45 protein-coding genes and 2 pseudogenes are annotated in these 50,757 nt (G+C 64.5%); 24 read left to right on the forward strand and 23 right to left on the reverse strand.

Features of this window, described 5'->3' with window-relative positions; translation table 11 throughout:
* The 3 genes from BMZ69_RS27940 to BMZ69_RS27950 all read right to left on the reverse strand — a co-directional run.
* A partial coding sequence (locus BMZ69_RS27940) for an AAA family ATPase (protein ID WP_139219258.1) occupies positions 1–1,664 on the reverse strand: 1,664 nt, incomplete at its 3' end.
* Positions 1,595–2,083, reverse strand: coding sequence for a hypothetical protein (locus BMZ69_RS27945; RefSeq protein WP_092163160.1), 489 nt, complete (start codon positions 2,081–2,083; stop codon positions 1,595–1,597). The genes BMZ69_RS27945 and BMZ69_RS27940, both read right to left, overlap by 70 nt.
* A 121-nt stretch (positions 2,084–2,204) precedes the next feature.
* Positions 2,205–3,023, reverse strand: coding sequence for a hypothetical protein (locus BMZ69_RS27950; RefSeq protein WP_092163162.1), 819 nt, complete (start codon positions 3,021–3,023; stop codon positions 2,205–2,207).
* A gap of 85 nt (positions 3,024–3,108) precedes the next feature.
* Here BMZ69_RS27950 and BMZ69_RS27955 point away from each other — a divergent pair, with 85 nt between their 5' ends.
* Entirely contained in the window at positions 3,109–3,348 is a 240-nt protein-coding gene (locus BMZ69_RS27955) for a helix-turn-helix domain-containing protein (RefSeq protein ID WP_092163164.1), read from the forward strand.
* 162 nt (positions 3,349–3,510) lie between these two features.
* Here the strand turns inward: BMZ69_RS27955 and BMZ69_RS27960 are convergent, their stop codons facing one another.
* From BMZ69_RS27960 to BMZ69_RS27985, 6 genes are all read right to left on the reverse strand, one after another.
* On the reverse strand, positions 3,511–3,816 hold the full coding sequence (locus BMZ69_RS27960) for a hypothetical protein (protein ID WP_092163165.1): 306 nt from the start codon (positions 3,814–3,816) through the stop codon (positions 3,511–3,513).
* A gap of 97 nt (positions 3,817–3,913) precedes the next feature.
* Complete coding sequence (locus tag BMZ69_RS27965) at positions 3,914–4,576, reverse strand: 3-oxoacid CoA-transferase subunit B (protein WP_092163166.1); 663 nt, start codon at positions 4,574–4,576, stop codon at positions 3,914–3,916.
* Positions 4,576–5,286 (reverse strand): CoA transferase subunit A, encoded by a 711-nt coding sequence (locus tag BMZ69_RS27970; protein ID WP_092163167.1) that lies wholly within the window; start codon positions 5,284–5,286, stop codon positions 4,576–4,578. The genes BMZ69_RS27965 and BMZ69_RS27970 overlap by 1 nt, the downstream gene beginning before the upstream one ends.
* 22 nt (positions 5,287–5,308) lie before the next feature.
* Positions 5,309–6,304 carry a phosphotransferase family protein gene (locus BMZ69_RS27975; protein ID WP_092163169.1) on the reverse strand — a complete coding sequence of 332 codons (996 nt, stop codon included), beginning with the start codon at positions 6,302–6,304 and terminating at the stop codon, positions 5,309–5,311.
* Positions 6,301–7,512: an acyl-CoA dehydrogenase family protein gene (locus BMZ69_RS27980; RefSeq protein ID WP_092163170.1), complete on the reverse strand. Its 1,212-nt coding sequence runs from the start codon at positions 7,510–7,512 to the stop codon at positions 6,301–6,303. Before BMZ69_RS27980 ends, BMZ69_RS27975 begins: the two co-directional genes overlap by 4 nt.
* Before the next feature lie 10 nt (positions 7,513–7,522).
* On the reverse strand, positions 7,523–8,290 hold the full coding sequence (locus tag BMZ69_RS27985; protein ID WP_092163171.1) for an SDR family NAD(P)-dependent oxidoreductase: 768 nt from the start codon (positions 8,288–8,290) through the stop codon (positions 7,523–7,525).
* A gap of 174 nt (positions 8,291–8,464) precedes the next feature.
* Here BMZ69_RS27985 and BMZ69_RS27990 point away from each other — a divergent pair, with 174 nt between their 5' ends.
* A complete protein-coding gene (locus BMZ69_RS27990; RefSeq protein ID WP_244543587.1) occupies positions 8,465–9,127 on the forward strand; it encodes a TetR/AcrR family transcriptional regulator in 663 nt (220 codons plus the stop codon).
* 244 nt (positions 9,128–9,371) lie between these two features.
* On the opposite strand, the gene BMZ69_RS27995 is transcribed toward BMZ69_RS27990, so the two are convergent.
* Complete coding sequence (locus tag BMZ69_RS27995) at positions 9,372–10,079, reverse strand: GntR family transcriptional regulator (protein WP_092163173.1); 708 nt, start codon at positions 10,077–10,079, stop codon at positions 9,372–9,374.
* 49 nt (positions 10,080–10,128) lie between these two features.
* On the opposite strand from BMZ69_RS27995, the gene BMZ69_RS31790 reads away from it, so the two are divergent.
* The 7 genes from BMZ69_RS31790 (at position 10,129) to BMZ69_RS28025 (ending at position 18,845) form a co-directional block, all read left to right on the forward strand.
* Positions 10,129–10,296, forward strand: coding sequence for a hypothetical protein (locus BMZ69_RS31790; protein ID WP_175507014.1), 168 nt, complete (start codon positions 10,129–10,131; stop codon positions 10,294–10,296).
* A 295-nt stretch (positions 10,297–10,591) separates the two neighbouring features.
* Positions 10,592–11,908 carry an aspartate aminotransferase family protein gene (locus BMZ69_RS28000; protein ID WP_092163174.1) on the forward strand — a complete coding sequence of 439 codons (1,317 nt, stop codon included), beginning with the start codon at positions 10,592–10,594 and terminating at the stop codon, positions 11,906–11,908.
* A gap of 424 nt (positions 11,909–12,332) precedes the next feature.
* On the forward strand, positions 12,333–12,947 hold the full coding sequence (locus BMZ69_RS28005) for a TetR/AcrR family transcriptional regulator (protein WP_092163175.1): 615 nt from the start codon (positions 12,333–12,335) through the stop codon (positions 12,945–12,947).
* On the forward strand, positions 12,944–14,047 hold the full coding sequence (locus tag BMZ69_RS28010; RefSeq protein WP_092163176.1) for an efflux RND transporter periplasmic adaptor subunit: 1,104 nt from the start codon (positions 12,944–12,946) through the stop codon (positions 14,045–14,047). Before BMZ69_RS28005 ends, BMZ69_RS28010 begins: the two co-directional genes overlap by 4 nt.
* Positions 14,044–17,157 carry an efflux RND transporter permease subunit gene (locus tag BMZ69_RS28015; RefSeq protein ID WP_210188107.1) on the forward strand — a complete coding sequence of 1,038 codons (3,114 nt, stop codon included), beginning with the start codon at positions 14,044–14,046 and terminating at the stop codon, positions 17,155–17,157. The genes BMZ69_RS28010 and BMZ69_RS28015 overlap by 4 nt, the downstream gene beginning before the upstream one ends.
* On the forward strand, positions 17,157–17,699 hold the full coding sequence (locus tag BMZ69_RS28020; RefSeq protein WP_175507015.1) for a hypothetical protein: 543 nt from the start codon (positions 17,157–17,159) through the stop codon (positions 17,697–17,699). Before BMZ69_RS28015 ends, BMZ69_RS28020 begins: the two co-directional genes overlap by 1 nt.
* 48 nt (positions 17,700–17,747) lie before the next feature.
* Positions 17,748–18,845, forward strand: a complete 1,098-nt coding sequence (locus BMZ69_RS28025; RefSeq protein ID WP_175507016.1) for an alpha/beta hydrolase — start codon at positions 17,748–17,750, stop codon at positions 18,843–18,845.
* 146 nt (positions 18,846–18,991) lie between these two features.
* On the opposite strand, the gene BMZ69_RS28030 is transcribed toward BMZ69_RS28025, so the two are convergent.
* The 6 genes from BMZ69_RS28030 to BMZ69_RS28055 all read right to left on the reverse strand — a co-directional run bounded on the left by BMZ69_RS28030 (position 18,992) and on the right by BMZ69_RS28055 (position 25,436).
* Positions 18,992–19,903: an aminotransferase class IV gene (locus tag BMZ69_RS28030; RefSeq protein ID WP_092163180.1), complete on the reverse strand. Its 912-nt coding sequence runs from the start codon at positions 19,901–19,903 to the stop codon at positions 18,992–18,994.
* A gap of 117 nt (positions 19,904–20,020) precedes the next feature.
* Positions 20,021–20,818: an ABC transporter permease gene (locus BMZ69_RS28035; protein ID WP_092163181.1), complete on the reverse strand. Its 798-nt coding sequence runs from the start codon at positions 20,816–20,818 to the stop codon at positions 20,021–20,023.
* Complete coding sequence (locus tag BMZ69_RS28040; RefSeq protein ID WP_092163183.1) at positions 20,815–21,990, reverse strand: ABC transporter permease; 1,176 nt, start codon at positions 21,988–21,990, stop codon at positions 20,815–20,817. The genes BMZ69_RS28035 and BMZ69_RS28040 overlap by 4 nt, the downstream gene beginning before the upstream one ends.
* The gene (locus BMZ69_RS28045; RefSeq protein ID WP_092163184.1) at positions 21,987–23,045 is read right to left on the reverse strand and encodes an ABC transporter ATP-binding protein; all 1,059 of its coding nucleotides are present in this window, start codon (positions 23,043–23,045) and stop codon (positions 21,987–21,989) included. The genes BMZ69_RS28040 and BMZ69_RS28045 overlap by 4 nt, the downstream gene beginning before the upstream one ends.
* A 96-nt stretch (positions 23,046–23,141) precedes the next feature.
* Positions 23,142–24,173 carry an ABC transporter substrate-binding protein gene (locus BMZ69_RS28050; RefSeq protein ID WP_092163186.1) on the reverse strand — a complete coding sequence of 344 codons (1,032 nt, stop codon included), beginning with the start codon at positions 24,171–24,173 and terminating at the stop codon, positions 23,142–23,144.
* Positions 24,174–24,548: 375 nt separating this feature from the next.
* Entirely contained in the window at positions 24,549–25,436 is an 888-nt protein-coding gene (locus BMZ69_RS28055; RefSeq protein ID WP_092163187.1) for a GntR family transcriptional regulator, read from the reverse strand.
* Positions 25,437–25,570: 134 nt separating this feature from the next.
* Between BMZ69_RS28055 and BMZ69_RS28060 the strand changes: the two genes are divergently transcribed.
* The 7 genes from BMZ69_RS28060 (at position 25,571) to BMZ69_RS28090 (ending at position 33,371) form a co-directional block, all read left to right on the forward strand.
* A complete protein-coding gene (locus BMZ69_RS28060) occupies positions 25,571–26,494 on the forward strand; it encodes a hydroxymethylglutaryl-CoA lyase (RefSeq protein WP_092163189.1) in 924 nt (307 codons plus the stop codon).
* Positions 26,491–27,642, forward strand: coding sequence for a CaiB/BaiF CoA transferase family protein (locus BMZ69_RS28065; protein ID WP_244543588.1), 1,152 nt, complete (start codon positions 26,491–26,493; stop codon positions 27,640–27,642). The genes BMZ69_RS28060 and BMZ69_RS28065 overlap by 4 nt, the downstream gene beginning before the upstream one ends.
* A gap of 20 nt (positions 27,643–27,662) precedes the next feature.
* Positions 27,663–28,709: an ABC transporter substrate-binding protein gene (locus tag BMZ69_RS28070; RefSeq protein ID WP_092163190.1), complete on the forward strand. Its 1,047-nt coding sequence runs from the start codon at positions 27,663–27,665 to the stop codon at positions 28,707–28,709.
* 8 nt (positions 28,710–28,717) lie between these two features.
* Positions 28,718–29,566, forward strand: coding sequence for an ABC transporter ATP-binding protein (locus BMZ69_RS28075; RefSeq protein ID WP_092163192.1), 849 nt, complete (start codon positions 28,718–28,720; stop codon positions 29,564–29,566).
* A 4-nt stretch (positions 29,567–29,570) separates the two neighbouring features.
* Complete coding sequence (locus BMZ69_RS28080; protein WP_092163193.1) at positions 29,571–30,422, forward strand: ABC transporter permease; 852 nt, start codon at positions 29,571–29,573, stop codon at positions 30,420–30,422.
* A gap of 6 nt (positions 30,423–30,428) precedes the next feature.
* The gene (locus BMZ69_RS28085; protein WP_092163194.1) at positions 30,429–32,408 is read left to right on the forward strand and encodes an aconitase family protein; all 1,980 of its coding nucleotides are present in this window, start codon (positions 30,429–30,431) and stop codon (positions 32,406–32,408) included.
* A 279-nt stretch (positions 32,409–32,687) separates the two neighbouring features.
* On the forward strand, positions 32,688–33,371 hold the full coding sequence (locus tag BMZ69_RS28090; protein WP_092163195.1) for a type 1 glutamine amidotransferase domain-containing protein: 684 nt from the start codon (positions 32,688–32,690) through the stop codon (positions 33,369–33,371).
* A 39-nt stretch (positions 33,372–33,410) separates the two neighbouring features.
* Here the strand turns inward: BMZ69_RS28090 and BMZ69_RS28100 are convergent.
* A pseudogene (locus tag BMZ69_RS28100) lies at positions 33,411–34,415 on the reverse strand (NADP-dependent oxidoreductase).
* Positions 34,416–34,421: 6 nt separating this feature from the next.
* Entirely contained in the window at positions 34,422–34,904 is a 483-nt protein-coding gene (locus BMZ69_RS28105; RefSeq protein ID WP_092163202.1) for a MerR family transcriptional regulator, read from the reverse strand.
* An 85-nt stretch (positions 34,905–34,989) separates the two neighbouring features.
* On the opposite strand from BMZ69_RS28105, the gene BMZ69_RS28110 reads away from it, so the two are divergent.
* Positions 34,990–36,228 (forward strand): NADH:flavin oxidoreductase/NADH oxidase family protein, encoded by a 1,239-nt coding sequence (locus BMZ69_RS28110; RefSeq protein WP_092163204.1) that lies wholly within the window; start codon positions 34,990–34,992, stop codon positions 36,226–36,228.
* Between the two features lie 88 nt (positions 36,229–36,316).
* The gene (locus BMZ69_RS28115; protein WP_348272507.1) at positions 36,317–37,750 is read left to right on the forward strand and encodes a coniferyl aldehyde dehydrogenase; all 1,434 of its coding nucleotides are present in this window, start codon (positions 36,317–36,319) and stop codon (positions 37,748–37,750) included.
* A gap of 97 nt (positions 37,751–37,847) precedes the next feature.
* Here BMZ69_RS28115 and BMZ69_RS28120 read toward each other — a convergent pair whose 3' ends face one another.
* Positions 37,848–38,684, reverse strand: a complete 837-nt coding sequence (locus tag BMZ69_RS28120) for an alpha/beta fold hydrolase (protein ID WP_092163207.1) — start codon at positions 38,682–38,684, stop codon at positions 37,848–37,850.
* A 284-nt stretch (positions 38,685–38,968) separates the two neighbouring features.
* Between BMZ69_RS28120 and BMZ69_RS28125 the strand changes: the two genes are divergently transcribed.
* The gene (locus BMZ69_RS28125; protein ID WP_210188108.1) at positions 38,969–39,967 is read left to right on the forward strand and encodes an acetoacetate decarboxylase (ADC); all 999 of its coding nucleotides are present in this window, start codon (positions 38,969–38,971) and stop codon (positions 39,965–39,967) included.
* A gap of 333 nt (positions 39,968–40,300) precedes the next feature.
* Here BMZ69_RS28125 and BMZ69_RS28130 read toward each other — a convergent pair whose 3' ends face one another.
* Positions 40,301–40,948: a TetR/AcrR family transcriptional regulator gene (locus BMZ69_RS28130; protein ID WP_092163208.1), complete on the reverse strand. Its 648-nt coding sequence runs from the start codon at positions 40,946–40,948 to the stop codon at positions 40,301–40,303.
* A 230-nt stretch (positions 40,949–41,178) separates the two neighbouring features.
* Here BMZ69_RS28130 and BMZ69_RS28135 point away from each other — a divergent pair, with 230 nt between their 5' ends.
* Positions 41,179–42,072 (forward strand): NAD(P)/FAD-dependent oxidoreductase, encoded by an 894-nt coding sequence (locus BMZ69_RS28135; protein ID WP_175507018.1) that lies wholly within the window; start codon positions 41,179–41,181, stop codon positions 42,070–42,072.
* Positions 42,073–42,093: 21 nt separating this feature from the next.
* Positions 42,094–42,567 carry a methyltransferase family protein gene (locus tag BMZ69_RS28140; protein ID WP_092163224.1) on the forward strand — a complete coding sequence of 158 codons (474 nt, stop codon included), beginning with the start codon at positions 42,094–42,096 and terminating at the stop codon, positions 42,565–42,567.
* A 111-nt stretch (positions 42,568–42,678) separates the two neighbouring features.
* On the opposite strand, the gene BMZ69_RS28145 is transcribed toward BMZ69_RS28140, so the two are convergent.
* From BMZ69_RS28145 to BMZ69_RS28155, 3 genes are all read right to left on the reverse strand, one after another.
* Positions 42,679–43,500, reverse strand: a complete 822-nt coding sequence (locus tag BMZ69_RS28145; RefSeq protein WP_175507017.1) for an SDR family NAD(P)-dependent oxidoreductase — start codon at positions 43,498–43,500, stop codon at positions 42,679–42,681.
* Between the two features lie 25 nt (positions 43,501–43,525).
* Positions 43,526–44,728, reverse strand: coding sequence for a multidrug effflux MFS transporter (locus tag BMZ69_RS28150; protein ID WP_244543590.1), 1,203 nt, complete (start codon positions 44,726–44,728; stop codon positions 43,526–43,528).
* Positions 44,729–44,826: 98 nt separating this feature from the next.
* Positions 44,827–45,420, reverse strand: coding sequence for a TetR/AcrR family transcriptional regulator (locus BMZ69_RS28155; RefSeq protein WP_092163217.1), 594 nt, complete (start codon positions 45,418–45,420; stop codon positions 44,827–44,829).
* 78 nt (positions 45,421–45,498) lie between these two features.
* On the opposite strand from BMZ69_RS28155, the gene BMZ69_RS28160 reads away from it, so the two are divergent.
* The 3 genes and pseudogenes from BMZ69_RS28160 to BMZ69_RS31920 form a co-directional block, all read left to right on the forward strand.
* The gene (locus tag BMZ69_RS28160) at positions 45,499–46,623 is read left to right on the forward strand and encodes an efflux RND transporter periplasmic adaptor subunit (RefSeq protein WP_092163229.1); all 1,125 of its coding nucleotides are present in this window, start codon (positions 45,499–45,501) and stop codon (positions 46,621–46,623) included.
* A complete protein-coding gene (locus BMZ69_RS28165; protein WP_092163218.1) occupies positions 46,620–49,742 on the forward strand; it encodes an efflux RND transporter permease subunit in 3,123 nt (1,040 codons plus the stop codon). The genes BMZ69_RS28160 and BMZ69_RS28165 overlap by 4 nt, the downstream gene beginning before the upstream one ends.
* Positions 49,743–50,496: 754 nt before the next feature.
* A pseudogene (locus tag BMZ69_RS31920) lies at positions 50,497–50,757 on the forward strand (hypothetical protein); the annotation flags it as partial.

Below are 50,757 nucleotides of genomic sequence, written 5' to 3' on the forward strand. Positions count from 1 at the left end.
GGGGCTCCGAACGCCTCGTTAGCCGCTCTGCCGGCGAGCAGGATCTGGACGCGGTCCTCGATCTGGCGGCGATCCGGCGTCGGCGCGATCACGATATCGGTCCAGCCGCCGGCGTCGCCGGCGGAGCGGATCGTTACGGTCTCGACCTGGAATCCGAGCCTGTGCGCGATCACCGCGTGGCCGGCTTCGTGGATTGCCGCATGGAGCAGTTCCTTCGGCGGTCGCGGATCCGCCGGCATGATCGCGGTCAGCAGATCGGCCGCAGTCAGCGTGCTGTTGCGGCTGCGCGCAATCCTGCGGGCTTCCCGCACGATCCCGGTGACGTCGGCGCCCGTTCGACCGGGCATCAGCTTCGCCAGCGCGGTGAGGTCCGCGGCCGGAAGGTCAGATCCCAGATGGGTGCGCAGGATCCCGGCCAGTCCCGCGGCATCGGGCGGGTCGATCCGGAACGACCGATCGAAACGGCCGGGCCTGAGCAGGGCGCGATCGATATGCTCGGCGTGGTTGGTGGCCGCCAGCAGGATGACGCCGCGCCGGTCGGTGCGGCAGGCATCGATATGGAGGAGCAGGCCGGTGATCACGCTGGTCCACCAATCCCGGTTGCGCGAATCCAGGGTGGCGCGATCCGGCAATGCATCGAGCTCGTCGAGGAACAGGATGCTCGGTGCGCTCGCCCGCGCGCGGCTGAACACGTCCGACACCTGCTGGAGAACATCGCCGAGATGGCCGCTGTTCTTCTGGAACCACCCGCTCACGCTGGTCTGGATCAGCGGCAGGCGAGCCGACTTCGCGAGCGACCTCGCCAGCGTGGTCTTGCCCGTTCCGGGCGGGCCGTGGAACAGGGCCGACTCGAGCTCGCCGGCGGACAGCATCCCCGCCCGAACCGCCTCGATATCGGCGAGCGTTGCCAGGCACCAATCAAGAGCCGCGCCATAGCCGGCAAGATCCGCAAGCAGCGGCGTCCGGTCGTCGCTCGTCGTCACGCTGCGCGCGGCGCTCGCGGCATGGAGCCGCGCTACACAGGCCTGCGGAGTCGCCGACGGCCGCAACGCCGCCGCTAGGTCCATGAGGTCGAGGCCGGCCATGTCGGCCGCGGACAACTTCGGCGCCGAGCGACCGGTATGGCGCCTGATCGCCCGGCGCATCAACTCGGGCGTGGGTGCCGGCACCGCTAACACCAGATCAGCGGCGCTACGCAGCAGCGCGGGAAGCTGACCGTCGGGATCGGAGGCGATGCCGCAGACCGTCTTACCCTCGTCGAGAGCATCGACGATCAGCGCTTCGGTCGTGCGCCAGTCGCGCTTGTTCGCCTTCCCGTCGATGATCAGGATCCCATTGTCGTTCTCGTGGACGAAGGCGTGGATGGGATCGATCCAGCTATCGGTCGGGACCCGGACGATGACCGCCATGGTCGCGCCCCTCGGCAGCGCCCTAAGGTCCCGGCGCTTGTCCATCGCCTGCCACGACAGCTCGACGATAAGACCGAGCGGCGACAAGCCAGCGCGAGCCTCGTGCTCCTCATCGGCATTCGCCGACGGTTCGAAGTTCAGGAGAAATTCGTCGCCGCTCTTGTCCTCGGAGAGATCGCTTTCGCTCATGACAGCGCCTCCATCAGAGCCTGAACCGCGGCGCGTCGGATTTCGGTCCGCGACGGGCCACGCCACGAGCGCACCAGCGGATCGACGTTCTCGCCGAGATAGCGCCTGCGATCGAGCGTGAAGGCGAGAACCGTCCGGGCTGCAGCCGATCCGGCGAGCGCATGGACAAGCACCATACTCATGACGAGATCGTGCCGGGCGGTGTCGAGCACTTCGACACCGGACATCCGCAGCGCCAGGGCGACGGCAGCAGCGGCGTCGCCGGCAAGCGCGGCATCCCAGTGCTCGACACGGAGCGGCCTGACCCTGCCGAGCAGCTCCGTCAGCTCAGCCTGTTCAGGAGCGCCGAACGCATTCGCAGGCGAGCTGCGCCAGAGCTGCCAGGTGGGGACATGACCGATGCCGGCATCGCTGCCTGCCTCGTCAAAAAGGACGGGCGGGCGAGGCATCTGCCGGCGCGGGAAGTTGAGAACGGGTACGGCCATCGGACACAGCTCCGCCGATCCGCCGGAGAGCACTCCGGCGGGATACAGCTTTGTTGGTGGAGGAAGGATGCAGCAGCCGGCCTGGCTGGTGCAGCGGGAAGCCGGTAGGGCGGCGAAGCGCCTAGTGCAGCTCCGCCCCGAGGGACAGATCGTCGTTGCGGAGCACACCGACCGGCAGATCGACATCCTGCCGCTCGCGCACGCGGTCGAGGAACCGCGGCAGCCGCTGGAGCATGCCCGCTCGCATGGCGCGGGCCGCGGCATCGGTCGTAGCCACGACCGGCACGCCGAAGAGCTGATCGAGCCCCTCGCGCGTCACGGTGAGGTCCGGCCGGAAGCCCGACCTCCCGTAGTAGTCGACGACCCAGCTCTCGCAGCGCCGCACGGGAATACCCAGGGTCTTCAGGAAGGCCTTGAGTTGCAGCCGGCCGCAGAGCAGGTCCCGCTCCGTGGTGCGCCGCTTGCGGACCTCGGTCTCGCCGCCGCCCCTCTTGACCTCCACCAGCCTCGCGATCCGCTCCCGCCGGTCGACCACGATCATATCGAAATGGGCGATCCTGGTCGCGGCGCCGTCGGCCGGCAGGGCGATGCGCCGCAGCTCGCCGCCGTCATTGGCCTGGACCAGCGTCTCGGCGGAGACGGTGATCGGCATGCGCACCTGGGTCATCACCGTCATGTGGCTGTGGCGGCGCAACGCCATGCAGATGCCGGCTTCCAGGATAGCTCCGTCCCGCTTGACCAGCGAGGACAGGAACGAGCTGAGCCTGCTCAGGTCGTCGCCCATGAGGGGATCGACCGCGAAGGTGCACCCCGCCGCACCGGCGACGGTCGTATCGATGCGCGCCTTCAGCTCGGCGGGCAGACCCCCGCGCCGAACGATATTCTCGGTGGAGAGCGGCGAGGTGGTGGCGACAGCGAGGTTGGTTTCGGCCTTGGCCATGACATAAGCTCCGGTCCGTGGACGGCGTGTCCACGAGGACCAAAATGGCACTTTAAGAGTCATATGTCACCAAAGATGCCATTTTATGATTAACGGCCCGCAACTACGCGCTGCCCGCGCTTGGCTTAATCTGTCTCAAGATCAGGTTGCGGAGATCACAGGGGTCGCAAAACGGACCATCGCGCGGATAGAATCTGAAGCGACTGTTCCACACGACCGCACGCTCCGGGACATTCAGTCCGTGCTAGAAGCGCTCGGTGTGGAGTTCCTCGTCGAAGGCGGCGTGGGGACCGGAATTAGAGTTGTGAAGAAGCCGGATCGGTAAAAAGCTGCGCGTAGGAATTCTTAGCGCGGCTTCGATCATCCCTCCGAGAGAAGGCCGCTTCCTTTGGGCAATGGGTCAATTTGGCCCTTAGCCGACTCTGGCAATGTCCGGTTTCGGGCAGTCTAGTTTGCCGGTTCAACGGCGCCATCATGCTGGTCTGGCTCATGCTGACCTCGCAGCGTGATCGAAGACATGGTCGCGGATGCCGGCCTGCTGCTGGTCACCGCGCAGCGGCGCCGGACCTTTGTCAACGCCGGGCTGGCGGATTTCGCCGACGAGGGCGGCACGCTGATCTGGAAGGTTCCGCCTGCACACCGCAAGACCGTCCTCCGCCCAGGCTCGACCAAGACCCACGACCTCCCCTTGCCGTCGCTCGCCGGCGACATGGTCCGGCGGACGGGTCGCTGTGCCCACCGAGGAAACGATGAAGGAGAATGGCAGCCAATTGATTTGGCTCTTCCCCGCCATGCGGCCGCGTCGGGTGGGCGATTCGCTCGGCCATCTCTGCACCGACACGCTGACGCATTTCCTCGACGCGCTCCCCGGCATGCGCGGAGGAGACCGCTCACGCGGCCTTTGCGAGGCTTGGCGCAACGCTGAAAGGCGCCGCCGTCTTGGCCTTGACCTCGTCGAGCGCGACGTCGGGCGCCAGCTCGATCAGGGTCAGCCCACCGCCCTTGGCCTTGTCGCAAGCCATGACGCAGAGATCGGTGACGATCAGGTCGACCACGCCTGCTCCGGTCAGCGGCAGGGTGCAGCGCTCCAGCACCTTGGACTCGCCGGCCTTGTTGGCGTGGTCCATCACCACGATGACCTTCTTGACGCCGGCGACGAGATCCATCGCGCCGCCCATGCCCTTCACCATCTTGCCGGGGATGGTCCAGTTGGCGATGTCGCCATTGGCGGCGACTTCCATCGCCCCGAGGATGGTCAGGTCGATATGGCCGCCGCGGATCATCGCGAAGCTGTCGGCCGAGGAGAAGAAGCTCGAGCTCGGCAGGATCGTGATCGTCTGCTTGCCGGCATTGATCAGGTCGGGATCGGCCTCGCCCTCATAGGGGAAGGGGCCGATGCCGAGCAGGCCGTTCTCGGATTGAAGCGTGACGTCCACACCTGCAGGGATGTAGTTCGCCACCAGCGTCGGGATGCCGATGCCGAGATTGACGTAGAAGCCGTCCTGCAGCTCCTTGGCCGCGCGGGCGGCCACCTGTTCGCGGGTCCAGGCCATCAGGCTGCCTCCCTCTTGCGCTCGGTCAGCTTCTCGATCTTCTTCTCGTTGATCGTGCTCTTGATGATGCGGTCGACATAGATGCCGGGGGTGTGGATATGGTCGCCGTCGATCTCCCCCTTCTCCAGCAGATCCTCTACCTCGGCGATGGTGACGCGCCCGGCAGTGGCCACCATCGGATTGAAGTTCCGCGCCGTTTTCCGATAGACCAGATTACCCTCCCGGTCGGCCTTCCAGGCCTTGACGATGGCGAGATCGGCGACGAGGCCGGTCTCGAGGAGATGAATCTCGCCATTGAACTCCCGGGTCGGCTTGCCCTCGGCGACGACCGTGCCGACGCCGGTCTTGGTGTAGAAACCGCCGATGCCGGCACCACCGGCGCGAATGCGCTCGGCCAGAGTGCCCTGCGGGTTCAGCTCCAGTTCCAGCCGACCCTCGAGATAGAGCTGCTCGAACAATTTGTTCTCTCCGACATAGGAGGAGATCATCTTCCTGACTTGGCCGTTGGAAAGCAGAATCCCAAGGCCAAAATCCTCAACGCCGCAATTGTTCGAGATCAGCGTCAGGTCGCGGACACCCGATCTGGAGATCGCATGGATCAAACTCTCGGGAATACCACATAGGCCGAAGCCACCCGCCATGATGGTCATGCCGTCGCGCAGCACGCCTGCCAGCACGCTTTCGGAATCCGTCCAGACCTTGTTTCGCATGCGAAGCCCTTCGGTGTTTCGGCTAGATCAGTTCCGCGGCGCGGCTGGCGAAGGCGGCGGCCAAACCCTCCGTCGCCGCGGCGTCGGCGGCGTTGGCAGTTCCGATCCTGGCGCGCGCGGCAATGCCTTCGAAGATCATCGACCAGCGGAACAGCGCGAAGACCATGTGAAAGGTGTCGAGCCTGACGCCGTGGCGTGCTTCGCCGTCATAGGCCGCCAGATTGCTCTCCAGCGAAGGGATGCCGAGCATCGGAAGATCGAGCCCTCGAATGCCGCCATATTCGTTGGGAGCGGAAACCCAGGCCATCGCGCTGTGAGCCAGATCCGCCAGCGGGTGGCCGAGGGTGGAGAGCTCCCAGTCCAGGAGAGCCACGACGCGCGGCTCGGTCGGATGGAACATCAAGTTCCCGATGCGATAGTCCCCATGGACGATCGACGTGGCTTCGTCCGAGGGGATATGCTGCGGCAGCCAGGCGATGAGACGATCGACATCCGCATCGTCCCGCGTGCGGATTTCCGCCCATTGCCGGCTCCAGCGGCTCACCTGTCTGATGAAGTAGTTGCCGGGACGGCCATAGTCACCGAGGCCGACGCCAGCAAAATCGACATTGTGCAGGGCCGCGAGCGTGCGTGCCATCGCTGCGTACATGGCGCTCCGCTCCTGCGGCGATACGCCGGGCAGGGTGCAATCGTGGAAGATGCGGCCGTCCAGGCGCTCCATGAGGTAGAATGGTGTACCGACCACCGTCCGGTCGTCGCAATAGAACAAGGCCGGAGGGACGGGCACGCCGCTGCCCTTCAGCGCGCTGATGATGCGGTGCTCCCGGTCCACGGCATGGGCGGAGGGCAGGAGCTCGCCCGCGGGCTGCTTGCGCAGGACCAACCGGCGATTGTCGTAGGTCACGAAGAAGGTGGGGTTCGACTGACCGCCGGAGATCGGCTCCAGAAGCATCCGTCCTGCGAGCCCCGGCAGCGCGCGGCGCATGAAGGCATCGAGCCTGTCCAGGTCGAAGCTCATGGCGTCGCCACCGGCCAGCGCCAGAAATCGGCCTTCTCCTGCGAGAGGAACCGGTTCAGCACCATCTGGTGGACCTCGTCCGCCCCGTCCACCAGGCGCGCCTGGCGCGCGTAGCGATAGATCCACTCCAGCACGGTATCGCGGGAATAGCCGCGTGCCCCATTGATCTGAATAGCCATGTCGGCGGCTTGATGCAGCGTGTTGGCCGCCTGGATCTTCGCCATGGAGATTTCCTTGCGGGCGAGATGGCCGCGGTCCAGCTCCCAGGCGGCCTTCATCGTCAGGAGCCTGCCGATCTCGATGCTCATCGCGGCCTGGCCGAGCTTCATCTGCACGCTTTCCCGCTCCGCCAAGGCCACTCCGAAGCTGTGCCGTTCGACGGCGTAGGCGCGGGCGATCTCGACGCATCTCCTGGCGAGACCGAGCCAGCGCATGCAATGGGTGAGCCGCGCCGGACCAAGACGAATCTGGGTGACCTTCAGCCCGTCCCCTTCGCCCATCAGCACGTCTTCGGGGGCGATCGCCAGGCCGTCGAACTCCAGCTCGCAATGCCCGCCATGCTCTTCGGGCCCCATGATCGGAATGCGCCGGAGGATGCGCCAACCCGGTTGATCACGGTGAAAGAGAAAGGCGGTCAAACCCTTGCGGGGATCGTCAGAGGTGCGGGCCATCAAGATGAAATGGGCGGCCTCCGCGGCACCCGTGATGAACCATTTGCGGCCGTAGATCCGGTAGGATCCGTCCGCTTGCCGTTCGGCCCTTGTCAGCATCATCGATGGATCCGAGCCGCTGCCGGGATGAGGCTCGGTCATGGCGAAGGCCGAGCGCACCTCGCCACGCGCGATCGGCGCGAGCCAGCGTGCCTTTTGCGCGGGGGTCGCGACCTTCTCCAACACCATCATGTTGCCGTCGTCGGGGGCGGCGGAGTTGAAGATCGCCGGGCCGAAGATGGAGCGGTTCATCTCTTCATAGCAGGCCGCCATGCCGACGCGGCCGAGGCCGAGCCCACCATGCTCGGGCGCCAGCTGAATGCACCACAGGCCTGCCGCGCGCGCTTTGGCGCGCATCGTGTCGAGCAAGTCGAGGCGGATGTTCTCGTGATCGTCATAGGACGCGGGATCGGCCTCCAGCGGGACGATCTCCCGCGCCACGAAATCCGCGATGCGACTGCGGATGTCTTCGGTGGCGGCAGGCAGCGTGAAATCCATGGCGATGGCCTCAGAGGGAGGAAACGAGGTGCCCGCCGTCGACCGCGATCGAGGCGCCGGTCACATGGGCGGAGGCGTCGGAGCAGAGAAACAGAAGCGGCCCGTCGAGGTCCGAGAGCTGCCCCAGCCGGCGCGTCGGAATGCGGCGGATCAGGGCCTTGCCGGCCTCGCTGGCAAAGAAATCGCGGTTGAGATCCGTCTCGACATAGCCGGGGCACAAGGCGTTGGCCCGGATGCCGTGACGCGCCCATTCGAGCGCCATCGATTTGGTGAGCTGGAGAAGCCCTGCCTTGGAGGCGGCGTAAGCTGCTACTTGCCCGGCGACACGGGCGCCGAGAATGGATGCGACATTGACGATGTTGCCTCCTCTCCCATCCGCGGCCATCGCACGGGCCGCGGCTTGGCCGACGACGAAGGCTCCTTTGAGATTGGTGTCCATGATGCGGCTCCAGGAGGCCTCGTCCTGATCGAGCAGCGGCGTCGTGGCGGTGATGCCGGCATTGTTCACCAGCACGTCGAGGCGCCCCCACGCAGCCAGCACCGCGGCCATGGCGGCGTCTGCCGAGGCAGGCGCTGTCACGTCGAGGCTGATCGCCAGCGCCTCGCCCCCAGCCGCGCGGATACGGTCACAGACGGCTTCGCAATCGGCGCTTCGGCGAGCGGCAACGGCCACCCGGGCACCTGAGGCGGCGAGAATCTCGGAGAAATGCGCGCCGAGGCCTCGGGAGGCCCCCGTTATCAGAACCGTACGGCCATCGAACGACGCTTGGAATCCCATCGATGTTCCTCCCCGATCCCGCTTCGCTGAATTTATCGAGCGAGCGCTCGCTTTATAGACATCGGTGCCGGCATGTTGCAAGAGGGGCCACGCAAAGTGCTTTTCTGGAGGGAGCGGAGCGTGAGACCATCTCCGCCAGCGGCGGTCATGCCCCCTGTTCGCCTGGACCTATCGATGGAGGCGCTCGCGGAGCGTACCCTGGCGCGCCATCTGGACACCGTGCGCGTGAAGAAGCCGCAGGTCGCGACGAAGCGCCTCGCGCGAATCCTGGACAGCACGCTCACGCTCGCGAACCAGGTCGGCTTTCACTCGATGAGCCTGCGCGACCTCTCCGAGCATGCCGGGCTGAGCATGGGAGCGCTCTATGCCTATTTCGACTCCAAGGAGACCCTGCTGCTGATGATCCTCGGCACGGTGTCCGAGGTTGTCGAGGAAACGCTCGGCGATGCGCCCAAGGAGCTTACGCCCGTCGAGCGGCTGCGCTGGCTTCTTGCCTCCCATGTCGCCCTGACCGAGGCGCTGCTGCCCTGGTTCATCTTCGCCTATATGCAAGCGAAGAGTTTTCCGCCGCGGGCGCGCGCCATGGCCATAGCGGCCGAGCGCATGACGGAGGGTCTCCTCGCCGAGATCCTGGCGGAGGGCAAAGCCCTGGGAATGTTCGAGATCGACGATGTCGAAATGTGCGCGGCCCTGATCAAGCCGATGCTGCAGGACTGGTACGTCAAGCGCTCCAAGTACCGGCGGCGCCACATTACCGCGGAAGCCTTCACATATTCGCTCAGCACATTCGTGGAGCACGCGATCCGGCTTCGGCACGCCGGCATTATCGTCGAATAAGAGGATTGTCGGGCGCTACGGCAGCGGTGGCTGTTCATCGGGTTGGGCGCCCCGAAAGGGCGACCAAGATGCCAGAAGATGTGCGGTGATAATGCGGTGCCGGGCCATTGATCTGGCGATAGCCTGATTGCCGGCTGCAGGTAGCGGCCTCCGCTACTGATACGGAATTCGCCTCCCGCGGTCAGACTGCGCCGCATTGAAGCAAAATGTTTTCAGAGCAAAAATTTCTGCAGATTTTGACGATTCAATCGCCAATCCCAAGAAGACGATAGATGTAGTGCTGGAACGTGTAGAGATCGACTTTTCTGATTTCGGCCGCAGCGAGTTCATCGCGCCGTCGCATCGCGGCGATGAATTCATCCTGGATGCGAATGGTGAAAACCACGAATTCCCTGTCTTGGCCGTCATCGTTTCGGGCCAGCGCCGCGGCGTAATAAGGGGCGGTGCGAGCGCGCAGATTGATGATCTGGTCGCCGAGGGTGACGGACCCGCATCGCTGCGCCAGGAGGCGAGGCACCTGCTGGATGGTGGCGACGCGGTTCAGGATCTCCGATTCAACCCAGTAGACGCGGCGTGTCGCAAGGATCGCCTCCTCAAGCTCATCGATATCGGCGCTCGACATCGAGGAGACGCATCTCCGGGCCGCCTCGGCCTCCAGAATGTTTCGCACAGCGAAGATTTCGTCCATCATAGCCCGGTCAATCTCGGGAATCTGGACGCTATAGTTCGGGCGCAGGATCAGAACGCGCTCGACGGTCAGTTTACCGATCGCATCTCGAACGGGCTGCACGCTCGTGCCCAGGTCGGCAGCCAGCGAGCGTAGCGTCAAGCGGGTTCCTGGAAGCCATTCTCCGCGAAATATCCGATCCCGAATGGTGTGATAAACCTGAAGACTCAACGTTTCCGCCGGCGCATCGCTCGGAGCGGGGGCGGTTTTTGTTTTTTGATTCATGAAGTCAGCTCTCCATCTCCGCTTGTAACCTGCCTCGGCCTTCGAAAAGGTGAAGCTCGATGTGATCACGATAGTCGCGCATCGCGCAGGCGAGCAAGCGAGATGCGCCGACGAATTTCAGGATGGCGCGCGTGATTTGCGCTCACGCTTGCGAAATTCGGCCATTTTCTTCTCGGTGATCAACCTGTTGGAATTTTTCCAGTTGCCTGTGCTATGATCATGTGATCACATAACTCTCACCAGCATTCATGCGGCTTTGATGGTGTCGAGGCGAGGGGCAAGCAGCAACGGAAGGGAGTTGCCTCACGCCGGCGGCTCCCATTGGAGCGCCAGGCGCGCCGAATTCTCAGGAGGGCGCCGGTGGCTTCAAGCGGATGGCGGCATGTGAGATGCGCGCGCCGCGGCGTCTAGAGGAATTGTCGTAGCGATTGCTCTGCAGAGGTCTGCGGGTCGGACGGCGGCCGATACATAACGTAGCGATCCGAGTATCCAACACGGATGGGATAAGAACGATGATCAATTGGCCGGACGCTGCTTCTCGGTCCAGAGCGCTCTATGATCGGGGCTTGAAAGTGCTCCCCGGCGGCATCACCCGTACATTGCCCTGGCAGGAGCCTTTCCCGGTCTATGCGGCGCGCGGCGAAGGGGCTTATGTCATCGATGTCGACGGAACCCGGCGCCTTGATCTTCTGAACAACTTTGCATCCTTGATACACGGTCACGCGCATCCTGCTGTTGTTGAGGCCGTCCGTCGTCAGGTCGGCAACGGATCGGCCTTCACGCTTCCGACGGAGCAGGAAGTCGCACTGGCGGAAACGATTTGCGGCCGCGCAGAAAGCTTCGAGCAGGTCAGGTTCTGCAATTCAGGCTCCGAAGCCGTCATGAGCGCCATTAAAGCTGCTCGTGCGATCACGGGGCGCCCCAAGATCGTAAAGGCCGAGGGTGTTTATCATGGGGCGTATGATTACGCCGAGGTCAGCCTCGATTCTTCGCCTGCGAACTGGGGAAATGATCCGAACTCGATCGGTTATTCGAAAGGGGTGCCCAAGGGCGTGACCGACGACGTCATCGTTATCCCCTTCAACGATGTCGAGGCGTCCGAGCGCGTCATTCGCGCCAATGCCGGCGACATCGCAGCGGTTCTTCTCGACGCGGCTCCGAGCTATCTGGGCTTTGTCCAGATATCCAAGCCGTTCATCGCAATGATCGAGCGGGTGACCCGGGAGATCGGTGCGGTTCTCATCCTGGACGAAGTGATCACGTTCCGATCCCACACCGGTGGTGCTCAGACGCTGCTCGGCGTCAACCCGGATCTTACGACGCTGGCCAAGATCATCGGTGGCGGTTTTCCGGTCGGCGCCGTCGCCGGGCGGCGAGAGTTCATGCGGATCTATGATCATCGCGAGGGAAAGCCGGGGCTGCCGTGGAGCGGGACCTTCACGGCCAACCCCGTGACCATGACCGCCGGCAAGGTCACTCTGGACCTGCTCGACCACGCGGCCATCGATCGCCTGAACCAGCTCGGCGACCGATTGATCGATGGAGTGAACGCGGCCTTTGCGAAATCGAGCTTCCCAGGCCAGGTCACCGGCTTCGGATCGAGCTTCATGATCTTCGGTCACACGCGGTCGGTCAGCGATTACCGCTCGGGATACTCCACCCCCGAGGAAACCAGGCGCGTCGCCGCTCTTCAGCACGCATTGACCATCGAAGGCTTCCATATCGCCCGGACCGGCAAGGGGTTCCTGTCAACGCCGATGACCGAAGCGGACATTGATCGTTTCATCGACGCCGTGTCCCGTGTCGTCGATGCTGGATTGGAAATGTAGTGGCATGTATCAGCTTATAATGGAATAAATGCCAATATTTCTGTGTCGGGAATCGGCGCAGATCCGTGAATTCTACAATAAGATGCGCTTTGAATAAGAATATATCGAGAATCAAATTCTCGACCCCAGGCCGAGTATCGCCTCCTCGCCGGAATTTTCTATTAAGGCGAGGGGAAAAATTTTGACGAACCTCGAAACGCCGGGCAGGTTTCACGCCCGGTTTAGGTCAAATCGCGCGGGGGCAACCCGATGGAATTCGATCGACCAAGCCACCTCAGCCTGTTGGTCGCGAACCCCGAGTCGCCGAAACGAAAACCAGGTCGCATTGATCGCCTCAGGCGACGTCGCGTCCGAGCGGCGAAGATATCCTGCTTGACTATTCGATAAACGCGTTTATTAAACGCGTTTATCGAAAGGAACTGCCATGCCCAGACCGGCCCTCAACGATGACCAGCTCGCCGAAGCGCGTGCCCGTATTCTCGCTGCTGCCGGCCGCATCATTTCGGCCGAGGGCTACGGCGCCCTATCGATGCGCCGGGTTGCAACCGCAGTAGGCCTGACGGCTGGGGCGCTCTATCGCTACTTCCCGACCAAGCAGGACGTGCTCAGGACCTATTGCATCGAGGCCCTCGATCAGCTGGCCGACGAGTGCAACCGCATCCTGCGGGAAACCGGCGACGCCTCGTTGGCGCTGGAGCGCATCCTGATCGCCTATGGCGACTTCGCCCTCGACGATCCCGACCGCTTCCGCATCCTGTTCCTGGATCCCCAGGTCACCAGGCTCGAACTCGACGATCCCAGCGTGCTCAACGGCTACGACCTCCTTCTGGAGACGGTGGAACGGGTTCAGTCCGGCGGCCTGCTACGCCCGCTTCCCACCGCGGACATCGCGCGCATCCTCCTGGCCAGCGTCCACGGTGTCTGCGCCCTGTCCGTGACCGTGCGCGAGATCGATTTCAAGGATGCGCGCACCCTTGCCGTCGAGTCCGTGCGCAACGCCCTGCGCGGGCTGTCTTCCACTCCGGGAGATCTCACATGAAAGACTTGCTCAAGAGGCTGATCGTTTGTGGTTGCGCCTGCGGCCTGGCGCTATCCGTCAGCGGCTGCGGCGAGGAGAAGAAGGCCCAGGCCGAGCCTCCGCGGCCGGTTCGCACGCTCCTCGCGAAGCCGAGCCTCGTCGGCGAGGAGGTCGTCCAGACCGGCGACATCCAGCCGCATACCGAGACCGATCTTGGTTTCCGGATGGACGGCCGTGTCGCGGCGCGGAATGTCGAAGTCGGCATGACCGTCATTGAGGATCAACTCCTCGCGACGCTCGACAGGCGCGATATCGAAAACGAGCTGCGCTCCGCCGAGGCCGAAGTCACACGCGCAGAGGCGGCCGAAGCGCTGGCCAAATCGGGATTGGAGCGTCAACGTACGCTGTTCGAGAAGCAAATCGTCGCACGCGTTAGAATGGAGGAGGCCGAGACCGCCTGGCGCGAGGCCAATGCCAGGACGCAAAGCGCTCAGTCCGCGCTTGAGACCGCACGGAACAAGCTGGGCTATGCTGAGCTCCGTGCGCCCTATGACGGTATCATCACCACGATCGCCATCAATGGCGGCCAGGTCGTCAGCGCCGGCCAGGCTGCGATCAAGCTCGCGTCCGTCCGCGAGCGCGACGCCGTGTTCAACATCTCCGAGCGGCTGTACCTTGCAGCTCCCAACGACGTGAAAGTCGAGGTCGCGCTCGCATCCAATCCGTCGATCAAGGTTACCGGTACTTTGCGCGATGCAAGTCCGAGCGCTGATCCGGTGACGCGCACCTATCGCGTTCGCTTTGCCCTGCCCGATGCACCGCCCGAGATGACGCTCGGCGCTGCCGTGACCGGGCGCGTCCTTATCTCGGGCAAGCCGCTCTTCCTCTTGCCGGCCTCGGCCTTGACGGATGAGAACGGCAAGCCCGCCGTCTTCGTCGTCCAGCCGGCCAGCCAGGACCTGGTTCGCAAGCCGGTTGCGGTCGTGCGCTATACGGCGACGGAAGTGCTGGTCGATTCCGGGCTGACCGCGGGCGAGGCCGTGGTCACCGCCGGGGTGAGCAAGCTGCGGCCCGGCCAGAAAGTCGCTTTCGACGGCAAGCAGGGCGAGGCCGTGAAATGAGCACCTCCATGGCTCCCGGCGGCAACGGCCGCTTCAACCTCTCCTCCTGGGCGATCGGCCAGAAGTCGCTGATCTTCTTCCTGATGCTGATCACCCTGATCGGCGGTGCGATGAGTTACACGCGGCTCAGCCGCAACGAGGACCCGGCCTTCACCATCAAGACCATGGTGATCGCCGCCCGTTGGCCGGGCGCGACGATCACCGACACGACCAAGCTCCTGACCGACCGGCTGGAGAAGAAGCTGGAGGAGGTTCCCTATCTCTTCCGACTGGACAGCTACACGCGTCCCGGCGAGAGCGTGATTATGCTCAATCTGCGGGATGATGCGCCCGCGCGTGTCGTTCCGGATGCCTGGTATCAGGCGCGCAAGAAGATTGCGGACATCGCAGCGACGCTGCCGAGCGGCGTTCAGGGGCCATTCTTCGACGACGAGTTCGGCGACACCTTCGGCCTGATCTACGGCTTCACCGCAGAAGGCTTTTCGGATCGCGAGCTCCGCGATCGGCTGGAGACGGTGCGAGCCGAACTTCTGCGGATCCCGAATATCGGCAAGGTCCAGCTTCTCGGCGTCCAGGAAGAGCAGATCGTCATCGAGTTCTCGCCTGGCCGGCTCGCCGCCTTCGGGCTGGACGAGCAGAGCGTGCTGCGTGCCCTGCAGGCCCAGAACGCTGTGAGTCCGGCCGGGACCATGCGCCTTGCGGACGAGAAGATCGCGTTGCGGGTCAGCGGCAGCTTCGCCTCGGAAGAGGCGCTGCGAGCGGTGACATTGCGGGCGAACGACCGCTTCGTGCCGTTGAGCGACATTGCCACCATCCAGCGCATTCCAGCCGATCCGCCGGCCCCGCTGTTCCGGGTCAATGGCGAAAAAGCCATGGGTGTCGCCATCTCGATGGCGCCGACCGGCAACCTGCTGGAGTTCGGCGAGGCCGTGAAGGCGCAGATGGACGCGATCAAGAGCACGCTGCCCCATGGCATCGAGATGATGCAGGTTGCCGATCAGGCGGTCGTGGTGAAGCAGGCGGTCAACGGCTTCGTCACGGTGCTGCTCGAAGCCATTGCCATCGTGCTGGCGGTGTCCTTCCTGTCGCTCGGCATGCGGGCCGGCCTGGTGGTGAGCGTCTCGATCCCCTTCGTGCTGGCGCTGACCTTCATCGGCATGGAGCTCACCGGGATCGGTCTGCAACGGATTTCGCTGGGAGCGCTGATCATCGCGCTCGGCCTCCTCGTCGACGATGCGATGATCACAGTCGAGGCCATGGTCGGCAAGCTGGAGGCGGGCGAAGATCTCAAGCGGGCGGCGAGCTATGCGTATGAATCGACCGCCTTCCCGATGCTGACCGGCACGCTCGTAATGATCGCCGGCTTCATTCCGATCGGCTTCGCGGCATCGAGCGCCGGTGAATATTGCTACTCGATGTTCATGGTGGTGCTGATCTCGCTGTCGGCCTCCTGGGTCGTCGCGGTGCTGTTCTCGCCTTTGCTCGGCACCTTGATGCTGCCGAAGAGCCTTCCCGGGCATGGCCATGGCAATGGCCGGGTCATGCAGGCCTATGAAGCCGTGCTCGGATGGGTGCTCGCCCATCGCTGGATCACGATCGGCGCTGCGATCGCCATCTTCATCGTTTCGCTCGCCGGCGCAGCTCGTCTCGAGGAGCAGTTCTTTCCCGCCTCCGACCGCCCCGAGCTGATGGTCACGGTGACGCTGCCCCAGAATGCGTCGCTTGAGGCCAGCAACCGCGAGGCGGCCAAGCTCGAGGTCGTGCTCAAGAACGATCCGACCGTCGAGCGCTTCTCGACCTATGTCGGCTCCGGCGCGGTTCGCTTCTATCTCGGCCTCGACCTCCTGCTTGCCAACGACAACGTCACCCAGACGGTGGTCGTGACGAAGGGGCTCAAGGAGCGCGATGCGTTGCAGGCCAGGCTCGCGGAGATCTACAAGGCGGATCGTTCCGGCCTGATCGTCCGCGCTACGCCGCTGGAGCTCGGCCCGCCGGTCGGCTGGCCGCTGAAATACCAGGTCACCGGGCCTGATCAGGCGATGGCGCGCGATATCGCCGGCAAGCTCGCCAACCTCATCGCGACCAATGCCGACACACGGGACGTGCATCTCTCGACGGGCGAGCCGCAGCGCAGCGTGCTGGTCAAGGTCGATCAGAATCAAGCCCGTGCGATCGGTCTCTCCTCCGAGGATGTCGCCAGCGCAATGGCCTCGATTTTCTCCGGCGTGTTGGTGACGAGCGTGCGCGACCAGGATCGCCTCGTCGAGGTGATCATGCGGGCGCGGAGCGGCGAGAGGACCGATCTGGCGACGCTCGGCAATCTGCAGATCCAGACGCCGAAGGGGCGCTCCGTTCCGCTCTCCCAGATCGCCGAGTTGAGCTACGGCGTCGAGGATCCGGTCGTCTGGCGGAGGCAGCGCCTCCCTATGATGACGGTCCAGGCGGATATCCAGGCGGGTCTCCAGCCGACCACGGTCGTCAACGCGCTGGCGCCGGCCGTGGCGGCGTTCGCCGCGGGGTTGCCCGAGGGATATCGCGTCGCGACCGGCGGCGTCGTCGAGGAGGCCGGCAAAGGCAACGCCTCGATCGTCGCCGTCCTGCCGCTGACCGCCCTGGTGATGTGCGCGCTGCTGATGGTGCAATTGCGCAGCTTCTCGCGCATGGCGCTCGCCTTCGCCATGGCGCCGTTCGGGCTCATCGGCGTGGTTGCGGCGATGCTGCCGACCGGAACCCCGATGGGCTTCGTCGCGCAGCTCGGCGTGATCGCGCTGGTCGGAATGATCGTTCGCAACGCGGTCATCCTGATCGATGAGGTCAGCACCAATATGAAGACCGGCGAAGAACCCGTGCAGGCCATCATCCATGCTTCGACGCATCGGGCTCGCCCGATCGTGCTGACGGCGCTGGCGGCGATCCTCGGCATGATCCCGATCGCGCCGCAGATCTTCTGGGGGCCGATGGCCTACGCCATCATCGGCGGCCTCGCCGTAGCGACGGTTGCCACCCTGACGGTCCTGCCCTGCGCGATCTCCCTGCTGCTGCAATGGGAGGGGCAGCAGGCGAGCCGAGTGCCGGTTGATGGCGCGGCCCAGCCGCAGGGAGTCGCCTGATGCCGGTCCCGCTGTCCTCCGACGAGCGCCGCCTGGCCTTCGAAGCCAGGCGGCTGGCAGTCGAGACCCTGATCAAGGTCTATCTCGAACACGTCACGCATGCGCGTCATCTGGTGACGGCCCATTTGCGCCTGATGTTCACGCTCTCCCTCGGGGCGCTCGCCGGCGTCGTCACGCTCTATGGCGCGACACTGCGCGTCGGCGTCGCCAACGGCCTCGGCACGCTCGACCGCCTCGAAGTGGCGACGGGCCTCGTCTCGCTCGCTTCGCTGGTCGCGTCGGCGCTGCTCTCCGCGACGGCGCTGCGCCGGACGGCGACTATCGCGGTGTCCTTCGTCCGCGACCCGTTTCCCAATGTGGCCTCCGAGATCGCGTCGATCTTCGAGCTGGACAGCCTCGACGAGAACGAAGTTCTGCGAAAGCTCCATCATACGATCGACAAGGGGCTTGAGGGCCCGCCCATGTTCGAGGTGGAAGTCAGATTGAGCACGTCGCTATTGGTCTTCGGCTTGCTCGCGGCCGGGCTGTCGTTTCTGATCTGAAGGGATACCTCGATGCAGGTCGTTCACAGGATCAGGCTCTCAGTGATGATGCTCCTGGCTGCCGGCCTGGCCTCCTGCGCCGGTGTGCCGGGGAGCGCAGTGCTTCATCCCGTCGGCGGGCCCGTCGGGGTTGGAAAGCCGGTCGACGTCCTTGTCGCCACCACACGCATGCGTTCGGAGGCAGACGGGCGCGAATTCACCGCTGAGCGCAATCGCGGGGTGAGCTACGCGGCCTACACGGTTTCCATACCGCCTAATCATGTCGCCGGCGAGATCGAATGGCCGACGACATTGCCAAGCAATCCCGCGACCAACTTCGTCGTGACCGGCTCTCAGTCTCTGGACAAGGCCGGTTTCAGCCGCACTGCGATGCGAGACATGAAAGGCTCCGGTGAGGTCATCGTCTTCGTGCACGGCTACAACACCAGCTATCAGGAGGCGGTGTTCCGGGCGGCTCAGCTCAAGCATGACAATGGCCTGCCCGAGGCCGTCATCGCCTTCTCCTGGCCCTCGAAGGCCTCGCTGGTCGACTATTTGACGGACCGCGAAGCATCGACCTTTTCGCGCGACTACCTTGAGAAGACCCTCGACGACCTCGCCCGCACGCCCGGCGTCCGCCACATCAACATCATCGCCCACTCCATGGGCGGTTGGCTGACGATGGAGACATTGCGCCAGGCCAAGCTGCGCGGGAACTCCACCTTCCTGCCCAAGCTCGGCGAAGTCCTGCTGGCGTCGCCGGATATCGATCTCTACGTTTTCGGCACACAGCTCGATGTGATCGGCAAGCGCAATCCGCCGATCATGGTGGCCATCTCCGAGGACGATCAGGCGCTCGGCCTCTCGCAATGGCTGGCCGGAGACGTGCCTCGCGTCGGCAATGTATCGACGGCCGACAACAAGGCGGAATGGCAGCGGGAAATCGCGCACTACGGCCTGCAGGTCATTAACATGTCGAACGCCAAAAGCCGGGACGCCGTCAACCACGGCAAGTTCGTCGGTCTCATCCCGGCCTTGAATCAGATGGTCAGGGCCGAGGCGCGAGGTCGTGGCAGCTTGCTCTCGCGCACAGGACTCTTTACGGCAGGACCCTCCGGCAATGTGCTGCAGATGCCGCTCAAGGTCGGCGAGGCAATTGCAAGGTGACGAGGTCCGAGACAGGCCGGGCAGCGATATCGGGGCACCGCCAGCAAGGGATTGACCGGTGACCAGGGACCCTGACTGCCGGCGACGAGCGTGCGACGCTTCGTAGCTGGACCGCGACCTCATCGTTCGAGAGCGAGGCGCCCTAGCTATTCGTACGAAACAGCCGTGCTCAACGTTTCATCGTCATGCCGACGCCAGTATTCATCGCGGATGCGGGCTGTGATCGGACCCGGCTTTCCGTCCCCGATCGGACGCCCTTCGAATTCTGTGACCGGCGTGATGCCGCCTGCCGTCGTCGCTGTGAAAATCTCGTCAGCAGCGGACAACTCGGCGCCACGCACGGCGCGAATTTCGCAGCGCATCTGGAGATCGCCTGCGATCTCAATAACGGAACGTCTGGTGATACCTTCGAAGATGTTTCGATCCGGAGTGACGAGGACGCCGTCCTTCACGAAGAAGACGTTGAAACCCGGCCCTTCGGTCACCGTGCCATCCGCCAGGGGCAGAATGGTCACCTCTGCCCCCCGATCGTAAGCCTCGAAGAGGCTCATCGTGAGGTCGAGCCAATGGAAATTCTTGATCCGCTGGTCGAGCGCTTCGGACGGAATCCGCTGCGTTTTCGCGAGCACCATCTTGAGCCCTCTGCGCCGCTGTTCCTCGTTGGCGATCCAGAGGAACGGCTGGACGTAGGCATAGAGTCGGTTACGGCAGAGCCGCGGATCACGCGTTCCGGGAGGCTGGATCCCCCGGGAGCACATGACCATGATGAAGGCGTCGCGATATCCAGTGCGCCGAACGAGATCGACGAGGATCTCCGAGATCTCGTCGTCGGTCAGCGCGAGATCCATTCGCAAGCCGGTCATCGAAGCTCGAAATCGCTTGATATGCTCCCGCAACCGATAGATGCGCCCTTTCCACACATGGATCGCATCGTAGGTGATGTCGGATCGCAAGAAGCCGCGATCTGCGATCGGTATCGTCGCTTCTGCCAGGGGGAGATACTTGCCATCCATATAGGCAAGGCCGGGAATGCTAGCGAGCTCGTCCTGGGTCGACATCTTCGCCTTCGCTCTTGTTGGAAGTCATCAAGGGCTGGCGACAGGCCGCGGGCAATAGAAGCCTGTCGCAATTCTCCATGCTGACCGGGATCAAGGCCAGTGGCGCTGAAATGGACGTCACGACACGGCCCGAGCCGGCTTCCGATATCTCCGCAACACATTGAGAACGGTCGCCGCTGCGATTGTTCCAAGGATGAAGATCAGTGCGGCGGCAGCTATGGAAGGGCTGATGTTCTCGCGGATCGAGGAGAACATCTGGCGGGCCAGGGTGCGCTGGTTGGGGCCCGCGACGAACAAGGTCAATACCACCTCGTCAAGGGACGTCGCGAAGGCGAAGACCGCGCCTGAAATGATGCCCGGCGCGGCGAGCGGCAGCGTTACGCGGGCCAGAACGGTCGGCGGTGCGGCGCCGAGGCTCGCTGCCGCCTGCTCCAGCCGCGGCTCGATGGCCTGTAGCACGGCCGACACATTGATGACGACGAACGGAACCGCGATCACCGTGTGCGCGATGATCACCCCGAGGTAGGAGTTTGCGAGATTATAGCGGGCGAACATCAGCTGCAGGCCGACGCCCAGCACCACCGCCGGCACGACCATCGGCAGGAGAAAGGCGGTTCGGGCAAAGGCGAACAGCCACGACGCCTCCTGCCGGCGCAAGCCGAGCGCAGCCAACGTACCGAGGACCGTAGCCAGGACCGTCGTGCCAAAGCCGATGATCAGGCTGTTGATGATCGAGCGCCGCCAGACGTCGGCCGTCACCAGTTCGTTGAACCAGCGTGTCGAATAGCTGGCGATCGGGTAGTTGAGGAACACGCTGTCGGTGAAGGCCAAAGGCAGGATCGCCGCCAGCGGCGCCAGCAGGAACAGCATCGCCGCCAGACCGAACACGACCTTCGAAAAGCCGAGCACGTTCATGGCTGGACCTGCTGATCGGAGGCGAGCCGCAGGTAGAGGGTATAGAGGATTATCGTCGCGGCCAGGAGAACGATGCCGAGCGCGCCGGCCATCGCCCAGTTGGCTGCGCCGGTCGCATAATAGGCGATCACCGATGAGATCATCTGGTCTTGCGCGCCGCCGATCAGGGCCGGCGTGATGTAATAGCCAAGCGCGCTCATGAAGACGAGGAGCGAGCCCGACACCACCCCACGCATGGAAAGGGGCAGCAGCACCTTCCAGAAAGCCCGGATCGGCGCGGCGCCGAGCGAAGCCGCCGCAGGCATGAGATTCTTCGGAATCCCGATCAGGACGCTGAAGATCGGCAGCACCATGAAAGGCAGCAGCACATGCGTCATCGCGATGACGACGCCGGTGCGGTTGAAGATCAGCGGCACCGGCCCGGAGCTCAATCCGAGCGCCATCAGCGCCGAATTGATCAAGCCGTTGTCCTGCAGCAGGATGAACCAGGCTGCGGTCCGCACCAACAGCGAGGTCCATAGCGGCAGCAGGACAGCCCCAAGTAGCAGTTGCCGTTTCCAGCCTTCGACCGACGCGGCGATCATTGCGTAAGGGAAGCCGATCAACAGACAGGCTATGGTGACCAGGAGCGACACGACGAAGGTGCGGGCAAGCGTCGTGCGATTGGCCGAAATGCCTGCAGGCATTGCCTGGATGTCGCCTGCGGGCGAGCGTTCCAGGTCGACGGCGGCGAGCAGGTTGCGATCGGTGAAGGTGGAGGCCGTCGCGGTTTTGACCGCTTGCCAGTACGCCGGATCGCTCCAACGCTCGTCGATTGCGACGAGATCATTCGCCTTGAGGTCCTCGCGCAGCGCCGTACGGGTCTTCGACATGAGCGTCCGGAAGCCGGGCTTGGCGCTATTCAGCCGCCGAACCAGATCGCCGAAAAGCTGATCGTCCTCGATGCTTCGGATATCCCGCGCAAAGACCGCCTGGGCATCGGGCCCGGGCGCAGCGGATCCGTCCCAAGAAGCCAGCGCGGAGCCGACCCCGGGCAGCGCCCGCGAGGCGATCGGATCCGAAACCGCCGCCGACATCATCGTGTAAAGCGGAGCTGCGAAAAAGATCAGCAGGAAAAGGCCGAGCGGCGCGATCAGTGCCAGGGAAACAGGCAACCTGCGGCGCCGGCTCATCGTGCGACGACCCAGCAATCACGCGGCGAGAAGCTCATCTCGATGCCGTCGCCAATGGTCGGTGCCGCCTCGCTGCGCTCGGAGCGCAGGACGACCGTCTGGCCCGCTGCGTCGACGATCAGACGCAAATGGTCGCCGTGATAGACCACATCACGCACGGTTCCGGCGATGCGGTTCTCCTGTGTGCCTGACGGCTTGATCCGCTCTGGCCGCACTGACAGGCAGACCTGCTCGCCTGGCTTCAGCGCCTTGCGCCCAACCGACAAAGACTGGCCGTTTGCCAGCACGACGCGCGAAACCTCGCCATCGGCGGCCTCTGCCGTTGCATGGATGAGATTCGTTTCTCCTATGAACTCCGCGACGAACCGTGTCGCCGGGTGATCATAGATTTCGTTCGGCGTACCGATCTGCTCGATCTTGCCGCGGTTGAACACTGCGATCCGGTCCGACATCGTCAGCGCCTCGCTCTGGTCGTGGGTGACGAAGACGATGGTCAGGCCCAGCCGGCGATGCAGATCGCGAATGTCGAGTTGCATCTGCTCGCGCAGCTTTTTATCGAGCGCGCCGAGCGGTTCGTCCATGAGGACCACCTGCGGCTCGAAAACCAGCGCGCGGGCGAGCGCCACGCGCTGCTGCTGTCCGCCGGACAACTGGCTGGGGCGGCGGTCGCTGAGCGCACCCAGTTGCACCATGTCGAGCGCGCGGCGGACGCGCTGGTCAGATTCGGCTTTTGCCACGCCCCGCATGCTCAGGGGGAAGGCAATGTTGTCGGCGACGCTCATATGCGGAAACAAGGCGTAGTTCTGGAACACCACGCCCATGTTGCGCTTGTGCGGAGGAAGCTGGTCGACCTGACGACCCGCGACGCTGATCTTGCCGCTGCTCGGCGCCTCGAAGCCGGCCAGCATCATCAGAATCGTCGTCTTGCCGGACCCGGAGGGTCCAAGCATGCTGACGAATTCGCCTTCATGGATCGCAAGGTCGAGCTGGTCCACGACCGTCAGCGCCCCGAAAACCTTGCTGACTTTTTCAAAGCCGATGAACGGTTGCGTCATCTAAAATCCTGACAGGCCCCGGAAAGCTCCTGCCGATCCGCGATCGGTATGAATCGAGGTGCGGGGCGCCTGCAACCACGCCCCGCCCCGCATCGCCTATTGGGCAAGCCAGGCATTGAAGCGCTGGGTCAGCGCTTCCGAATTGTCGGTCCAGAAGTTCGCATTGAGCGGCATCGCTCCTTCGAGATTTGCCGGCGTCGTCGGCAGTTCCGTCTGGAATTTTTCAGGAACCATCTTGGCCGCCGCCAGGTTGGGCAGACCGTATGCGATGTATTCCGGCAGCTTCGACTGATTATCCGGCTTGCTGGCGAAGGCGATGAAATCCATGGCCGCATCCTTGTTCGGGCTGCCCTTCAGCACCACCCAGCTGTCGACCGCGTAAATGCTGCCCGGAAACACGAAGCCGAACTTCTTGCCTTCGGTGCGATTGATACCGGTGATGCGGCCATTATAGGCCGCTGTCATCACCACCTCGCCCGAAGACAGGAGTTGCAGCGGCTGCGCGCCGGCTTCCCACCACACCAGATGCGGCTTGATCTGGTCGAGCTTCTTGAAGGCGCGGTCGACGCCTTGTGGCGTGCCCAGCGTCTTGTAGATATCAGCCGCCGGGACGCCATCGGCCAACAGCGCGAACTCAAGTGCATATTTCGCGCCCTTGCGCAGGCCGCGCTTGCCGGGGAACTTCTGTACGTTCCAGAAATCTGCCCAGGACTTCGGGGCATCCGCCAGCTTGGCGCCGTCATAGGCAATACCGGTGGACCATACGATCGCGCCGACGCCGCAATCGCTGACCGCGGCTGACAGGAAGCCCTCTTTGCCGCCGAGCTTCGACCAGTCGATCTTCTCATAAATGCCGTCCGCGCAACCCAGCGCCAGCTCTTCCGCTTCCACCTGCACCGCATCCCAGTTCGGAACGCCGGCCTTCACCTTGGCCTGAACCACGCCATAACCGCCATCCCAGCTCTCATCGAGCAGCGGCTTGCCGGTCAGCTTGGCGAAGGGCTCAAAATAGATTTTCTTCTGCGCGTCCTGATAGTTGCCGCCCCATGATACGACGGTGAGATCGCGCGCCTGCGCGCCGCCGATCAGGGCCGAGCATGCGACGAGAGAGGCGAAGAGCTTTTTCATCGTTTGTCCCCTTGTTGAGTTTTCGCGATCTCGGTCGCCCATATTCAGCTTCGACGGCGCCGTGCGGTTCAATGTGATCACACAATCACGACGAGGGCAAGCTGGAATACCGCCAGCAAGCACGGAGCCTACCACTGTCCCGCTAGTACCTGGATACGGTGGATCAAAAATGATCACCTCAGTGAGAAGTTTTGGCGGTTTACCGTATGGATGTCGGCGGCAACTGTGATTGGCGTGATCACATTGATCTTCGACCTGAAGGCGGGGGCGCGCTACGGCTTCTCGGTGTGGCGGAAGCCGCTTGACGATTTAACAGGTCCGCATTCTGGCAGAGCGTCAACGTCCGCAGATGGCGCACGCCGACCGTCGCAAACGTTAGCCGATCTGGTCACCGCCGCCGCTCCAATGGAGATGAGTTCGCATGAGCGCCGCGGCCTGCTCGCGATCGTCTCGTTCAAGCAGGTCGAGGATCTGGAGATGCTCCTGCGTGTGCCGCTCGACCATCTCCAGATCCGGAATGAAACGGTAGGCGAAGAGACGACGGATGCGGTTGAGCCGCCGCAGCGCGTCGAGCAGAAACGCATTGCCGGAGCATTCTGCGATCGCTTCGTGCACCTCGCAGCCGAAGCGGAACATCTCCGACAGGGTGAAGACCTTCAGCCCATCCTTGCGTACACGCTCCTGATGTTCCCGCACCGGAGCCATCAATTCGGCATTCCAGCGGAATGTCGGCTCGAGGATGCCGCCAGGCTCGATCATCATGCGCAAGCGCCCGGTCTGGGCATAGGCGAGCGGGCTGTTGAGCGTCTGCGTGAAGCGCCAGCCATAGCCGCGCAGACGCTCGACCCAGCCTTCTGCCGCGATCCGGTCGAGCAGGCGCAGCAACTCGGCGCGCTTCAGGCCGTAGCGGCGCATCAGCTCGGCCTCGCTGACGACATCGGGCACGCGCCCTTCGAGCCGGTCCTTGGCGATCGCGAGATAGTGGGCCTCGCTCTGGTCGCCTGCATTAAGGGCCTTCAAGGCGACGTCAGAATCGAGGCTTTGGGCGAGGACGAAGCCTTTGTTCGGAACCGCTTCCGCCAGGCCGGCCTCGGCGAGCGAGCGCAGCGCGGCGCGGACGGGACCGCGCGAAACGCCGAGACGATTGGCGAGCCGATGTTCGAACAGCCGCTCGCCACGCCGGATGTTCTCGCTGCGCGCGATCTCGACGATCTGGCCTGCGAGCTCGATCGCTTTCGGTGACGCTGAAATGCCGTCGCTCATGCCGGCTCTGTACCCGCTGTCCGTCCCGGCTGACTCGCCGCTGCGACTGTAGGCGTCGAGAGGCAATTGACAATCTGATTGCAGATTTTGTACTTTGTAGCAACAAATGACAAAATAATGCTCTAGGGTAGGCGATGCGCGATATCCAAATCTGCGAGGTCGGCCCTCGCGACGGGTTGCAACTGGTGCGTCAGGTGATGCCGACGCAGACGAAGCGGGACTGGATCGAGGCGTTGGCGCGCTGCGGCTTCGGCGAGATCGATGCGACCAGCTTCGTACCGCCGCAGGCCTTCCCGCAATTCGCCGATGCGGCGGAGATGGTGCAAACCGCGCGCGCTGCCGACGCGCAATGGCGGGTCGGCGCGCTAGCGCCGAACGCCAAGGGCGCCGAGCGGGCGATCGTGGCTGGGGCGCAGATGCTCTATTGCATCGTCTCGGCCAGCCACAGCCACAGCATGGCCAATACAAGGCGCACGCGCGATGAGCAGGCGGAGATCGTCGGCGCCATCGTCGCGCAGGCGAAGGCACAGGCCGAGGCGCCCCATGTCATGGGCGGCATCCCGACCGCCTTCGGCTGCTCGCTCGAAGGCCGCGTCGCCGAACGCGACGTCTGTCATGTCGCCGAGGCGCTGGCCCGGCACGGCGTCGACGAGATCGGCCTTGCCGATACGGTCGGCTATGCCGATCCACGGCTTGTCCGCTCGCTCGTCAAGACGGTCCGCGGCGCGGTCGGCCCGGACATGCCGATCCGACTGCACTTCCACGACACGATGGGGCTCGGCCTCGCCAATGTGCTGGCCGGGCTGGAGGTCGGCGTCACCACGTTTGACGCCGCTTGCGGTGGGCTCGGCGGCTGTCCCTTCGCGCCCGGCGCCTCTGGCAACATCGCGACCGAGGATCTGGTCTTCATGCTGGAGCAGATGGGTCTGCGGACTGGCATCGACCTGGAACGCCTGCTCGTCGCGACCGAGATCCTCGCCGACGCATTGCCCGAGGAGCGTATCCGCAGTCATGTCCGCGAGGCCGGCCTGCCGAAGATCTATGGAGTCGCAGCGTGAGCCCGCTGCCGCTCGAAGGGGTTCGCGTCATCGAATTCTCGCAGATGGTGATGGGGCCGTCCTGCGGGATGATCCTCGCCGATCTCGGGGCTGACGTAATCAAGGTCGAGCCGCCGAAGGGCGATCGGACGCGCTTCTTCAAGAGCGTCGCATCCGGCTTCTTCAACACCTACAGCCGCAACAAGCGCAGCGTCGTCATCGACACCGCGACGCCTGAGGGGCGCGAGACGGCGCGCGAGCTGATCCTCGGCGCCGACGTGCTGATCGAGAATTTCCGGCCGGGATTGCTGGCGAGGTACGGCCTCGACTACGAGACGCTCGCCCCCGATTCACCGCGGCTGATCTACTGCTCGCTGAAGGGCTATCTGCCGGGCCCCTACGAGAACCGCCTCGCTCTCGACGAAGTCGTCCAGATGATGGGCGGCCTCGCCTATATGACGGGGCTTCCCGGCAAGCCGATGCGCGCCGGCGCCTCCGTCAACGACATCATGGGCGGCATGTTCGGGGTGATCGCGATCCAGGCGGCACTGGCCCAGCGCGAGCGCACCGGCCAGGGTAGCTACATCCAGAGCGCGCTGTTCGAGAACAACGTCTTCCTGATGGCCCAGGCGATGATGTTCGAGAGCGTGACCGGGGAGCGCTCCGTGCCCTGGTCGGTGAAGGAGTCGCCCTGGCCGGTCTACGACCTCTTCGACACCAGGAGCGGTGACAAGATTTTCATCTCGATCGTCGGCGAGGAACATTGGGAGGCGTTCTGCCGGACCTTCGGCCGCGAGGCCTGGCTCGGCGATCCGCGGCTCCTGACCGGCCAGGGCCGCGTCGACAATCGCGGCTGGATCATCCCCGAGATCAGGTCGATCGTGGCGGGGTACGACATCGCCGAGATCAGCCCCATTCTGGAGCGGCTGGGGCTGCCCTTCGCTCCGGTGAACAAGCCGGGCGATCTGTTCGACGATCCGCATCTCAACGCCTCGGGCGGGCTGCTCGAACTGACCTTGAACAACGGCCACACCGTCAAGACCCCGGCGCTGCCCTTCACCTTCGACGGTCACCGCCTGAAGAAGCGGCGCGATCCGCCGACCATCGGCCAGCACACCGACGAGGTGCTGGCAGAGTTGCAAGACCGGAAAACCGGCACCGCAAACTGACACGATCCAGGGAGGACAGCATGGAGATCACACGTCGAGATTTGCTGGCGGGGGGCGGTAGCCTCGCGATCGCCGGCCTTTCTCCCGCCGTTGGCCGCGCCCAGTCGGCGACGGCTTCGCTCGCCTATGGACCGCAGACCGCAGTCTATGCGCTGGGCGCGATCGCCGAAGCGCGCGGCTTCTTCAAGACCGAGAAGCTCGAGCTCAAGCTCGTCGTCGGCAATGCCGGCACCCATGGCCGCCAGACGCTCGCGGCAGGCCAGGCGCTGTTCGCCCATGGCGATGCGAGCCACCCGCTGCAGCTCTCGACGCGCGGCAAGCCCTGCAAGATCATCATGGCGACGCAGATGATCTCGTCGATCGCCAACGTCGTCGTCCGCAAGGACCTGTTCGATGCCGGCATCGACAGCGTCGAGAAGCTAGCGGCCTACAAGCGACCGAACGGTGGCAAGCCCGTCATCGCCGCCACCGCGATCGGCTCCGGGACCTGGATGTACGGAACCTACACCTTCGAGTCGAAGGGGCTGGGCGACAAGGTGACCTGGGTCGCCGGCGGCGGGCTGAACACCATGCTGCCCGGGCTCGAGACCAAGCAGTTCGATGCGATCATCGCGCCGCCCGGCTGGGTGGTGGAGTCGGAGGCGAAGGGCTTCGGCAAGGCGATCTTCGACACCTCCAAGCCCGGCGTCTTCGTCTCCGCCTATGGCGGCACCGTGCCCGTCCTCGTCCTCTACGCCCTGACGGAGACCTGCGAGCAGGAGAAGGCCAAGGTCCAGGCCTTCGTCAACGCGATGTATCAGGGGATGAAATGGGTCAAGGCGACGCCGGTCGACGAGGTCTACGCACTGGTCGGCGAGAAGCTCTACAGCGGCCAGGATCCCAATGCGGTCAAGGCGGAGCTCGGCTTCGACAAGCAGACCTGGGAGTATGACGGGCGCATCGACAAGGCCTCCTTCGAGCGCGGCGGCAAGGTCTGGTATCGCCAGGGGACCGATATTCCGCCGGCGAAATACGAGGACATCGTCGACATGACGTTCCTTGAAGCCGCACGCGCCAAGTTCGGGTGAGCGGGGTCATGGCGCTGGCTCAACGCACCCGGCCTGACACCCCGCTCGCGCAGGCGGAGCCGGCGCGAGAACGCGTCCGCATCACCGTCCGGAATCTCGACAAGCGCTACGGGTCCGGCGAAGCCGGGGTCAAGGCGGTCGATGACGTCTCCTTCGAGGTCAAGCAGGGCGAGTTCGTCGCGCTGCTCGGTCCGTCCGGCTGCGGCAAGAGCACCATCCTCAACATGGTCGCAGGCCTCATCCCGCGCAGCGGCGGGCAAATCGCGATCGATGCGGACGAGGTCCGCCATGGCGACGTCAATCGCAAGGTCGGCTACGTCTTCCAGCGCGACACCGTGTTCCCCTGGCGGACGGTCGAGGCCAATATCGGCTACGGCCTCGAAATCGCCGGCGTCGACAAGGCCGAGCGCAAGGCCAAGCTCGCGCGGGCGATCGAGACCGCCGGGCTCGGCGGCTTCGGGGCAAAGTTCCCGCGCATGCTCTCGGGCGGCATGCGCCAGCGCGTCGCGCTGATGCGCACGCTGATCATGGAGCCCGAGATCCTGCTGATGGACGAGCCGTTCGGGGCGCTCGACACGCACACCAAGCTCGAAATGCACAAGACGCTGCTCGAGATCTGGGAGCGCGAGCGCCAGACGGTGCTGTTCGTGACGCATGACCTCGGCGAGGCATTGACCCTGGCGAGCCGGATCATCCTGCTCTCGGCGCGGCCCGGCCGACTCAAGGAGGATTTCGAGGTGCCGTTCGCCCGGCCGCGCGACGCGGTCTCGCTGCGCGAGAGCGCCGAGTTCGGCAGGCTCTACTCCCATATCTGGCATTCGCTCGGCGAAGAGTTCCGGCGGACCAAGGCGGAGTGATTAGATGAAACATTCCTCCGCGAAGGTCGTCGCCTGGCAGGTCGCGATCCTGGTCATCGTCCTCTCGATCTGGGAATGGGGCTGGAGCCTGCGCGCCGTCGCTGCACTCAAGCCACTCGTGCCCGGCATCCTCGATCCCTATTTCATCTCCAAGCCGTCGATGATCTGGACGAGCTTCCTGAAGCTGAGCTGCTTCGGCGATGCGGCCGGCTTCGGTGCCTGCTTTGCCCGCAACGACAACAATCTCTGGCTGGCGCTACTGGTCACGTTGAAGAACATGTGGTGGGGCTTCGTCTTCGGCACCGTGTCAGGCGTGGCCTGCGGGCTGATCCTCGGGCGCTCCGATTATCTATCGCGCATCTTCCAGCCCTATGTCGTGGCGATGAACTCGATCCCGCGTATCGCGCTGGTGCCGCTGATCATCCTGATGTTCGGCCTCGGCGACATGTCGAAAATCGTCACGGCCTGGATCGTCGTGTTCTTCGTGGTCTTCTTCAATACCTTCGAGGGCACGCGCGCCGTCGATCGCGACCAGATCGCCGCGGCACGGCTGCTCGGTGCGTCCGAGATGACGGTGCTGCGCACGGTCGTGATCCCCTCGGCGCTGGCCTGGGTGTTCGCCTCGCTGACCCCGGCGGTCTCCTTCGCTCTGATCGGCGTCATCGTCGGCGAGTTCATCGGAGCCGAGCGCGGTCTCGGCAAGCTGATCATCGAGGCCGAGGCGCGGGCCAACGCCGCCGAGATGATGGTCGCGATCTTCGCGATGATGGTCGTCGGCATCCTGCTCGCGACCATCGTCAGGCAGTTGCAGAGCTATCTGCTGCGCTGGCAGCCGCAATTCGAAGCCCAGGCCTGACCGGTCATGCAAGCGATCCGCTTCGACGGCCGGGTGCTGTTCCTGTCGGGCGATGCCAGGATCGTTCGCCGGCAGTTGCAGGGCGAGGACATCGATCGCGCGGCCGCCGGCATCCTGCGCGACGACGTCTCGACCGACGAGATCACGCCGCTGCCCTCGCTGGTGCATTTCGACGACGAGATCGGCCGGCATGCCCATACCGGCTACCGGGCCGGCGATGACAACCCGATCCCGCTTGACGCCCTGCGCCTCGGTGGCTTCGGCGTCCTCGTCGCCGGTCGCCGCTACGGCAAGGGTTCATCGCGCGAGCATGCGCCCCTGGCCGAGCGCGCGGCCGGAATCCAGCTCGTCATCGCCGAGAGCTTCGAGCGGATCTACCGCCAGAACTGCGACAATATCGGGCTGTTCACCTCGACCGATCTCGGCCTGCTCGACGGCATCCGGGCCGGCGAAGCCATTCCGCTCACCGATTTGCTGCAGGGCCGCGACGAACTCGCGGCCCGGATTCTCGCCGCCGGCGGCCTGCTCGAATACGGCAGGGCCCATCTGGCCGATGCGAGACCGGCATCGTCGCCGGATGGCGCGGCGCCGCGAACACTCGTCCAGAAGATCATCGCGCGCCATCTCCTCGCCGAGCCTGGCCGCCGATGGGACGCCGAGCCGGGCAGCGGCGGCTTCGTGAGGGCCCGCTTTCGCTTCATCCACGAGATCTACACGGCGATGGCGGCGCATATGCTGCATCGCTGCTATGGCCGGCCGCTCGCGTTGCACGAGCCGGACACGATCCTCTGCTTCGAGGATCACAACGCCTATGCGCATCGCTCGCCGACGCATCGGCGGCAGAACCTGCTGCCGGCGATCCGCCGGCTCTCCGACGGGCATCGCGCCTTCGCCCGCGACTACGGCCTGAAGGATCACGGCCATCTCGCCGGCGAGGAAGGTTCGGAAGGCATCTCGCACGCGCTGATGGCCGAGGCCTATGCCGTTCCCGGCGAGATCTGCGTCGGCACCGACTCGCATACCCCGCATTCGGGCGCGCTCGGCTGCCTCGCCTTCGGCGTCGGCACGACCGACATGGCCAATGCGTTCATGACCGGCGCGATCCGGCTCACTGTCCCGGAAGCGTTGCTGGTCCGCCTCGAGGGCAACCTGCCGCCGGGCGTAACGGCCAAGGACGTCGTCCTCAAGCTGCTCGCCGAGCCACGGATCCGGGCCGGGCTCGGGCTCGGCCGCGTCTTCGAGTTCGCCGGGCCGGTCGTGTCGGCGATGTCGATCGACGAACGCACGACGCTGACCAACATGACGGCGGAGCTTGGCGGCTTCACCGGAATCGTCGCCCCCGATGCCGAGACCGCCCGCTTCATCCGCGAGCGGCGCGGGAATGAGGTCGTGATCGAGGACTGGATGGCGAGCGATCCCGGCGCGCCCTATGCCGCAGAGCTGACGCTGGACTGCTCGGCCTTGACGCCTATGCTCGCGGCGCCGGGCGACCCCGGCAATGGCGTTTCGTGCGACGAACTCACCACACCCGTCCCAGTCGGCATCGCCTATGGCGGCTCCTGCACGGCGGGCAAGCGCGAGGATTTCGACCAGTATCACGAGGTTCTGCACTGGGCGGCTGCGCGCGGGCTGAAAGTCCCGGACAACGTCACCTTCTATCTGCAGTTCGGCACCGTCGCCGTGCGGCGCTATTGCGAGGAACGCGGTTATCTCGACACGTTCAGGCGTGTCGGCGCTCAGATCCTCAATCCCGCCTGCGGCGCCTGCGCACAATGTGGGCCGGGGGTGTCTTCGCTGGCGGACGAGGTGACGATCAGCGCGATCAACCGCAACTTCCCCGGCCGCTCCGGCCCCGGCCAGGTCTGGCTGGCAAGTCCGCCGACTGTTGCCGCCAGCGCCATTGCCGGCGAGATTGTCTCATTCGGGCGGTTGCAGAGCCAGATCTTAGGCACCCCCGGTCACGTCCAAAGACAGAATGATGACTAATCGCTATGCGCTTGCGGCTCGCTACAGCAATCGACGTCAACTGGTCCGCCCATAGCTGCAAGGGCCGTGTGCAATGTCCGCTTCCTGGCAACCGTCCAATGTCCGGAGTTGGCGCACGGCAGCCGGATCGAAACGGATCTTGTTGCAGGCCAGAGAGCTAGCCGGGCTGTCGTGCGCTTGCTCTGAGAAGCTGCCCATGGCGATATCGGAGGGTGCAACCACCTGCTTAGCTGACGGTTTTGACCCAGAGTCGCGACGTATGCGCGAGGAGGTTAGCAAATGGCCAAACGCATCCTCCATGTCGTCAGCAATGTTGCCCACTATGCCGATCCGACCCAGCCGACCGGCCTGTGGCTGTCGGAGCTGACCCACGCCTACGACGTCTTCGCGGTGAAGGACTACGGTCAGACGATCATGAGTCCGAAGGGCGGTGGCTCGCCCCTCGAACCCCGCGCCCTCAAATGGCCGCTTCTGGACGCCTCGGCGAAAGCCTGGCTGGATGATCCGAGCCGCACGGCTCTTTTACAAGCGACGGCCGGACCTGACGAGATCGACCCGACGGACTTCGATGCGATCTACTTTACCGGCGGCCATGCGGTCATGTGGGATTTTCCGGACAGCGAAGGCTTACAGCGCATCACCCGCTCGATCTGGGAGCGCGGCGGGATCGTCTCCGCGGTCTGCCATGGCTATTGCGGCCTGCTGAACACGAGGCTGTCCGACGGCAAGCTGCTGGTGGCCGGCAAGCGGCTCACCGGCTTTTCCTGGACGGAGGAGGTGCTGGCCGGGGTCGCGAAGAAGATGCCTTACAATGCAGAGGCCGAGATGAAGGCGCGCGGAGCGTTGTACGAAAAAGCCTTCCTGCCGTTCGTTTCCTATGCCGTCGTTGACGGCCGCCTCGTCACCGGACAAAACCCGTGGTCGGCAAAGGCAACGTCAGAGAAAGTCGTGAGCCTTCTTTGATGGCGTTGCCGTTCCATTTGCGAATGGGCCGCCCTCGGATCAGGTCATCGACAGGACGACCTTTCCTTTCGCCCGGCCGGTACCCAGATGCGCGAAAGCGGCCGGCAAGCTCTCGAACGGGAAGACCTGATCGATCACAGGCTTTATACGGTCCTCATCGACGAGACGAGCGATCCCGGCGAGCTGCGCGCCATCGGACTCGGTCAGGAAGCGATAATAGGAAACGCCAGTCTTCCGGCTGGTCGCGAAGACGCGCCGTGCCATGAACCACATGACGAGCCGGATCAGCGGATTGGCTCCGATCTGGTCCGCGAACTAACGGTCCGGCGGGCCGACGATCGAGACGACCGAGCCGCCGCGCCGCGCCACCTTGAACGCATCGAGCGTGAAGGCGCCGCCCAGCGTATCGAAGACGATGTCGTAATCGCCGGGCTCGGTGAGGTAGTCCTGCTTGTCATAGGCTATGATGGTGTCGGCCCCGAGCGCGCGGACGAATTCGGCGTTCCTGCTGCTCGTCGTCGTGGTGACATGCAGGCCGAGCGCCTTGGCATACTGAATGGCGAAGGTGCCGACGCCGCCCGAGCCGGCATGGATCAGGATGCGCTGCCCGGCTTTCGCCCGTGCCCGGTCCACCAGTCCCTGCACCGTCGTCAGGCCGACCAGAGGGAGCGAGGCGGCTTCCACATGCGTGAGCGCCGCGGGTTTGCGCGCGAAGAAGGATTGCGGCAGGGCGATCTTCTCGGGGAAGGTTCCGATGGTTTCGCGCGAGGCCCGCACGAAGACCTCGTCGCCCGGCCTGAAGGCTGTGACGTTCGATCCCACGGCGCGCACCGTGCCGCTGGCGTCGAAGCCAATGGTGTGTGGCAGGTCGTATCGGATGACCTGCTTCAGGTCGCCGGCGATCGTCTTCTGATCGATCGGATTGAGCGCGGCTGCCTTGATGTCGCAGACGACCTCGTCAGCCCCTGGCACAGGGTCAGGAAGGTCGAGGAGCCGGACGACATCCGGAATCTTGCCGTAAGCCGTCATCATATAGGCGCGCATGGCAGGTTAGACCGCTCTGGCGCGAGGACGCCGCATTGCCTTGCCGGCCGGTTTGTCGTCGACCGCGCCTGTCGGCGTGTCGACAGCCTTGCCGAGCATCCGCGACAGAACCCTGCGGGCATTGGCGGCGCAATCCATGTCGCCGGGCTTCGCCTCGATGTCGCCGATGAGTCCCACGAGCTGCGCCTTGCTCTCAGCCAGCCGGTGCTCCAGCGCCTCGATGTCCCTGACCTTCTTTCGGAGAGCATCGAGCAGCGCATCATGCTCCCACCGCTCTAGGTCGCTCGGGAGAAGCGTGCGGATCTCGTCGAGCGTGAAGCCCGCCTTCTGCGCCGTCGTGATGAGTTCGAGGACGAGCACCGCATCGGACGAATAGGTGCGGTAGCCGTTCGGACGACGGTCTACCGTCTTCAGGAGGCCCGCGCTCTCATAGAAGCGGATGCGCGAGTTTGTCAGGCCGGTCCGCTTGGCCAGTTCCCCGATGTTCATGGTCGCAAATCCCAGTGAAAAATTCTCTTGACCTTCAACTTAACTGAAACGTTACGGTCTGTCCAAATCTTTCTAGGAGCGACCGATGTCCCTGTTTTCCCCGCTTGTCCTGCCCAACGGCGCCACTATCCCGAACCGCATCGCCAAGGCGGCGATGGAAGAGAACATGGCCGACGATGATCATGCCCCGTCGGTCGAACTCATCCGCCTGTACCAGAACTGGGCCGATGGCGAGGCCGGGCTGATCATCACCGGCAACGTCATGGTCGACGCCCGCGCCATGACGGGTCCGGCGGGTGTGGTGCTGGAAGATGATCGCTATCTCGACCGCTTCAAGGCCTGGGCCGATGCGGCCCGCTCGGGCGGCGGCCAGGTCTGGATGCAGATCAACCATCCCGGCCGGCAGATGCCTGCCGGTCTGGGTCAGGAGACGCTGGCGCCGTCCGCGATCGCGCTGGACCTCGGCGCGCAGTCGAAGCGCTTTCCGGTGCCGCGCGAGATGACGGAGGCCGATATCGCCGAGGTCGAGCAGCGCTTCGTGAAGACCGCTCTCCTGGCCGAGGCGGCCGGGTTTGCCGGCGTGGAGATCCATGCGGCGCACGGCTATCTGCTCAGCCAGTTCCTATCCCCCTTGTCGAACCATCGGCAGGACCGCTGGGGCGGCAGCTTGGAGAACCGCGCACGCCTGCTGCTCGACATCGTGCGCGGCGTGCGCGCTGTCGTCGCTCCCGGTTTTGCAGTCTCGATCAAACTCAACTCCGCCGACTTCCAACGCGGCGGATTCTCCCCGGAGGATGCGCAGGCCGTGGTCGTGATGCTCAATTCCCTCGGCGTCGATCTCGTCGAACTCTCAGGCGGCAGCTATGAGGCGCCGGCGATGATGGGCTCGGCTCGGGACGAGCGTACCCTCGCGCGCGAAGCGTATTTTCTTGAATTCGCCCGCGACATCGCCACGGTCGCGACCATGCCTCTGATGGTCACCGGCGGGATCAGGCGGCGCGAGGTCGCGGAGCAGGTCGTCGCCAGCGGTGTGGCCATGGCGGGGATCGCCACCGCACTCGCGATCGATCCGAGCCTTCCGCGCAAATGGAAGCAGGGTCAGGCGGACGCTCCCGCACTGAAGCCGATCACCTGGAAGAACAAGCCGATCGCGTCGGCGGCTCATATGGCAGCGGTCCGATACCAGCTCGTGCGCCTCGGCGACCGGCGGCGCACAGCGCCGAAGGTGTCGCCGATCTGGGCGCTGATCACCGCGCAGATGGCCGCCAGGCGACACACCCGGCGATACCGGCACTGGATGGCGCAACGGCGCTCGGCCGCCTGAACGAAAGCCGCGCGCCGGCCAGCGCCGGCGCGCTCCCCCATCGTCTCCAGGACCAAACCGATCCTCGAGACAAACTCGTGAGATGAACGTGACGGTTCCGGCTCTCCTCGATCCCCTCGCCGACATGGCAGGCCTGCTGGAACGCCAGCGCGCCGCCTTTCTCAATGATGGGCCGCCCAGCCTTGGCGAGCGCAAGAAGCGCCTCAAGCGCCTGCGCGATGTGGTCCTCGCGCATCGCAGCGCTTTGGGCGATGCGGTCAGCGCCGATTTCGGCCACCGCTCCCGTCACGAGACCGAGATCATGGAACTGGTCGGCGTCGTCCAGTCGATCGACTATCTCACGCGAAACCTGCGCCGTTTCATGAAGCGCGAGCGTCGCCATGTCGATCTGTTCTACCGCTCGGGTCGCGCCTATGTGCACTATCAGCCCAAGGGCGTGATCGGCGTGATGGCGCCCTGGAATTACCCCATCTCCCTGACGCTCATCCCGCTTGCGACCGCTCTGGCCGCCGGCAACCGCGCTATGCTGAAGCCCTCCGAGCTCACGCCGCGGACCAGCGAGCTGATGCAGCGGATGCTCGCCTCGGTCTTCCCGGCGGAAGAGGTCGCGGTCGTCCTCGGCGGGCCGCAGGTCGGCGCCGCGTTCAGCGGCCTGCCGTTCGATCATCTGCTGTTCACTGGAAGTACGCCGGTCGGCCGCAAGGTCATGAAGGCGGCGAGCGACAATCTCGTGCCGGTGACGCTGGAGCTCGGCGGCAAGAGCCCCGCAATCGTCGCAAAAGGCCATGTCAACGAACGCACGATCGGCAGTCTCGTCTTCGGCAAGCTCTCCAATAGTGGGCAGACCTGCGTCGCCCCGGATTACGCCCTCGTGCATGAGGACGACGTTGAAGCGTTCGTCGGACAATTCGGCGCGGCCGTCACGCGCGCCTATCCGGCGGGGCCGACAGGCGACGACTACACCTCGATCGTCAATGATCGGCACTACGAGCGCCTGAAGGGGCTGATCGACGATGCGCGGCGCCTCGGCGCTCGCGTCATCGAGGCCGGCACGCTGCCAAAGACTGCCATCGCGCGACCGCGCACGCTCGCGCCGACCCTGGTCGTGGGCGCCACGGACGATATGGCGGTCATGCAGGAAGAAATCTTCGGCCCGATCCTACCGGTACAGACCTATCGGACGATCGACGACGTGATCGAGTACGTGAACGCGCGCACCCGTCCGCTGGCGCTCTATTATTTCGGCGAGCGGGATGCCGATTGCGCAAGTCTGCTGGCGCGCACGACCTCCGGCAATGTCGGCATCAACAACACGATGATCCATGTCGCGCAGGATGATCTGCCGTTCGGCGGCGTCGGCCCAAGCGGCATGGGCGCCTATCACGGCATCGAGGGCTTCCGGGCCATGAGCCATGCGAAAGGCGTGTTCGAACAGGGGCGGTGGGCGTTGCCGAGCTTGCTGAGGGCACCTTTCGGCCGGCTGGTGGATCTGGCCTTGTCGAGCGTGCTCGGCCGACGCTGAGCCAAGCAGCGTTGCCGACAATGGCTGCGTGCGTGGGCGCATTGCAGAGAGATTCTGGCTCCCTGCAATGCCGCCGATTTGACGATGGCGACCGCGCCTAGCTGCGGATGAACTTCAGCAGATCCGCGTTGACGACATCGGCGTTGACGGTGAGCATCCCGTGCGAGAAGCCGGGATAGATGATCAGCGTGCTGTTCTGCAGCAGCTTGTCCTGCATGATCGCCGCACATTTGTAGGGAACGACCTGGTCGTCGTCGCCCTGCATGACCAGCATCGGGACGGTGATCGCCTTCAGGTCCTCGGTCTGGTCGGTCTCGGAGAAGGCCTTGATGCCTTCGTAATGCGCCTTGGCGCTGCCCATCATGCCCTGCCGCCACCAATTCTCGATCACCCCTTGCGAAGGCTTGGCGCCCGGACGGTTGTAGCCGTAGAACGGCCCCGCCGGGACGTCGATGAAGAACTGCGCCCTGTTGGCCGCCAAGGCCGCCCGGAAACCGTCGAAAACCTCGATCGGCGTGCCGTCCGGATTGCTGGCCGTCTTGACCATCAGCGGCGGCACGGCACTGACCAGCACCCCTTTGGCGACGCGGCCCTGAGGCTGGCCGTGCTGTGCGATATAGCGCGCGACCTGCCCGCCGCCGGTCGAATGGCCGATATGGATGGCATTCCTGAGGTCGAGATGTTCGGCGACCGCCGAAGCGTCGGCCGCATAGTGATCCATGTCATGCCCGTCGCTGACCTGCGCAGAGCGGCCGTGCCCACGCCTGTCATGGGCAACGACGCGAAAGCCTTCCTTGAGGAAGAACAGCATCTGGTTGTCCCAGTCATCGGCGCTGAGCGGCCAGCCATGGTGGAAATGGATGGGCTGCGCGTCCCTCGGCCCCCAATCCTTGTAGAAGATCTCGGTCCCGTCGCGGGTGGTGACGAATGGCATGGCTGCTCTCCTTCCTGCAGGTGACTGGATCAAACAGGCTCAACTTCGAAAACTTGCGACTGCGGCCGGCACAGGGGCCCTCTGGGCGGGACCTCAGCATCCGGCGCTTCCAGTCCATCAAACATGGCGGGGCCGAGCGTAAGATTAAACCTATGTTGAAGGTCAAGCGGCGGTTGTCGCGTTCCGGCGGCCAGCATGTCCGGCCGCCCAAAGGAGCTACGAAAGCCGCTTGACACTAAAGTTAACTTTAACGTTAGAGCTTCGACATCAGCAACCCCTTTGAGGTGCCGTCGATGAACACCAGAAATCTCGCCGCTGCGTTCGGTGCTATCCTGAGCCTGCTCACCAGCTCCAGTTGGGCGGACGATCGCCCGGTGATGAAGCAACCGGAGAGCACGACCATGATCGACATCGCTGGCCAGCAGGTGCCCGTGGTCAAGGGCGGGCTCTACGACCGCTATCGCTCCAATCCTCCGCTGTCGGTCATTGCCGCAGAGGCGCCAGATGTGGACCTCTCCTGGTTCAGGCAGCTCAAAAAGGAGCGCGTCGACATCGGCTTCGAGTCCTACTCCCCGAATTTCTACTACAAGAACAGCCGGGTCACGGCGATCTTCACGGCCGACCTGGACAAGCTGAAGGAACTCATGCCGGCCGAGGTGCTGGCGAAGGTTCAGCCGCTTCAGGTGTGGCCCGGCCGAGGCCTGATCGCCCTGACGGCTTACATCTATCGTTATTGCGATAATGACAGCTACGAAGAGATCGGCCTGTCTGTCATCACCAACAAGCCAGGCTCCTTCAATCTCGGCCCCTTCTCGTTGCTCGGCCAGATGATGGACAGCGATTTCTGGGGCTATGTGCTCAAGCTTCCGGTCAACACCGAACTGGCCCGGGTGCGCGGCGTGGTGGGCTACAACCTGCCGAAATGGCTGACCGACATCAGTTACAAGGAGACCGACAAATCCGTCGTCGTCGAGATTTTCGACGCACAGACCAGGAAGGTCGATGTCACCTTCGAGACGCGCAAGCTTGCCGATGTTTCCAGCAAGGAATCGATGGTCAAGAACAGCTTCACCAACCTCGACCAGAAGGGCCGCCTGACGACAGGCTACACGGTCTCGCGCCAGTTGCGCCATGCCAGCAGCTCCAGCGCAGATGCCGTGAAGCTGACGCTCGGGGACGGTAGCCTGTCGACCTACATCAAGGCGCTCAAGCTCGGCACGCTGGTGAAGTATGAATACGTGCCGGAGTTCCAGGGCGCGCTATACTCGCCCAAAGTGCTGTGAGGCGTGCCCCGGTCTTCATTTGGGAGCTCGACTGGCCTCCAGCCTGCTGAGGTCCCCATCGTTAGAGTGAACTGCCGGTCGCAAGGCCGGCATCCAATCAGCGCGCAGCTCTCGGGAGGTCCGCTTTCGGGCAGGAACTCAGAGTCTGCTTGTGGCGCATTCGATCCGCGCCGGATGTTCGATGAGTGGCCCAGGGCCGGCGTCCCATTAATGGCGTGTTCTGCTTGGGGCGAAGACAGTCAATTTGGAACCAGGCCGCTGCGCGCCGGCAGACGACAACGTCATTGGCACCGTTACGGCTGCTCAGGTTCTGTCGAGGTCCATGACCACACGCTATCCCCGCGCGTGGTCGTTGCCACCGTGCGCGGCGATGAACATGGCGACGGCCGACCGGCAGTAGGATTTGATTTCGTTGTCGTTCTCAGCTCTCGCCTGATCGAAGCGCGCGATCATCAGGAGATCTGATCCTTTGAAAAGCGCGCCAAACAAGCGGGCGGACTGGAGAGGATCGGGCACGTTCAGGAGCGCCTTGGCGTGCATCTGACGCAACAGGGCCTCGATTTGGCCGATAACATGGGCGCCGCCGGCCTCGTAAAAGAGCTTGCTTAGCGACTTTTGGTTCGTCTTGTCGGCCATGATCATGGCCTCGACACTGCGGACGTCCGGGCTCAGCAGCGTGCGAAGCAGGGATGTTCCCACCGCCATGAGCTGATCTTCGGCCGATCCCTCGACCCCTTCAACAAGGGCCAGAGGTGCAAACTGATGGCAGTGGGCCGCGATGGCCGCGCCGAACAGTGCCTCCTTGTTCTCGAAGTGCCGATAGATGCTGAGCTTCGAGATTTTCGCTCGCTGGGCGACCTTGTCCAGGGTCGTCGCTTGAAAACCCAATTCCACAAAGAGTTCGCTCGCGGCGTCGACGATCGTCTGACCGAGCGCTTGGTTGGGAGGCCGGCCGCGCCGGCCTTGGTTGTTTTCAGTCACGGCAATTATGGTCCTTGACAGTATCCTAATTCCTTATACGATACCATTCAGTTTCCAAATTACGCAAGCGCGTTCGTCGGACGTTTGCCGATCGAAAGCACGAGAGATCCATGCAGCGACGAACCCTGCTGAAGCTGGCTGCCGCGCTTTCCGCCATCGGCATCGCCCGCGCCCCGGCCACCGCCAGGTCCAGCCGATCCTCTTCCAACCAGAACAAGGAGCTCATCACCATGAATGACGTCATCATCATCGGCGGCAGCTTTGCCGGTCTCGCCGCCGCGCTGCAGCTCGGCCGTGCCCGCCGCAAGGTCACCGTTCTCGATACCGGCCTGCAGCGCAATCGCTTCGCCGGCCGCTCGCACGGTATGCTCGGCCACGATCACAAGCCACCATCGGCCATCCTGACCGAGGCGCGGCGGCAACTGGCGCACTATCCCACGATCAGGCTGGTCAATGCCGGGGCCGACAGCGTCTCCGGCGCCATCGACGATTTTTCCGTCCTCACCGGCGATGGCGAAAGCCTTAAGGCGCGCCGTCTGATCCTGAGCTATGGCATCGTCGACCAGATGCCTGATGTTCCGGGCTTTGCCGAAGCCTGGGGCACCGCCATCGTGCCCTGTCCCTATTGCGACGGCTTTGAAGTGGCCGACCAGCATTGGGGCCTTGTCTGGTCGGGTCCGCAGTCGATGAATCAGGTCAGGCTGTTTCACGATTGGACCGACAATTTGACGGTCTTCGCTGATGTCCACGACATCGCACCCGACTTCCGGGCCGATCTGGCAGGCCGCAAGGTACCTGTCATTGATGGACGGATCACCGGGGTCGCCCGTCACGGGAGCCATGGTGCCACCATCAAGATCGATACCGGCCCCGATGTCGCGGTCGACATTCTGTTCGCGCATCCGCGCAACAAGCCGTCCGCCAGCCTGCATGAGACACTAGGTCTCACCACCGTCGCTACGCCAACCGGCATCGCAATCAAGACCGACGACCGCCGCGAAACCAGCACGCCCGGCATTTATGCCGCCGGCGACCTCGCCAACCCCGGGATCCCCTCGGTCACCACGGCAACATGGCAAGGCGCGATGGCGGGCATCTTCGCCCAGCAGTCGATGCTGGTTTGAGAGCAGAGAATGGAGATGAACATGGCCGTCGAACCGGACAGCGCGGGTGTGCGCTTCCCCCCGCCCCTCATATATCTGGGAGCTCTGCTGCTGGGGCTGGCGGCGGAGCGGTTCGTCGCTCTGCGCTCTTTCGGGATCGACTGGCGGTTGCTGGTCGCAGCAGGCGCGCTGCTGTTCGCTGCGGGCGCGGCGATAATGCTCGCGGCGGCGGGGCTGTTCCGGCGGCTAGGCACCAACGTTCGGCCGTCGCGGCCTACGAGCCTCATCGCAACGACCGGCCCTTATCGGTGGACCCGCAATCCCATGTATCTCGGCATGGCGCTTGTCTGTGCCGGCCTTGCGATCGGCTTCGACGGACCGATCGCCTTCGTCTTGCTCCAGTTGCTGCTGATCGCGATCCAGACGCAGGTGATCGCCCGCGAGGAGCGCTATCTCGAAGCGAAGTTCGGCGACGACTACCGCCGTTACAAGGCCAAGGTTCGCCGCTGGCTCTGACTATTCCGCTGCTGCCGCCTGCGGACCATCTGGCCTCGGACGCCCTTCAGGCTTTGATCCTCAGCCGACCGCTCTTGGAGAAGCCTGACACCTGAAGCTTGGAGATCGGTCTCATGGCGCCATCACCTTTCGCATCGAAGCCCGCTGCATCGATCGCGTGGTGAAGCGGTTCGTGAATGCGACGACCTTGTTGAGCAGACCTGCAATGACGGATGGCTTTGCCTGAGCCAGTGCGCTCAATCCAGCCTCGGCGACGGGGCGAGGCTTCATGGTCAGCCTGCGCAGCATCGGCGAGACGCGGGCGTCGGCTGCCGCATCGAATCCGGTTTCGGTATGGCCGGGGCAGAGCGTGGTGACGACGACGCCTCGCGAACGCAACTCATCGTGAAGCGCTTCGCCGAAGGAGAGCACATAGGACTTCGTCGCGGCATAGGCCGCATAGGTGGGAACCGGCTGGAAGGCCAGCAGACTGGCGACGAGAAGCATCTCGCCGGAGCCTCGGCTGGCCATGTCCCGCCCGAAGGCGTAGCTCAGCTCGGTCAGCGCCGTCACATTGAGCTGGATCATCTCGGCGGTGCGCGCGAACGGCGTGTCGAGAAAGTCGCCGTGCAGGCCAAAGCCCGCATTGTTGACCAGGAGATCGATCCGCAGCGCCTTCGCGTCCAGATTCTCTTTCAAACGGCCGGCAGCGCCGGGAGCGGAGAGGTCGACCGGCTCGACATGGATCTCGACGCCGTGCTTCCGGCGAAGCTCGAAGGCGAGCCTTTCCATCGGCTCGCGTCGCCGCGCCGCGAGCACGAGATTGACCTTTCGAGCCGCCAGAAGCTCTGCGAATTCGACGCCGAGGCCGCTCGATGCGCCCGTCACAAGGGCCCATTTTCCCGAGGGCGCGTCCAAGGTGCTTCCAGCGGGGGAACCGTTCGCGTTCTGCATGTGATGACCTTTCGAATAGATGCCCCTAAGCATCGTTCGAGACCCGCGCTTCGATGATGGTGGAAGGCTGCTTTTCGCGTCGCGGACGGTCGCGATAGACGGGAGCGAAGGCCGCGAGCGCGCCGACCGAGGCTGCCGTCATGACGATGGCGAGCGAGACCGACGGCGAGAACGGCATCGCGCTCGCCAGCGTCGAACCGATGGCCGCGCTGCCCATCTGGAGGAAACCGAGTAGCGCAGAGGCCGAGCCGGCCTGGCGGCCAAAGGGCTGCAGCGCGATCGCCGTGCCGAGCGGATTGATCAGCCCCATGCCGAAGAGGACGATCGAAAGAGCCGCGGTGAAGGTCGTATAGGTCGGCTGCGACGCCACTGCGACCATCCCCAGCGAGCCGGCGGCGAAGATGATCAGCCCAGCGAGGCCAGTGGTCCGGTCGCCATGGCGCCGCGCCAGCAGAGGCGCCAGGAACCCGGCTGCAAAGACGATCAGCACCGTCGCTGCGAAGGATAGACCCATTTCGAGCGGCGTCAGTCCAAGCTGACCCATCAGGACGCCGGGCGCCGCGGCAAAGAAGCTGAACAAGCCGCCCAGCACCATGCTGACCGAGAGGGCCGGCAACAGGAAGCGACCGTCGACGAGGAGGGACCGATAGGTCGTCGCCACATTGCCGAGCGCGAGCGTGCTCCTGGCGTCAACCGGATGGGTCTCGCCGACCCGCCGCAGGTAGAGTAGCGCGAGCGCCGCCGCGCAGAGGGCGACGAACGCGAAGCTCGCTCGCCAGCCCGACAGATCGACGAGGACGCTGCCGAGAAGCGGCGAGAACCCGGGTGCGACGGCCCCGGCGATCATGGTGAGGGACAGCACCCGCCCGAGCGTCTCGCCCTGGCACAGATCGCGCGCGATGGCGCGGGCGAGCACGGATGAGGCGCAGGCCCCCATGGCCTGGACGACCCGGCCGAGCACGAGCCCGGACACGTTGTCAGCTTGTGCGCAGATGATGCTTCCCGCCAAGAAGGTGGCGAGGCCGCCAAGAACCAGCGCCCTTCTTCCGAAACGATCCGAGAGCGGGCCGACAACCAGTTGCCCCAGCGCAAAGGTGAGGAAGAAGCTGCTCAGGAGAATCCCGAGCTGGGTGCCCGTCAGGCCAAGCTCGGCCGACATGCGTGGAAAAGCCGGGAGTATAATGTTCGTCGCAAGCGTACCTAGGGCGGCCAGACCGGCGAGAAGCACGACGATAGGACCGCTGACTTCGCGGGCTTCGGATCGAAGTGGGTCGAGGCCCGTTTGGGAAATCTGCGACGGTCCGTCGAGCGCAGTTTCCGCGGCACTCACTGCACGCCCTCCTGCTTGCCGCCGGGCGGCTTCGCATGGGCGGCGATCTGGGAGCCAGCCGCGTTCAGGATCTGGCGCGCCAGCGCCTCGTCGTTGACCGTCCGCGACAGCAGGACGGCTCCGACCATCATCGACACTTTCGCCAGAAGAGCGTCACGATCTTCTTCCGCGGACAGGCTTGCAATCATGTCGAGGTTCGCGCGGATGCCGGCCTCGAACTCGGCCTTCACCTCCGGTCCCTGCCGTGCCGCGTCGGATGCTAGCGCGACGAACGCGCATCCTTCGGCGCGTGCCGCGACATGTTCAGGGCTGAGGTAGAATTCCGCGACTGCCGAGAGCGGGTCATCCGGCCGAGAAGCGGCGGCCGATGACCAGCGCTCGGCCGCACTGGCGATCGCTTGCCGCGACGCCAGTGCGGCCAGTTCGTCCTTCGACGCGAACTGCTTGTAGAAGCCGCCCTGCGTCAGGCCGGCGCCCGCCATCAGGTCCTTGAGACCGATGCCGTCGAAGCCGTGCTCGCGAAAGAGCCGGCTCGCCGTCTCGATCACCCGCTCCCTATTCTGTGCCGCTTGCTCCCGGGAGACCCGCATTCTGTGCTCCGAAAATTAGATTGCGTTCGAACTCTATATCAGTCATAGATGTCAAATGCAATCTATTTGGTAAGCGCCATGACAAGGAAATCCCGGTTCACCCTGCTCGCGGTCGCGGGCATCGTGGCCGCCGCCGGAATCGGCGGAGCCGTTCTGCTGATCGGGCACAAACCCGCTCCTTCGGCTGCCGTAGATCCCCGATTGGAGCCACCGATCGTCCGCGTGTCGGCGGCGAGCCCGGTCATGGGCGCCGACAGGCGCTTCACGGGCGTCATCGCGGCGCGCGTGCAGAGCAATCTCGGCTTTCGGGTTCCGGGCAAGATCGTCGAGCGGCTGGTCAATGTCGGACAGTCCGTGAAGGCGGGACAGCCGCTTCTGCGGGTCGACGAGACGGATCTGCGGCTGGCACTCACCGCCAAGCGCAATGCGGCCATCGCCGCCCGAGCCGTGCTGACGCAGGCGACGGCCGACGAGGCGCGCTACGCGATGCTCGTGAAGAACGGGTTCGCCGCCAGCCCTCAGCGCTACGAGCAGGCGAAGGCTGCGCTCGACACCGCCAAGGCCCAGGCCGCCGCCGCGGAGGCCGAGGCGAATGTCGCGGAGAACGAGCTCAACTATGCCGTGCTCGTCGCCGACGCGGCCGGGATCATCGTCGAGACCCTGGCGGAGCCCGGGCAGGTCGTCGCCGCGGGACAGGTGGTCGTCCGTCTCGCGCAGACGGGCCCGCGGGAAGCCTTGGTGGTCTTGCCCGAAACGATAAGGCCTCTGATCGGCTCCGCCGCCCAGGCGACGCTCTACGGCGTCGCGGGACGCAGCTTCCGCGCCACTTTGCGCCAGTTGTCCGACTCGGCCGATCCGCAGACCCGGACCTATGAGGCCCGCTATGTCCTCGAAAGCGAGGCCGCGCTGGCGCCGCTGGGCGCGACCGTGACGATCCGCCTCTCCGATACGGCGACAGACACCGAGACGGAGGTTCCGCTCGGAGCGATTCTCGACGACGGACAGAAGACCGGCGTTTGGCTGCTCGACGAGGCAGGCTCCGCCGTGACGTTCCAACCCGTGCGTCTCGTTCGCGTCACGAGCGAGACGGCCGTCGTCTCGGGACTGCAGGCCGGGCGCCAGATCGTCTCTCTCGGGGCGCATCTCCTGCGCGAAGGCCAGCCGGTCCGAGCGTCCTCGAGCATCAAGGCGGCCTCGCGATGAGCTTCAATCTCTCGGCGATCGCCGTCCGCGAGCGGGCCGTCACCCTGTTCTCGATCATCCTGCTCGTTGCCGCCGGCGCCTACGCCTTCGTCAAGCTCGGGCGGGCCGAAGATCCGAGCTTCACCATCAAGACGCTGACCGTAACCTCGGTCTGGCCTGGCGCGACCGCCCGCGAAATGCAGGACCTCGTCGCCGAGCCGCTGGAGAAGCGGCTGCAGGAGCTCGCCTGGTACGACCGTGTCGAGACCACGACGCGGCCGGGCTATGCCTATCTCACGGTCAACCTGAAGGACTCCACCCCGCCGTCCCGCGTCCAGGAGGAGTTCTACCAGGCGCGCAAGAAGCTCGCCGACGAGGCGCGCAACCTGCCGCCCGGCGTGCTCGGCCCCTTCGTCAACGACGAATACTCCGATGTGAGCTTCGCGCTCTACGCGCTGAAGGCGAAGGGCATGCCGATGCGCGAATTGGCCCGGCAGGCCGAGATCATCCGGCAGGATCTCCTGCACGTGCCAGGGGTAAAGAAGGTCAACATTCTCGGCGAGCGTCCTCAGCAGATCTTCGTCGAGTTCTCCTATGCGAAGCTCGCGACGCTCGGCGTTTCCGCCCAGGACATCGTCACCGCCCTCCAGCGGCAGAACACGGTCACGCCGGCGGGCTCGGTGGATACCAAAGGCCCGCGCGTCTTCATCCGGGTCGATGGCGCCTATGACAGCGTCCAGGCCATCGCCGACACGCCGATCGTCGCGGGAGGCCGGACGCTGAAGCTCTCCGACATCGCGGATGTCCGCCGCGGCTACGAGGATCCGGCGAGCTTCGTCATCCGGCATCAGGGCGAGCCCAGCCTCATGCTCGCCGCCGTGATGCAGGACGGCTGGAACGGGCTGACGCTTGGCAAGGATCTTGAGAATAAGACTGCCGCAATCGGCCGGACGCTGCCGCTCGGCATGTCGCTCGAAAAGGTGACGGACCAGGCGGTCAACATCGCTGCGTCGGTCGACGAGTTCATGATCAAGTTCGCGATGGCTTTGGGCGTAGTGCTGCTCGTCAGCCTGCTCAGCCTTGGCTGGCGCGTCGGCATCGTCGTTGCCGCGGCGATCCCCATCACGCTGGCCGCCGTCTTCTTCATCATGCTGGAGACCGGCCGGTTCTTCGACCGGATCACGCTGGGCGCGCTGATCCTGGCGCTCGGCCTCCTCGTCGACGACGCCATCATCGCGATCGAGGTCATGGTCGTGAAGATGGAAGAGGGCATGGATCGCATCAAGGCGGCGGCCTATGCCTGGAGCCATACCGCGGCGCCCATGCTCTCTGGCACTCTGGTGACGATTGCAGGCTTTCTGCCCGTCGGGTTTGCCTCCTCCACGGCCGGCGAATACGCCGGCAACATCTTCTGGGTCGTCGGCTTCGCGCTGATCGTGTCCTGGATCGTGGCGGTGATCTTCACTCCTTATCTCGGCGTCAAGATGCTGCCGGAGATCAAGCCCGTCCCCGGCGGCCATCACGCCATCTACGACACGCCGAACTATCGACGCCTGCGGCGGCTGATCACCTTCGCCGTCGACCACAAGTTCCTGACCTGCGCGATCGTCGGCATCGCCTTTGCTCTCTCCGGCGTCGGCATGGGCGGGCTGAAGCAGCAGTTCTTCCCCACCTCGGATCGGCCCGAGGTACTCGTCGAAATGCGTCTACCGGAAGGCAGCAGCATCGAGACCACGACGGCCGCGGTCCAAAAGGTCGAGCGCTGGCTCAACCAGCAGTCGGAAGCCAAGATCGTCACCAGCTATGTCGGCCAGGGCGCGCCGCGTTTCTTCCTGGCGCTGTCGCCGGAGCTGCCCGATCCGGCCTTCGCCAAGATCGTCGTGCTGACGCCCGACGCGCGTGCGCGCGAAGAGCTCAAGGTTCGGCTGCGAGAGGCGATTTCGAATGGGCTCGCGCCCGAGGCCTATGTCCGCGCCACGCAATTCGTCTTCGGACCGCCTTCGGTGTTCCCGGTCGAGTTTCGCATCGTCGGCCCCGATCCGGCTGAGCTCTACAAGATCTCCGAACAGGCCCTGCAGATCATGCGCGGCGTCCCTGATGTCAGGGAAGCGAATCGCGACTGGGGCAATCGCACGCCGGTGCTTCGTTTCGTGCCGGACCAGGATCGTCTCAACCTGATTGGCCTGTCGCCGGCGCAGGTCGGCCAGCAACTCCAGTTCCTGCTGAGCGGGGTGCCGGTCACGCAGGTCCGCGAGGACATCCGCAACGTGCCGGTCATCGCCCGAAGCGCAGGCGCCGAGCGTCTCGACCCGACGCGCCTCGCCGACTTCTCCCTCATGAGCAAGGACGGCCGGCAGATCCCCCTGGATCAGATCGGGCACTCCGAGATTCGTTACGAGGAGCCGATGCTGAAGCGACGCGACCGGATGCCGACGATCACGGTCCGCTCCGAGATCAACGAAGCGACGCAGCCTCCGGAGGTCTCCAAGCAGGTGCGGGCCGCGCTCCAACCGCTGATCGCCGCGCTGCCGGCCGGCTATCGCATCGACATGGGCGGTTCGATCGAGGAGGCGGCCAAGGCGAATGATGCTCTCGGCAAGATCTTCCCGCTGATGATCGCCGTGACGCTGATCGTCGTCATGCTCCAGGTGCGGTCCTTCTCGATGATGACGATGGTGCTGTTCACCGCGCCGCTCGGTCTGATCGGCGTCGTCCCGACGTTGCTCGCCTTCGACCAGCCCTTCGGCTTCAACGCGATCCTGGGCCTCATCGGGCTCGCCGGCATCCTGATGCGCAACACGCTGATCCTGACCGACCAGATCAAGGAGAACCAGATCGCGGGTCTGGACGACTACCATGCCGTCATCGAGGCGACGGTCCAGCGCACGCGACCAGTCATTCTGACGGCGCTCGCGGCCGTTCTCGCCTTCATTCCGCTGACCCATTCGGTCTTCTGGGGATCGATGGCCTATACGCTCATCGGCGGCACGGCGGTCGGCACGGTGCTCATCCTGCTCTTCCTGCCGGCGCTTTACGCCGCCTGGTTCAGGATCAAGCCGGCAGTGACAGCCACCGAGAAGGTCGATGTCCGATCGAATGCCGCAACTTCACCGCCCGCCTTTGCGCAGGCGGCGGAGTGAGCGATGGGCCAGCCTCCGCAAGCTCAGGCTATGACGCCTCTACCGGGCTTACGGCTTCGATCCTGCGTGCCGCCAGGGTTCTGTCTCGGAGAGCGGACGCAGCTCTTCAGCATCTCGACCTTAACACCGGGCAACTGATCCTATTAAGCTGCCTCGACGTGGATGCGCCGCCATCCATCGGTGAGGTCGCCGCTGCTCTTGACGCGGATAAGACCCCGTCACCGCGAGCCTCAAGCCACTCCTCCGTCGGCGGCTGGTCGCCGTCCTTGCCGATCCGGAAGATGCCCGATTGAGGCGATTGTTTTTGACACAGGAAGGCTACTTGCTGCTCTCCCGAGGGCTTCCGGTCATCCTGGATGCCGACCGTTCAGCGGCAGGCGTCATCCAGCACCATGAGCAGTTTCAAGCCGAGCTGGCGCGGTTGATCAGGAGCTTCCAGGTCTAAAGATTGTAGGCCGGCGGCACTCGGCTCCGTCGGCCTCAAAGCAATGTCCGCTAACCGGCAGTGATCCAAGGTCGGCTATTGGCGCGGACAGGCCTTGAAGATTCAAAGTAATGGCACGACGAGCCCGCGAGCGCGATGGAGCAGCTCGCTATCGGCGCCAGGCGATTGGCGCGGAACTTCGCCAGGATGAATTCGGCATCGACGGGGCGCTCGCTCCGAGATTGATCGCGACGCGGCGGCCGAAGCGCCGGCCGTCACAGCAGACGAAACTGACCTCGCCCAGGTAGCAACGCGGAAAGTCCATTCAGCATGGCCGCGACAGACCAGGCATCGGGCCAGTGCAAGCGTCTTCAAATCGCCGGGCGGTATCTCGACGAGCTCCGCGGTGGCCAGAGGCAGCTCGTGTCACAGGCGCAGGCGTTGGCGGCCGAACCCAACCTTCTGCTCGTCGAGGCCCGCAGCGCCATCGCTGGAGTTGGAGTTGACCCGCTTCCGTGGACTGTTCACGGCTATGGCGGTTCAGGTCAGTTCATGGTGCAGTCTTTCGTATTCGATGGGCGAGAGGTAGCC

The organism is Allobosea sp. CRIB-10 (assembly GCF_900112185.1).
Taxonomy (GTDB): domain Bacteria; phylum Pseudomonadota; class Alphaproteobacteria; order Rhizobiales; family Beijerinckiaceae; genus Allobosea.

Coding starts and splice junctions, on each gene's coding strand:
- BMZ69_RS28085 (WP_092163194.1), top strand. CDS start 30,429: ATGCAAGCGATCCGCTTCGACGGCCGGGTGCTGTTCCTGTCGGGCGAT.
- BMZ69_RS28030 (WP_092163180.1), bottom strand. CDS start 19,903: ATGTCGACCCAGGACGAGCTCGCTAGCATTCCCGGCCTTGCCTATATG.
- BMZ69_RS28040 (WP_092163183.1), bottom strand. CDS start 21,990: ATGAGCCGGCGCCGCAGGTTGCCTGTTTCCCTGGCACTGATCGCGCCG.
- BMZ69_RS28075 (WP_092163192.1), top strand. CDS start 28,718: ATGGCGCTGGCTCAACGCACCCGGCCTGACACCCCGCTCGCGCAGGCG.
- BMZ69_RS28020 (WP_175507015.1), top strand. CDS start 17,157: ATGCCGGTCCCGCTGTCCTCCGACGAGCGCCGCCTGGCCTTCGAAGCC.
- BMZ69_RS28025 (WP_175507016.1), top strand. CDS start 17,748: ATGCTCCTGGCTGCCGGCCTGGCCTCCTGCGCCGGTGTGCCGGGGAGC.
- BMZ69_RS28110 (WP_092163204.1), top strand. CDS start 34,990: ATGTCCCTGTTTTCCCCGCTTGTCCTGCCCAACGGCGCCACTATCCCG.
- BMZ69_RS28015 (WP_210188107.1), top strand. CDS start 14,044: ATGAGCACCTCCATGGCTCCCGGCGGCAACGGCCGCTTCAACCTCTCC.
- BMZ69_RS28000 (WP_092163174.1), top strand. CDS start 10,592: ATGATCAATTGGCCGGACGCTGCTTCTCGGTCCAGAGCGCTCTATGAT.
- BMZ69_RS28135 (WP_175507018.1), top strand. CDS start 41,179: ATGAATGACGTCATCATCATCGGCGGCAGCTTTGCCGGTCTCGCCGCC.
- BMZ69_RS28120 (WP_092163207.1), bottom strand. CDS start 38,684: ATGCCATTCGTCACCACCCGCGACGGGACCGAGATCTTCTACAAGGAT.
- BMZ69_RS28010 (WP_092163176.1), top strand. CDS start 12,944: ATGAAAGACTTGCTCAAGAGGCTGATCGTTTGTGGTTGCGCCTGCGGC.
- BMZ69_RS28155 (WP_092163217.1), bottom strand. CDS start 45,420: ATGCGGGTCTCCCGGGAGCAAGCGGCACAGAATAGGGAGCGGGTGATC.
- BMZ69_RS28055 (WP_092163187.1), bottom strand. CDS start 25,436: ATGAGCGACGGCATTTCAGCGTCACCGAAAGCGATCGAGCTCGCAGGC.
- BMZ69_RS27950 (WP_092163162.1), bottom strand. CDS start 3,023: ATGGCCAAGGCCGAAACCAACCTCGCTGTCGCCACCACCTCGCCGCTC.
- BMZ69_RS27995 (WP_092163173.1), bottom strand. CDS start 10,079: ATGAATCAAAAAACAAAAACCGCCCCCGCTCCGAGCGATGCGCCGGCG.
- BMZ69_RS27960 (WP_092163165.1), bottom strand. CDS start 3,816: ATGGCGGGGAAGAGCCAAATCAATTGGCTGCCATTCTCCTTCATCGTT.
- BMZ69_RS27975 (WP_092163169.1), bottom strand. CDS start 6,304: ATGAGCTTCGACCTGGACAGGCTCGATGCCTTCATGCGCCGCGCGCTG.
- BMZ69_RS28160 (WP_092163229.1), top strand. CDS start 45,499: ATGACAAGGAAATCCCGGTTCACCCTGCTCGCGGTCGCGGGCATCGTG.
- BMZ69_RS27945 (WP_092163160.1), bottom strand. CDS start 2,083: ATGGCCGTACCCGTTCTCAACTTCCCGCGCCGGCAGATGCCTCGCCCG.
- BMZ69_RS27970 (WP_092163167.1), bottom strand. CDS start 5,286: ATGCGAAACAAGGTCTGGACGGATTCCGAAAGCGTGCTGGCAGGCGTG.
- BMZ69_RS28045 (WP_092163184.1), bottom strand. CDS start 23,045: ATGACGCAACCGTTCATCGGCTTTGAAAAAGTCAGCAAGGTTTTCGGG.
- BMZ69_RS28090 (WP_092163195.1), top strand. CDS start 32,688: ATGGCCAAACGCATCCTCCATGTCGTCAGCAATGTTGCCCACTATGCC.
- BMZ69_RS27980 (WP_092163170.1), bottom strand. CDS start 7,512: ATGGATTTCACGCTGCCTGCCGCCACCGAAGACATCCGCAGTCGCATC.
- BMZ69_RS28105 (WP_092163202.1), bottom strand. CDS start 34,904: ATGAACATCGGGGAACTGGCCAAGCGGACCGGCCTGACAAACTCGCGC.
- BMZ69_RS28080 (WP_092163193.1), top strand. CDS start 29,571: ATGAAACATTCCTCCGCGAAGGTCGTCGCCTGGCAGGTCGCGATCCTG.
- BMZ69_RS27955 (WP_092163164.1), top strand. CDS start 3,109: ATGATTAACGGCCCGCAACTACGCGCTGCCCGCGCTTGGCTTAATCTG.
- BMZ69_RS28165 (WP_092163218.1), top strand. CDS start 46,620: ATGAGCTTCAATCTCTCGGCGATCGCCGTCCGCGAGCGGGCCGTCACC.
- BMZ69_RS28070 (WP_092163190.1), top strand. CDS start 27,663: ATGGAGATCACACGTCGAGATTTGCTGGCGGGGGGCGGTAGCCTCGCG.
- BMZ69_RS28145 (WP_175507017.1), bottom strand. CDS start 43,500: ATGCAGAACGCGAACGGTTCCCCCGCTGGAAGCACCTTGGACGCGCCC.
- BMZ69_RS27985 (WP_092163171.1), bottom strand. CDS start 8,290: ATGGGATTCCAAGCGTCGTTCGATGGCCGTACGGTTCTGATAACGGGG.
- BMZ69_RS27990 (WP_244543587.1), top strand. CDS start 8,465: ATGGAGGCGCTCGCGGAGCGTACCCTGGCGCGCCATCTGGACACCGTG.
- BMZ69_RS27965 (WP_092163166.1), bottom strand. CDS start 4,576: ATGGCCTGGACCCGCGAACAGGTGGCCGCCCGCGCGGCCAAGGAGCTG.
- BMZ69_RS28005 (WP_092163175.1), top strand. CDS start 12,333: ATGCCCAGACCGGCCCTCAACGATGACCAGCTCGCCGAAGCGCGTGCC.
- BMZ69_RS28140 (WP_092163224.1), top strand. CDS start 42,094: ATGGCCGTCGAACCGGACAGCGCGGGTGTGCGCTTCCCCCCGCCCCTC.
- BMZ69_RS28035 (WP_092163181.1), bottom strand. CDS start 20,818: ATGAACGTGCTCGGCTTTTCGAAGGTCGTGTTCGGTCTGGCGGCGATG.
- BMZ69_RS28050 (WP_092163186.1), bottom strand. CDS start 24,173: ATGAAAAAGCTCTTCGCCTCTCTCGTCGCATGCTCGGCCCTGATCGGC.
- BMZ69_RS28060 (WP_092163189.1), top strand. CDS start 25,571: ATGCGCGATATCCAAATCTGCGAGGTCGGCCCTCGCGACGGGTTGCAA.